This is a genomic window from Pseudoalteromonas sp. ATL1 (assembly GCF_058933015.1).
The window spans coordinates 346,029-403,699 of sequence record NZ_JBZYXL010000002.1 but is presented as its reverse complement, the minus strand read 5'-3'; the positions used below and the strand labels follow the sequence as shown (position 1 = coordinate 403,699).

Here is a 57,671-nt window from a genome sequence, read left to right as displayed (position 1 = left end):
GTAAATGGAGGATATTCACCAGTTGCAACTCGAATACTGGTAGGTGCTTGTGAAAAAGCGAAAGATGAGCACAAAATACATAACACAGTAAGAATTCTAATCATGCTTTTTTGATTGCAAGTGTGTACCAGAGTTTTAACTATAGTCCATTGTGAAATTCATCCCACACAGTGCTCATTTTGAGCGTAATTGTAGAGAGGATTTGAGCGTGAAAAAATGCAGTTTGTGTAGCATGAAATAAGTAAATTTCACTGGATCTTAATAATTTCTTTTTCTTGTAATACGCAAGCAACAATCAACACAAATTCGAAAGCGTGTGTCTATACTGAGTTTTAGTGCCTACAAATCGGAGCTAAATATGACCCGTTCCTTCCTTTGTGTTATAAGTTTGTTTTTCTCACTGTGTGTCGCTGCAAGTGAAATAAATGATTGGCAGTGGCATAAACTAACGGCAAAAAGCCAAGTTGGCTCTCATCAGATAAACGCGCAGCTGTATGCGCTTAACGCTGAGTTACTCGACAACAATCTTTACGATCTAGCTGATAGCTCAAACTCTATTCTGGTTCAGCTACCTGATGTTAAGGGCAATTTAGTTGAATATGTGCTTAGGCATGATTCAATCATGGCGCCCAGCCTTCAGCAAAAATATCCGATGATAAGAAGCTATTCTGGGTTTCAAAAGAATGCGCCCGAAAATACAGGGCGTTTTGATATTGGGCCTAATGGCTTTTTTGCTTTTTACAATGCGAATGGAGAAACACTTTATATCGACCCTAAGCAACAGGGATATCTATTGTATCAAAAAGGCAAGTCCGCTATGGAATGGCAAGATACTGTTGTGCATAGCCCCTCGGCGGATGTGTTAATGTCGCAGCACCAAGCGCGAGGGCCACTCATTGCAAATGGTGGTGCAGTTGAAATGGTCACTTATCGTTTGGCCGTCACAACCAGTGATGAGTACACCACGTTTTACGGTAGTAAAACACAGGCGCTCAATGGGATCGTAACCACCATTAACCGCGTCAATCAAATCTACCAAACCGATATCGCAGTCAAACTAGAATTGGTTGCAAATAACGACGTGCTTATTTTTACTGCCAATGATCCCTATGATAACGGTGAGTTAGACGACACGTTATCAGAAGTACAAAACCAAATTGACACACTGATTGGCGCAAGTAATTACGATGTAGGGCATCTCATGGCCACGTCAGGCGCGGGTTTGGCTGCGCTGGGCGTTATTTGTGCGGACGGCGCAAAAGCTCAGGGCATGACGGGAATTGGTACTCCGCAAGGAGACGCATTTGATGTTGATTACGTTGCACATGAATTAGGCCATCAGTTTGGCGCGAATCATACTTACAATGGCTCTGCGGGATCGTGTACCACGCGTGAAAGCGGCTCGGCTTATGAACCTGGCAGCGGTGTGACCATCATGGGCTATGCGGGTATTTGTAGTGATGAGGATTTAGCATCGAATTCGATTGCAATTTTTCACTCGCATAGTATTGATGAAATCAACACGCATCTAACGCAGGGCACAGGCTCAACTTGTGGTTCATTACAAGATAGTGGTAACAAAGCACCCATTGCCAATGCGGGTAGTGATTACACTGTACCCGCAAATACGCCCTTTCTGCTGACAGGTTCCGCAACTGATGCAAACACAAGCGATAATTTATCTTATGCATGGGAACAGTTGGACTTAGGGAGTGCCACCGCAAGTGCTGCTCAGCTCAAAGATAACGGTCAAGGCCCAATGTTTAGGCCTTATTTACCGAATTCGTCAGCAACGCGTTACTTTCCTCTGTTAGCTGATGTGATTTCAGGGCAAGTCACCAAGGGGGATGGTTACCCTACAACCGATAGAACAATGACATTTAGGTTTATTGTACGTGATGGTAATGGTGGGGTAAGTTTTGATACTGCCAACGTGACGAGCGTGTCTCAGGCGGGACCTTTTACCATAACATCACCGGATGATACCTCAAGTGCCGATAGTGATAATGTCATTACGGTTAATTGGAATGTTGCCAATACAAATATTACCCCCGTATCGTGTGCAAACGTGAGTATTATGCAAACCAATAGCGATGCGACTCAAATGCAAACGTTACTTGCTCAAACGCCTAATGACGGTACTCAACAAGTGACCTTGATGGGCAGTGAGAGTAACAAAGCCAGAGTAATGGTTAAGTGCGCGACAAGTACATTCTATGCGCTTTCAAAAGAATTCGAATTAGCTAAAACGCTGGCTGTTGTGTCTCAGCAAACGCTTAGTGTTGCAGAGGATTCGTCAATCACGTTGAGTGCTTCGCAATTTTCTGTGGTGAATCAGCAGGCGGGTTCCAACCTGACATTAACCATTCGCACAGGCACAAATTATACGTTCTCTGGTAGCACAGTAACACCGAGTGAAAACTACAATGGCACTTTGAGCGTTAATATCACTTTAAGCGATGGGAGCAGTTCGACCAATTATGTAGCTACCGTGCAAGTAACGCCTGTCAATGATGCGCCATCGGTTAGCGGCCAGCAAACACTTACTGTAAAAGAAGATGAATCAATTACATTGGGCGTGGCATTATTTGAAGTAGTTGATGTTGACAGCACCGCATTTACATTAACGCTGCAGGCAGGGGATAACTACAGTACAGATGCAAATGTGGTATTTCCTGATGAAAACTTTAATGGCCTGTTAGAAGTTAAAGTAGTCGTGAAAGATCAGGCAGGTGCTTCCACAAACTTTGCTGCTCAAATCACGGTGGCACCTGTCAATGATGCGCCTCAGGCAGTGAACGATTCTGCCACAGCGGTCCAAGGGCAATCGACGACCATCAATGTTATTGCGAACGATACAGATATAGACGCTGATGTATTAACTCTGACCGACGTTATGTACGATGGTACTGGCACCGCGGTTATTTCTGGCAACTCAATCAAATATCAATCGGCAACAAGTTTTACTGGCCAAGAGCAATTGGTGTATAGCATATCTGACGGCAATGGCGGTACAGCTCAGGGCACATTGACGATTCAAGTACAAGCCGAGCCCATTGCACCGCCTACAAATTTAGATGGTGGCTCGTCAGGCGGTGGTAGTATGGGGTCATTCATATATATGCTATGTTTGTTGGCAATCGGTTGTGTAATGAGAAATTTAAGAAGGAGTTATGTACATGCGTGAGCTAGTTTTTGCGCTGTGTTCACTCACAATGTTAGGTTGCCAAATGACAGGCTCGGAAGACGTAAAAACAGAACCTGAGCTTGTCATGGAAGAGCGACCTATGGCGTGGTTTTTGGAAAACCCAGTAGAACGGGTGATTGAAGTACATAATGCAGAGCAAGTATTTGGTTTGATTGCGCTCAATCGCAGGGGCTATTTCTATCCCAAAGTGGGAATGGCAAGAGCCCCATTAAATATGAATGAAGGTTGTAAAACGTGGTTACTCAAGGCTTCTAGTGACGTTGTCAGCAGCGAGCAAGAGAAAGAAAACATGTCAAAGCTGCAAGCGTTTGCAACCAAGTTTAATATGGCCATGGAAAACAAGTGTTTGCCGTAAAGAAGGCGGGAAGTTAGCACTAAAAAGGGCGCAAATAGCGCCTTTTTTAGATTTATTACAATGCTTTTTTGGGTGGTAAGGCCACGTTTGCGAAGATCAAACCTGCGACCAATGACATAAATATAAGAAACGTTTGCTGGCCAATATGATCAGCATGAATAATGCTTTGTCCTTCAATGAGTGAGTTAAGGCCAATATAGGTTTTGGAACCAGGTACCAATACGATTAACCCTTGCATTGCCACAATTGAAGCGGGTGCATTGACTATTCTGTTGAATAAGTTACTGAATACACCAACTGCAAACGCACCTAAAAACGCACCAATGGAATAGTCAAAATAAACTGCGGCGCTGATACTGACTGCATAGGCAATAAAGCCAGATGCAATTGACCAACTTGCATGTTTTAACTTAGTTCTAAATATAATTATCAAGCTTGAACAAAGTAGTAAAATAGCAAGCCATGCCGTCCACTTAGGCAATGGATCTGGTTGTACAAAATCGTGAATACCAAAAGAGTAAAAGCCAAGGCTAATGCCCAAAAATGCGCCAAAGTATAGCTTAAACAGCAGCATCAGAGAGTCCATCACCCTCGCCGTACCAGACACCAGGTGTCGAGACGATAACTCGGCAAATGCAAGCGCGAGCGCTAAACCGGGTATAAACACGATGATGGATGATAAAATAACGAGCCTGATATTAATACTTGGATCAACGTAACTGCTGACAGCACATGCGCTAAGCGCTGCGACGATCGCAACCAACGGCTCAAGCATATGCGTGACCCGCTTTGAACGCATTGACCAAAGCACAAACATATACACTAAAATGGAAAACACGCCAGACCATAGCACGTCGTTCCAACTGGTACCCATTAACATTGCAAATGCAGCGCCTGAGATTGAAAAAGCAAAACCAGTCATGAGTTTGTTGTAAGGCGCTTTTTGAGTACTGATCTTGTCCAAACAGGCGTCAGCTTCTTCTATGCGCAGTTCGCCTTTAAGTACCTTGTTAACAACATCATCGGTATCGGCGAGAGAACCTAAATCATGGTCGCCAGGATCAACACGCGCTACATGGGTATATTCTTCTTCATGGCCTTCAGTCCAAATAACAAAAGTCACAGAGGTAGGTGACATGACAAACGAAGACTTTAAGCCTAGGTGAGTTGCCACTTCCATCAAATGCGCTTCTAAGCGATAAGCGGGTGTACCATATTTGTGCAACATTTTACCAAGTTTAACAATAAACTTGCGCTTTTGGGTAAAGGTAGCTGTGTTCAACGGCTCGAGACCTAAAGTTAAGAAAAACCATGCACATAAATGCTAAAAACTGAGCATTTTTAATTTTGTGCAGCGATGGGAATTGCTGCGCATTCTAATCGCTTTCATTGCAAAGTCTAGGCTATTTAAAGATTTTTATTGACATTTTTTGCCTCAATCCATTGCGCCATGTATTGCGTGCTCTTCATGGTGTGATGTTTCAGCATTTGACCCGTAAAATTCATTTGGCGATGCGAGTCTAGGTTGTCTTTTATACTGTTGATTTTTAGCAATAAGCTCGCTTCTAATTTGCGCTTATCGTAAATATTGTGGAGCAAATTGAGGCCTGCTTGTTGCGACTCTTTGTATAAATCAGTGTTGGTATATAGCTCAACAGCGGCATCAGCAAAGCTTTGTGGATCGTTGGCGATAATGCCATGCCAAGGCAAATCTTGGTGCATGCCCTCTGAGCCAATGTCAGTGGTAACACACGGAGTTTGGGTGATCATGGCTTCCAGCAGTTTTCCCTTTATACCCGCACCAAATCGCAGTGGCGCAAGGCACACTCGGCACTGTTGCATGGTCTGTAATGCATCTTTGGCCCAGCCTTTGATTAAAAATCCGGTTTTAGGGTTATGCAGCGCAGTGGCTTTTGGTGGTGGGTAGGAACCATAAATATGCAGCTCGGCGTTGGGTAAACGTTTACGAATGAGTGGCCATATTTCTTGTAAGTAAAGAACGGCATCCCAGTTTGGCGCATGACGGAAGTTGCCAATGGTCATAAAGTGCTGTCGTTGTTCATGAGTTGGTGTTTGCGTTGGTGTGCGGTTTAAATCAACCATAAAAGGTAAATGGTGCAACAGCGCCTTATCGACCTTATAAACGTCATTGAGTAGTGACATTTCATAGTCAGAAATAATAAGACTCAGATCGCAACGTAAAATAGCCGCAATTTCGCGTTTTGCTAAGTCGCTGTGTAAATCGCTAAGTTCCAGTTTACGTTTCGCTTTATGCGCTTCATGACGGGCGTTTCTCAAGCATTGTAAATCTTCGGTATCTAAGATCTTAAATGCATTGGGTGCAAATTTGTCGACCCGCCAGCCAAACTGTTCTTCCATCATAAAGCGGTCAAACATAACGATATCGGGTTGTAGCGTTTGAATATACTCATCAAAGCTACTGCAATTAAGCGTGATCACTTTAGTGCTGATCCCATCTTGTGAAAGATCTACCATATGCTCCGTTTGCTGAGCAGGACTTGCAAACTCTACCAACCATTGCTGATCTCTAAAAAAGCGTAACAAAGACATCATGTGGCTGCCTGCTGCAGACGAGTTGGGTTCAGGCCAAACATAGCCAATGACTAATACTTTTTTACTCATAAGGGACTCTAAAACAGTGATCGATATCTTGCGTTAGCAAGTCGTTTGGGGCGGCTTGCAAGCATTCAAAGCGGGCTATTTTACTCTTTTTGATTGCACTCCACCACTGCGAACACTCGTATTCATATGGTTCAGTGGATAAATGATGGCTAGCTTATGTGACTGACGATATTCGCGTAAAGATGTTGAAAATTACTGCATGTGCTGAATTTATTTATTTTTAAGTATATTATTGGCCGTTAAGTGAATTTATCAGGACGAATAAATAATGATGAAAATCATATTTTTGGTAATAGCTTTAAGCTTGTCGATAGGACATGTTGCTCAAGCTAATCCCAATGCGGGATACCAAATGCCTTCTCCAGAATTAGCTGAGCTTGTAGATGCTAAGCTCATTCCAACTAGCCTTTTGAGTAATAATGGCAAGTGGTTGGCGTTATTAGATAGAAAACGCATCATCTCCCTTGAGGAGTTAAATCAGCAAGAAAAAGCGCTGGCTGGGATCAAGTTTAATCCTAAAACTTTCATGCGCATTTCTCGTCGGGTGTACTTATCACTTGAATTTAAACATGTTGATACAGGTTCCGTGATCCGCCCACAGGGGATACCGAGTGATGGGGTTTTTCGTTCAGTACAATGGTCAGCCAACAGTCGCTACTTAAGTTTTATCTTAGAGCAGCAAGATAAGGCAACTTTATGGGTATACGACGTAAAAGAGCGCAAAGCGAAGCAGCTTACTGAATCAACACTCAATGGAGTAGTCACTGACACCCCTTATCACTGGTTGCCTGATAGCAGCGCTTTGGTTGTTAACTTTGCGGTGAATCATGGCCAGTCAACGTTACAGCAAAAAGCGCAACCGTTAACCCCAATTATTCAACAAAGTACGGGGCAGAAGGCGCCAGCTAGAACCTATCAAAACCTGCTTAAATCGCCGTTTGACGAGGCAGAATTTAAGTTTTATGGACAAGGTCAATTAGCGAAAGTTCCACTTAACTCGCCTATAAACGCGATAGGCAAACCGCTGTTGGTGAAATCCTTCAGTGTGTCACCGGATTCGACCAGCTTAATCATTGGCATGATCGATGAGCCGTTTTCGTATCAAGTACCGTATGAGCGTTTCGCCACGGTATGGCAGGTTTGGGGTATGACGGGTTATCCGTTGTATGAACTTGCGAAACAGCCTCTTGCCGACAATATTCCGCAAGGTTTTGATAGTGTTCGCACAGGCCCGCGAGATTTTCAATGGCGTGCCGATAGAGGTGCGACCGTTGTTTGGGCAGATGCACAAGATGAAGGTGATATGAAAAAGGATGTGCCATATCACGACCATTTGTATTCAATTAGCGCACCTTTTAAACGTGAACCAGAGCTTTTTGCCAAAGTGGAGCGTCGTTTCGCAAGTATTGATTGGGCTGATGACGAAGTGGCAATGTTAACCGAATGGCGTTTTAGTGATAGAAGCGTGCGCACTTCGGTGATTGTGCCTCGTGACCCAGAAGCAAAACGTTTAGTGTTTTCAGAGCGTAGTTACAATGATGCCTATAAAAATCCGGGCCGTTTTATCTACACACGCAGTGATCTTGGCTCAAGAATTTTAAAACTGGTTGGTGGTCGTTATCTGTTTTTAACGGGTGAGGGCGCATCAGAGCAAGGTAATCAGCCATTTTTAGACCGCTATGATGTTAAAACCAATAGCACTGCGCGTATATGGCAGTCGCAAGCGCCTTATTATGAACGTGTTAAAGAAGTGCTCGATGATGAGGGCATGCGGTTTATAACCTTAAGAGAATCTACGAGTGAGCAACCAAACTATTTTATTCGCGATCTAAACTTCGATACGTTAACGCAACTGACACGTTTTGCCCATCCATATCCGCAATTCAATGGCGTGAAGAAAGAACAATTGAAGTACACTCGTGATGATGGGGTAGAGCTGACCGGTAACCTGTATTTGCCTGCCGGATATGATCCAACTCAAGGGCCTATTCCAGTCTTGATGTGGGCTTACCCATTGGAATATAAAGATAAAAGTGTTGCGTCTCAAGTGCGAGAATCACCGTATGAGTTTCCGTATTATGGCTATTGGGGCCCTATGCCATACCTTGCAAAAGGTATCGCGATTTTCGATGACCCTAAAATGCCAATCGTCGGCGAAGGTAATAAGTTACCGAACGACAGTTTTAGAAAACAGCTGGTGGCAAGTGCCAAAGCTGCTGTGGATACCTTATTGGCTAAGGGCGTTGCTGATCCAAACAAAATCGCCATCGCCGGCCACTCATATGGTGCATTTATGGTGGCGAATTTGCTTGCGCATTCAGATCTATTTGTTACAGGCATTGCGCGAAGCGGTGCCTACAATCGCAGTTTAACGCCTTTTGGTTTTCAGGGTGAAGAGCGAGATTTTTGGGAAGCACAAAGTGTTTATGCCAATATGTCGCCGTTCTTCCACGCAGACAAAATCAACGAGCCTATGCTGATGATCCATGGTCAAAAAGATCCAAACTCTGGTACTTTTCCTATGCAATCAGAGCGAATGTATGCTGCACTTAAAGGTCTTGGTAAACAAGCTCGTCTCGTGATGTTGCCTAATGAAGGACATGGTTACAGAGCAAGAGAAAGTATTTTGCACGTTTTGTGGGAGCAAGAGCAATGGTTAGACACTTACCTGTTCCCAGAAAAACAGCAAGTAGAACCAAGCGAAGCACCTCTCATAAATGATGTGGATGCGCTGATAAAGCAAGATCAAACGGTTACTGAAGGTGAACAAGTTAACTAATCAGCTAGGGCGTGTTGATCTTTGAGGTATGATTTTTGTTCAAATCAAAGGCTTTCAATACCAGAAATGCGCTATGACGCATAGCGATCTATGCGAGCAGCGCATGACGCCGTAGTGGAAGCCTTTGGTTGAACCCTATGGGCAGCGCCATTCGGCCATTTTTTCAACGTTATCGCCAGACTTACATAGAATAACTATGCGACGCAGGCTCTGCCTTGCCAAAATGACCGAATGACTGCTGCAAAAACACACAACAAAGTTCAACACGCCCTAGTACCCGTGTAACATAAAAAGCTGCATAGCGCGTGTTGTGCAGCTTTTAATGGAGACATTGATGGAACAGATCTACAGTAATACGTTTTCTTTTGAGCTGGTAGAACAAGCTTTATATGTCACTGATAATCGCAACAAATACACTTACTCACCCGTTCATTTGCCGTATCGCTTAGATTGCGCATGTGTGCATCCAAACATGCCACTGCTTTTTACTATCTCTCAGAGCCAGTTTGACATAGGCATTTGGGATTTAGTCAGCTCGCAGCGCACGGGCGCAATATCAATGCGCGCAAAACCTTCACAATTTTTGATGAGCCATAGCGGGCGGTTTGCGGTGGTGTTAGCATCTTCTGACAGTGAAGATGCTATAGTCAGCTTAATTAACTTCGAAAGTTTAGTATCGTTAGATGCACAACAAAACGTGATTGAAGTGCCGTTTGATTTTGAGGAGCCAGCTTACCCCAAAGTGTACTTTTCCAATGATGAGCAGCATTTGTATTTAATTTGGGATGATACGATGGACGAAGAGGTTGTCAGCGCTAAATATCAGATTTCGGCCTTGAGTGAGCTGAGCGTGAGTAAGCCGGAAATCGGCGCTTTACAGCTGCCCGATTGCGACTACCACCCACACTATTATCCAGAACATCAAGAGAGCTTTTTAGATAGACTGGCCATACTAAAGTACGGCCAGTATTTTGAATAAAAAGTGACTTATTCGCGACTAGCTAGCGAGCTGCCGACAGAAGCGACGATAACCATAAGAATAGCGAGCCATTGCCAAATGCTCAGTAATTCACCAAGAATGAGCAAACCTGCCAACGCTGCAATCGCAGGCTCAAGACTCATCATGATACTAAAGCCTTGAGCGGGCATGTTGCGTAAAGCGACCATCTCTAAGCTATAGGGGAGCGCACTCGATAGCACACCAATCATGATGCCCAGTGGAATAAGCTCCCAGCTCAGTAGCGCGGCGCCTTGTGATACCACACCGATTGGCACAACGGCGATTGCTGCAATGCTCATACCCAGTGCGACGGTTGTGCCCCCCGAGCCTTGTGACCCCGTTTTTTTACCAAATAAAATGTAGCCCGCCCAACACGCGCCAGCCACTAACGCCAAAACGACGCCGATAGGGTCAAGTCCATCCGTGCTGCTCATGTCTGGTAGTAATAGGATGATGCCAAGTAGCGCAAACAGCACCCAAAGGTAATCTCGCTTTCGCTTTGATGAGAACAAAGCAACGGCGAGTGGACCTGTAAATTCAAGGGCAACGCCTACCCCTAAAGGGATCCGTTCAATCGCATAATAAAACGTAATATTCATGCAGCCAAGGCAAAGACCGTAGATCAAGATTGGCTTTTTATTCGCAGGAATATGCTTCCATGGCTGGAAAACGAGGCACAGGATCAGCGCTGAAAAACCTAATCGATAAGTAGTTGTACCTTCAGGTCCGACATGAGGGAAGAGCTGCTTGGCGATCGAGGCGCCAGACTGAATTGTGACCATCGCAATTAATAAACACACTACAGCGAGTAAAAACTCTCTATTAGCTAACTTCATTTATGCCTATTCTTTATCACAGCTATCGTACAAAAGGCCGCCAGTCTAAAGGGCTGGGTAAGAATACTCAAGTTGTTTGTATACAATATTCGTTGATTTTACCAATCGATCTCGCATTGCTTACAACTGATCACTTTAATGCATCTTTTCTATTACGCTTGTGGTTAATTTAGAGATATGCTCTCACCTCGATTATGGCTTGTGTTGTTCACAAGACGACAAATAGCTAAGCCATGCTTGTTGATGTTTTAGCATAGCACGGTGCTTTTTTGAGTTAACATGCGATTGGTGATCTAGCTCACTATGAAATGGCCCCGCGCGGCAGAAACTGCAGTGATCATCGTTAAGGTATTTGGGCATATATAACTTGTTTGCTAATTCTGATTGATGCTTAGCGCCAAACACAAAGGTGGTACCACTGGTATCCTTAACGTGCTTGTCTCTATCAACATTTCTGATCTGATAACCCGGAAATTGTGCAATGTTAAAGTCGTGCAACCCTAAAAATTGCATATTTGAACCCATACACAGCGAACTTTCTAAATCCCATTCACAATACGGTTTAACGTCCTTAGAGGTGATGTAACACAGCATCGGTCCATTTGGGTCAAGCGCATAGCGATAGGCATTATCAAGAAATAAACGCAGCAGTCGACGATTAAGGGTATTAACCGACCAAGCAGACTGCACAAACTTTGAATGATTAGCAAATGCAGGGATCAGCGGAAATTGAAAAATAGCCAGATCATACTGTTGCCCGCCCAAGCGTTGCCAACTATTTTGCTCAGTGACATCGAATGCGGGTAAGTATTCGGTGCCGCTATTCTTAATAAGATCTAGCGCGTGATGTTGGTATTTGTCACGAATGGTTTGCTCGTCATCATAGGTGCTTGCAGTTAACTCACTGATTTGATCAGATGTTTGCAACGCATGTGAAAAACTGAGGTCGCCATCACCAACGGTTAATACTCGCCATGTTTTTTCGAAAATCATACAGGACTACTGAAGTTAAAACAGCGGCGAGCTTAGCATTTTTATTGTGAAAAAGCTGCTAGCGGCCTTTAAGGGCTAGTTCATCAAGCAGGTGCATAACTCGTTCGCTGGCTTGCTCCATCTTGCCTAGCTGCACAATGGCTGCCTTTTTGTCTCCTTGCGCGTTGAGTTTCATCGCTTGTACGCCTGCGGTATGAACTTCTTTATGTGGTGCATCAATAGATTTGTAAGCACTTAAATCGCCATACTTCTTAGCACCTTCACCACCAAGCCACTGACCTAGCCGACAACTGGTGTGATCTGAAAAACTATCAATAGATTGACGGTCAACGCCAATTAAATGGTTATAAACCGCGCCTTTCCATACAACATGGTCCAACTTAACGGTTTGTATGAAAGTTTGTGTAGTCGCGCCCAAAATGGTCTGTTTCATAGAACCACAATTGCGCACAATATCTTTATATTCACCATTGAGGTCACCAATACTTTGCGATAACTGCTCGTTTGAGTGTTGGATCACTTCCACGGCATTTACGGTGAGTTGGGTGGTATCTATGATTTTTTTAACTAAGTCAGAGACCTCATTGGCAGATTCGTTGGTGTTGTTGGCTAAGGCACGTACCTCATCGGCTACAACACTAAATCCACGTCCGGCTTCTCCGGCCCTAGCAGCTTCAATTGCGGCATTTAAAGCAAGTAAGTTAGTTTGATCTGAGATTTTTGAAATGGTGGTAACAAAGGTGTTTATGTTATCTGCCATTTGTGAAAGCCCCGAAATATTGGTCGTCATGCTACCCATATTTTCAGATAAGCTTACCATGCCTTTAAGAATATCCTTGAGTGAGTTTTCAGATATTTCAAAAGACTTGTTGACCTGCGAAATAGACTGACTTTGGTGTTCAATTTCCGTAAAGCTGTTAGCAACGCTCTCACGAATACCGTAGATTTGAGCTAAACCGCTTAACGCACATTGGAGTAGCTGGTTATCGGTATTGTCGTTGAGTTGTTTTTGATACTGGCTTAGCTCATCTCTTAACTCGTCATTTTGAGTCTGTAGAGCCTGATTGTTCGCTTGGCTTTTTGCTAATGCTTGTTGCAAGCTAGCGAGTTCCTGCTCCATTTGTTTGTTTTTAAATAATTGGCTAAACACGGTCTTTCCTTCGTAACAATTTATTAAAGAATAACAACGAAATGCGTTGCTTGCTAGGTACGTTCGAGTAAGTCTTTGTTATTTATCACGACGAGACTTATCTCGGTACATCTTAGCGTCTGCTTGTTGTAAGATTTTGTCAGGCTCAAGATGTTTATTGGTTTTTGCAGCGCCGATGCTGACGCCTACTTGGTATTGTTGTAATTGGGAAGATAAATTGGCTCGCAGAGCTTCTCTATCGTCAAATGCTAAGTTTGTAAAAGCGACAAACTCATCACCTCCAATGCGAAATACGGCTTCGCTATCCAACTCACTCATGAGCTTTTTGGCAAAACTACTGAGGATCTCATCGCCAATATGATGGCCAAATTCATCGTTAGCATGTTTAAAATTATCTAAATCGAAATAGTATAGCCACGCGTATTGGTCACAGTGTGTATCAAATTCATTGAAACAGGCTTTTCGATTACCAATGCCCGTCAAAGCGTCGTGAAAGGCTTCGTAACGTAAACGCTGTTCTAACTGTTTGCGGCTGGCAATTTCTAAATTCAATCGCATGATGGTGTCTTTTTTTGATGCCAGCATGACGAGCATGCCATAGCACACCAAGATAAAACCAATGCTTTTAAACGATGTATCAAGGATCAAAACGGGAATGAGGTCATAACCGATATAGTCATCTATCGCGTCGAGCATCAGCCCTGTACAATAAAAAAACCAGCCGTAAATAAGCAATCTGCTATTTAACTGAGGCGCAGCAAGCACCACAACGGTGGTTGATAAACAAAACCACACGACTTCTTCAATCGCATCCAAGAGCACTTTGTCTTGTGAGAAAGTCCAAAATAAAAATGACAGGCCTAGAGACCAAATTAAAGCAATGGCTATTTTCTGTTTCATGTCCGTGCCAGTGAGCAACAAAGCTAATTACTTATTTAGGTATAGCAGTTTAAACACGACTCAGTTCAATGCTTTGGGCAATCATAAATAGATGACAAACAAACACCATAGACGTGAGAATGTAACGCATCTTGTGGTAGTCCTTATGGTGATCCTGCCAAGGTGCCATACCTCGCTCAAATGCCAGCACCAAGATAAAACCAATCGATAAGTAGATTAGCATGCTAGTCGATGAAACAAATGTTAAAAGTGGGTAGGGGATCACAACCAGTACCGCCATGATTGCATGCGTGTATGATTGCTCTCCTGCTCGCCAAAGGGAGCCTGCCATAAAACCCAAAATGCCCATGCTGTAAAATGTAAATGCATCAACAGCTGCTTGTGATGAGCCGAGTAATAACGAAAAGAACACACAGGCTAAAAAGGGTAAAACACCATAATAGCCAAGCTGTATGTGATTAAAATGTGGATGCATGTTGTCCTCTGAATAGGCGATTTATAGGTCGTTACTTGCGAGTATAACGCAGCACGCGTGTTACTTATAATTTCTATGTAATTCAACGCTGAATTGATCACTCTCAGGGCTAAAAAAGTTTCCAATCGCAAAAATGGATTAAAACAATCTAAACGATCAATTTTATTTGTTTTTCATTTCACCCTATCTTAGTAACCAAGCAAAGCGAACAAGCAAACAAAGTTCGCAACCGATATAACGTTAACTAAGAGAGAAAAATATGACTACTTCATTGATCAACACAAAAATTCAACCATTCAATGCAACGGCTTACCACAATGGCGACTTCGTACAAGTGAGTGAGCAAGACTTACTCGGCAAATGGTCAATTGTGTTCTTCTATCCAGCTGACTTTACCTTTGTATGTCCAACGGAGCTTGGTGATTTGGCTGACTACTATGCACAGCTACAAGACATGGGTGTAGAAGTGTATTCGGTATCAACAGATACGCACTTTACGCACAAGGCTTGGCACGATGCATCTGACACAATCAAGAAAATTCAATTCCCAATGATTGGTGACCCAACAGGGAAAATCACACGTAACTTTGGTGTGATGATTGAAGAAGAAGGCTTGGCACTACGCGGTACGTTTGTGATTAACCCTGAGGGTGAAATCAAAGTGGTTGAAACCCACGACCTAGGTATTGGCCGCAGTGCAAAAGAGCTTCTTCGTAAGGTTCAAGCAGCACAGTACATTGCAAACCACGATGGTGAAGTTTGCCCTGCATCTTGGCAGCCAGGTGAAGAAACGTTAGCGCCTTCACTAGACCTAGTAGGCAAAATCTAATTCTGTCGGGGTGGCCTGCCACCCCAGCCATTTATTGCTGTGAGGATGACCAAATTATGTTAGACCAAAATATTAAAAACCAATTAAAAAGCCATTTTAGCGCCCTAAAAGAGCCTGTAGAGCTGGTCATTGCACTGGATGACAGCAATAAGGCGAGAGAATTAGAATCGCTCAGCGCGGAGCTTGCGTCTTTGAGTGATATGATTTCAGTATCAAATAATCCAGAGACTCAGGTTCGTAAACCGAGTATGTCAGTGCGCTCTAAACAGCGTTTGACGGAAATCACTTTTGCAGGTGTGCCAATGGGCCACGAGTTTACCTCTTTAATTTTGGCGATTTTGCAGTCTGGTGGTCACCCACCCAAAGCCAATGAAGATGAGATTGAACAGATACAGTCATTAAACGAGCCGCTTAATTTTGAAATGTATATTTCATTGAGCTGTCAGACGTGTCCACAAGTCGTACAGGCGCTTAATTTAATGGCGGGGCTTAATCCACTGATAAAAACCACCATGATTGATGGCGCACTGTTTCAAGATGAAGTAAACGAGCGCAATGTATTAGCGGTACCGACCGTATTCTTAAATGGTGAGTTGTTTTCACAAGGTGCTGTATCACTCTCTGATATTTTGAACAAAGTGGATAGCAATGCTGGGCAAAAACAGGCTCAGAAGCTAAACGATAAAGACGTGTTCGATGTGCTTGTTGTTGGTGGTGGTCCTGCTGGTAGTGCAGCGGCTATCTATGCCGCACGTAAGGGCCTAAACACGGGGGTTGTCGCTGATAGATTTGGTGGCCAAGTCGCAGATACCATGAGTATTGAAAACTTTATTTCGGTTAAAGAAACTGAAGGCCCTAAACTTGTCGCTCAATTAGAAGAGCACGTAAAACAGTACGATGTAGATGTCATGGCGGGTCAACGTGCAGTCAAAGTTAGCCGTGATGAAGACTTAAACATTACGCTAGAAAACGGCGCTGTGCTTAGAGCAAAATCAATTGTACTCGCAACCGGTGCTCGCTGGAGAAACATGAATGTACCAGGAGAAGCAGAATACAAAGGAAGAGGTGTTGCGTATTGCCCACACTGTGACGGCCCGTTATTCAAAGGCAAGCCAGTGGCAGTCATTGGTGGCGGTAACTCGGGTATTGAGGCAGCCATTGATCTCGCTAACATTGTTGAGCAGGTGACGGTTTTAGAATTCGCAGACACATTACGTGCCGATGATGTTTTGATCAAAAAAGCACACAGCTTGCCTAATGTGACTATCATCAAGAATGCGCAAACCACTCAAGTGTTGGGAGATGGTAAGAGAGTAACTGGACTGACTTACACTGATAGAGTTTCGGGTGAGCAGCATGAACTGAGCCTCGCTGGGATATTTGTACAAATTGGTTTAGTGCCCAACACGGAGTTCTTGAAAGAGTCGGAGGTTTCACTCACACAATTTGGTGAAATAAACATTGATGCCAAAGGGGCAACCTCTATGGCCGGTGTGTATGCCGCAGGTGATGCGACAACAACGCCATTTAAACAAATTATTATCGCCATGGGTTCAGGTGCAACCGCAAGTTTAGGGGCGTTTGATTACCTTATTCGCCATAGCGAACGCAGTGAAGATGAAAAAGCTGCATAAAAGTTCATTGCATGCCAGTTTGTTAGGTTACTGGCATACGCGCAATGTTAAGCCGTTTTAGACTATCTAAAACGGCTTTTTTGTTTAATTAATGTATCACTTGCTTTAGCGTATCTCTCACCGTTGGCAGTAAACGTCGACTGACAGGCACCGTTTGTTGATTATTTAACTGCAAGACATGTGCGGTGCTGTCCGAGCGATTTGAATTTGAAGAGAGCGTGTCGACCATACTCAAGTTGACAATGTAGGAGCGGTGAACTCGCAAAAAAGTGGCAGGCAAAAAAGACTCTAGTTGTTTCAAAGTACCCGAATAGAGCGTGTCCGTTTTATCTAGCATATGTATTTCAACGTAATCTCCAGCAGCTTTGCAAAAAGCGATGTCGGTTGAGTTAACATATTGCACCTTACCAGCGCTGCTTATTTCTAGTTTACTCGGGGCTTTAGTTTGCGCTGTTTGCGCCAGTTGATATTCTAATTTTGCCAGTTTTGATTGTTCTTGCTGTAGCTGCTCATTTTGAAGCCTTAATTCATAGGCTTGTTGAACAAATAAATAACAAAGGAACAAGCCAATAACAACAAAGTAGATTATTTCATGAAAGCTTGTAGCGCTGATAAAAATGAGCGCAACGAGTAATAGCTTAACAATGAGCCAAGTCAGAATATGTTTGTCTTTTGTTTTTAGCCACGAAGTGGTGAGCAAGGCAATACCCACGAGCAACGGCGTAAAAATACCAGCCGTTGTTTTGGTATCGAATCCGGGCACGACAATAACCAGAACAAGGGTGAGCAAAAGGCCGCCGTATATCCAATGAATCGCTTTGCCCGGTTTAACTTTACTTGCAACATAGATAAGTACCAGTAGGCCAAATAGACAGGCTAGCAGCGTGATGGTAACGAGCCGAACATCGTGCCAAGGGTAGGTGTAATCAATAAATCGTCGAGAAACTTCAGCGCCCAGTTGGCAACTTGCGACAAAACACAAGGTTGAAAACAGCCGGTATGTACGTATCTTATTGTTTCCAAAGCTAAGAATGAGAAAATATAAGGCGCCAACCATGAATGCGCCAATCAGTATCAAGGCCACGTAATTATAATATTGAATGAAACGCTTCGGGTCTCCAAATTGTGCGAATGCAATAAGATGAACAGGCGTGCCTAAATGAATAAGACTATGATAACCCGAAAAGTTAAAAATAAGTTCATTATTCAATGGTTTGATTGCACTTTGAGGAAGGTGAAAAACACTATCCATTAGGCCAGGCTGTTCATTTTTGTTGGTTGAGGGCGTGCCATTGTGACCGAGCAACTCGCCGTTGACATACACAGTGCTTGCGGCCTTTGCAGATAGATATAGACCGTAAGGTGGCTTGATATCATGCCAAAAGGCTGTGTCTTCAAAGTTGATTTTCACCCAGATATCGGTGTTTTGGGGATCTATATCTATTAATTTGGCTTCATGGCAGTTGATGTTATTTAATGGGGTGTTGAGTAAGGGATTGGCATCGCAAATCGTCACCGGATGATGATACGGAATTGACCGTAGTGTGTCCGCTGCCGTGCTCATATTATGAAAGAGCACCATAAAAACAAAGAACACTAATTTACTTGCAAATGCTTTGTGCATAATTTAAACGTTTCCTCGTTGCCGTTTGCCGATAAATCACTACCGTTTAACGCCGTCACCTAAAAGCCGCTACCTTTTAAAGAAGACTTCTTATTGTTTAGCAATCACTTAGCGCTTAATAGTGGCTAAACATAACAGGAGTCATCTTATGCTAATAAAAAGCGCAATTCTAGCAACGCTATTCAGCTTGCTGACAATGCACGGTTTGGTATTTGCCAAATCAGATCTATTTGAAAACGAGGCGTGGACAAAATTTAAGCCAAATGAAGGTGAGCGTATTGATGCGATTGAAGGGCACTTTTTTGTACCAGAGAATCGGAATAGCGCAACCAGTCGCAAGATCAGAGTCAATTACGTACGTTTTCCTGGTACAGGCAAGTCTAAAGGTGCGCCGATTATCTATTTGGCTGGTGGCCCCGGTGGTTCTGGAATTGGTACTGCGAAGTGGCGTCGCTTTCCTTTATTTATGGCGCTACGGGAATACTCAGATGTGATTGCGCTAGATCAACGAGGAACAGGGCAATCTGAACAAGCGCCTAGATGCGTTTCAGATGAAAAGTTGCCGCTAACCGAAAAGCTTGCACCGTCGCAAGTGAAGCTTGCCTATGTCAAAGCAGCTAAACAATGTTTTGAATTTTGGCAACAAAAAGGATTTGATGTGTATGGCTATACAACGGTGCAAAATGCGCTAGATATTGAAAGTTTGCGAAAACACTTACACGCCGACAAAGTCACTTTATGGGGGATCTCATATGGTAGTCACCTTGCATTTGCTGCAATGAAGCTGTTCCCTGAGCGTATTGAAAAAGTGATTATTGCCAGTGCCGAAGGTCTTAATCAAACCGTAAAACTACCCGCAATGACCGATGATTACTTCAAGCGAGTGCAGCAAATCATCGATCAACAACCTTTGAAAAAGTCAGTGCCTGATTTAACAGAATTGATGAAGCGCGTTCATACAAAATTAGACAAAACGCCTATACCTCTGAAAATTAAGAGCAAAGAAGGCGCTAAAACCGAGCTATTGTTTCAAACGGGTCACTTACGGATGCTTGCGAGCATGATGATTGCCGACCCTAACCAGTATTTGGCTATGCTGATCCACATCTATTTAGGGCTAGATAATGATTCGACAGAGTTACTAGAAAGCGTATTACAGCGAGGTGTTTTTAACGAAGAGATAATTAGCTTTAGCCTAATGCCACTGGCAATGGATGTGGCATCAGGTATTACGCCAAAAAGACTCGCTTTGGTCAGTGAACAGGCAAAATCGGCTTTGCTGTCTGATGTATTGAACTTCCCGATGCCCATGTTAAATATGTTTGATACAAATTTGGATCTTGGCGAGCAGTTTAGAGTTGAGCCAAAAAATGACATACCCACCTTATTGTTTTCTGGCACGCTTGATGGGCGAACCTATCTCAGTGAACAAACTGAAGCGGCAAGTGGGCTTACCAATTTGTCGCACGTGACGGTAAAACACGCTGGGCATAACTTATATATGTCGTCGCCTGAAATTTTAGAAATAATGAAAACATTTTTATCAGATAAGGTGTTAACAAAAAGTAGCATTGCGCTCGAGATTCCGAACCTGTCACTTCAGCGCTAAATTGAAAAGGAATTAAATATGCCGAAATAAAAGAGCAGTTATAAACTGCTCTTTCTTTTTATTTATAAAATAAAATCTTTTATAACAGTGTGTTAGTTTTTAACTGGGGCGTTAATCGGTCGTTGCGCAGCAAGTAAATGCGACAGGTATGATAGCGTGATCCAGCATTATGAATAAATCTCGATTGCTCAACTTTTAGGTTAATACTATGTTGTATTTTTCACTAAAAGGAACAGCAACATGAATAAGGTTAATTTAATTTCTATGTTGATTTGCGCTAGTGCGCTTATCGCAAACGACGTCTACGCACGCTCAGTGCCAGCCACAAACCACGCTATCGTTTACGAGGGTCGAATTGCCAAAGACTACAGCACAGGTGCTGTTAATTTTAATTGGCCCGGCAGTCATTTTAAAACTCAGCTGAAAGGCACGCGCTTGGACGCAACGCTTATTGGTTGGGGCAATCAGTTTGACGTGTTGGTTGACGGTAAACTGCACAAAAAGATTATGACGGATTACAGTGGTCAGCCCAAAACTTACGAGCTGTTCAGCCAAGAAAATGCAGAGCCTGTAGCGATAGAAGTGGTAAAACGCACAGAAGATCCTGCTAACTTTAGCCAGTTACTCAGTTTTGAGGTAGACGGCCAGCTAGATGGTGTATGGGAAAGTCAAAAACATGTTTTGTTTATTGGCGACTCAATCAGTGCGGGCTTTGGTAGCGAGTCTTCTAAACGTGAATGTACATGGCCGGAAGTGGTGGAAACAAGCAATGCACGCCTTGCATTTCCCTATGTGAGCGCGCAACAACTTGACGCGAGCTTTACGCAACTTTCTTTTTCAGGCCTTGGATTGATACGCAATTGGAACGGTAATCAAACACATCACGACCTAACTTATTATTATGACAAAGCCGGTGCGGTTCATGGTGACACTCGAGAATTCGAGGACAAGTTCCCAAGCTTGTTAGTTATAGAAGTGGGTACGAATGATTTTAGTACCGATCCACAAGCTCATGAACCATGGAAAGATATTCAACAAGTCAAAGAAGCTTGGGTAAAAAGGATGGTTGAGTTTGTGCAAACGTTGCGCGCTCGTTATCCAGAGCAGCCCATTGTATTTATGCCAAGGCCTGCTTACCCATATGATTTCATCATTCCTGCGACGAATGAAGCCATCGAGCTACTTAATAAGCAGGGTCAAAGTGACTTGTACGCCCACACATTCTACTCACAGCTTAGTGGTTGCATATGGCATCCCACCAAGCAAGAGCATGAGCAAATAGCAGAGCAATTAGTCAGTTTTATTCGTGCGAAAAAGCTACTTTAACAGTGGGAGTGAAAAGGAAGTGTCAGGTAGTCCTTCCCTTAAGTTATTTGATGGTTGCAAGTACTAACTTTTACTTTCTTCAACCCACATTACTCCAACCTCTTTTTTGACCACTTGCACTTTAGTGCCTTTTGCGAGAGGTTGTTGGCTTTTTAGCTGCCAGTTAATGCCAGAGTAGGTATGAAAAAGCTGAGATTGCGCATTTAAGTCGTCTTCAAGCGTTAGTTCAATATCGGCAAAGTCTGTATGTATGGTATCTTGTTGTGCCGATTTTTGTAGTCGAACCAGTGGTTTCCACAACACTAGCGCAAAAACAAAGGTAAGAAGGCCATTTACCCACAATGCGGTTAGCCAATCTTGTGGTATCAAATTGGCATACATCATGGCACCCGAAAAGATAAACGACAGACCCAAAAACAGCAGCACAAAGGTGGAAAAACCAAGTACTAAGATCTCAATGATCAGCGCAAGAATGCCAATCACTATCAAAGATTGAGGCAAGTTATCTAATATAAACGCCATAGAATTTACCCTTGTTGTTTATTAATTGCGTTGATAATAGACATGCTTTGAGCAACAAGCGCACTGGCATCAGTGCCATTATCAGGCAAAATAACCACAGAGGATTCTTTGGCAATGGCTTGTTTAGCGGCAATAGCTTTTGTTGCCAAATCGAGCTGAATGGCTTTTTGACCTTCCTGTGTATCTGCGGCTTCCCCGACCTTTCTGAGCGCTTCGGCCTGTGCTTCAGCGACTGCCAATATGGCTTTTGCTTCACCTTCTGCTCTGAGAATTTGCTCTGCTTTTTCAGCTTCTGCTGCCAGTACTTGCGCTTGCTTTTTACCCTCAGCCACATTAATAGCTGCTTGTCTATCACCCTCAGATTCAAGAATTTGCGCACGCTTTACGCGTTCTGCCTTCATTTGTGCTTCCATTGCTTCCATCACTGAATTGGGTGGCACAATGTCTTTAATTTCATAGCGAAGTACTTGAATTCCCCAAGGCTCTGAGGCTGAGTTAATCGCCGTGACAATATTGGTATTGAGTAAGTCTCTTTCTTCAAACGTTTTATCTAACTCCATTTTGCCAAGCTCACTACGCATCGTGGTTTGAGCAAGCTGCGTAACTGCAAAAATGTAGTCATCCACGCCATAAGTCGCTTTATAGGGGTCGAGCACTCGAAAGTACAACACGCCATCAACAATCAAAGAAATATTGTCTTTAGTAATCGCCGACTGGGATGGCACATCGACCGCTTGCTCTTTTAAGCTTCTATCAGCCGCTACTCTATCAATAAAAGGTACGATAAAGTTAAGGCCAGCCTCTTTAGTTGATTGGTATTTGCCAAATCGCTCTACCATCCATGCGCGGTTTTGCGGCACAAATTTGATACTGCTTTTGAGTACAACAATAACCAAAATGAAGATAACAACTTCAATGTTAAAAAGTAGTTCGAGTATTTGTGTAACGGGGTCCATAGTGTTCCTTAGCAGATAAGTTGGTCCTGTTTTGAGCGTAGCACTAAGGGAACAAATAGACTAGAGGCGGGAGGATACTTTGTTAACAAGGTGCGCCTAAGCGCACCTGTTAATTTAAAGTTGTACCCTGATGCAAATTAAAGCGCGGTACAGCGAGTAGGCCCAGAGTGTGTGTCGCCTTCAGCAAAGTACTGAGTGCAAAGAGATGGGCCTGTTAACTCTTTACCGCCAGCAATATTAGGGGTTTGATTTAACTGTATTGCTTTGTTTGACCCGAGTGTTTTCAGTTTTTTGGTTTTTAAAGTGAGTTTCATAGCACTCTCCTTTTTGTGATTGTTTGAGTTTATTAATGTTTGTGTTCTTCACACAGTTGAACAAATACCATTGAAAAAGCTGTATTGATACTGGCAGGTTTGCTAGGAAAGCGCTGTGAAAATGTAACTGAATATGTCATTATCGCAGTTAACCTTTTGTTTATTAACTATTTTTAAAGTCTGCTTTGATGGTTGTTTACATACGTTCATATTTGTACCTTGTATGTGCACGTCGCTTGGCGATAATGACAATCACATTTCTAATAAGCGACATATTTGAGAAAAATAATGAAAAAGACAACTCTCGTATTGGCCGTATCCGCGGCATTGGCAGTACTGGGCGGCTGTTCTCAACAAGCGGCTAAAGTGGATCAAACAACAGCGGTTGTGGAGCAAAATCTACATTCAGGGATTGATAAAGCAAACTTTGATTTGAGCGTTAGACCGCAAGACGATTTTTTCCGTCACGTTAATGGCACTTGGTTAAAAAATACTGAAATTCCAAGCGACAAAACATTTTGGGGTGGCTTCTTTAAGTTAAGAGAAGAGTCAGATGTTGCTGTTAAAGAAATTATTCAGCAAACACAAAAACAGACGCAAACTGCACAAGCTGGGTCAAGTGAGCAAAAAGTAGGTGACTTATACACCAGCTTTATGAATGAAGAGCGATTAAACACGCTTGGTTTTGAACCAATTAAGCCGTTACTTGAGAAAATTTCTGCTGCAAAAAGCTATGATCAACTTAGTGCGGTGATTGGTATGTTATCTGTGTATGATGTGACCTTACCGTTAGGGTTTGCGGTTGAGGCAGACGCTAAAAACGCAACACACAATACGATTTATTTAGGCCAAAGTGGTATTGGCTTACCTGATAGAGATTACTACCTCAAGGATGATGAAAAGTCTAAAGCACTGCGCGACGCTTATGTAAATATGATCGCGGCTGAGCTGAAGCTGATCGGTGAAAAGTCACCTGAGAAAGCAGCGCAAACCATTTTGGATATAGAAACCAAGTTAGCAGAAGTGATGTGGACTCGCACTAAGTCACGCGAGACAAGCTTAACCTACAACCCACATACACCTGATGAGTTAGCGGGTAAACTAGGCAAGTTTAGCTGGGACAAAATGGCGCAGGCAGTGGGTCTACCTAAAACAGATAAAATTGTTGTTGGTGAAACGAGCTACGTTGAAGACTTTGGTAAATTGTTTGCCACCATTTCTGTTGAGCAGTGGCAGGCATACCTTAAGTTCCATACAGTTAACCAATTTGCTGAGTACTTGAGCGATGACTTTGCGCAAGCTAACTTTGAATTTTACGGTAAAGCGCTAAGTGGTGTGGCAGAGCAAAAGCCAAGATGGCAGCGTGGTGTGTCACTCACTAATGCCATGCTAGGTGAAGAAATTGGCAAGTTATATGTTGCAAAGCATTTCTCACCACGTGCAAAAGAGCGCATGGAGCAGCTAGTTCAAAACTTGATCAAAGCATACAGCATCAGCATTGATGAGCTTGAGTGGATGTCGGACGAAACCAAGCAAGCCGCACAAGAAAAGCTTGCTAAGTTCCGTTACAAAATAGGTTACCCGAACGAGTGGCGCAGTTACGACTTTGAGATCAATGCGGATGACTTAGTGGGCAACATTATGCGCTCTGACGAGTTTGAAACGAAACGTGAGCTTGCAAAAATCGGCCAACTGGTTGACAAAGAAGAGTGGGGCATGACACCACAAATGGTGAACGCTTATTATCACCCACTTAGAAACGAAATTGTATTTCCAGCGGCTATCTTACAACCGCCATTTTTTGATATGAATGCCGATGATGCGGTGAACTATGGTGGTATTGGTGCCGTAATTGGTCACGAAATTGGTCATGGTTTTGATGACCAAGGTGCACAGTTTGACGGTGAAGGTAATATCCATAACTGGTGGCATGAAAAGGACTTGGACCAATTTAAAACACGTGGTGACAGCCTAGTCGCGCAATTTGACGGTTACAAGCTGTTTGATGATGCAAGCGTCAATGGTCGCCTAACACTGGGTGAAAACATCGGTGATTTGGGTGGCTTAACCGTTGCTTACAAGGCATATCAGTTGTCACTAGAAGACAAGCCTCGTCAAAACCTAGATGGCTACACACCAGAACAGCGTTTCTTTATTGGTTTTACGCAAATTTGGCGCGCGAAGATCCGCGAACAAATGCAACGTCAGTTGCTTGTGGTTGATAGTCACTCACCGGGTGAGTTTAGAGCAAATGGTTCACTAACGAACTTTACGCCATTCTATGAAGCGTTTGCGCTAAAAGAAGGTGACAAGCTGTTTAAGCCAGAAGAGAAGCGCGTAAAAATTTGGTAATGAGCGACTGTCTGAACTAATTATAATGTAATGTTTACTAAGGCCTTTATCACATGATAAAGGCCTTTTTATTTGCTATTGCTCACTGTGGCTAAAATTGCACGCTGGCAATTTCTTTTTGATTGCTAGGTGACCATGCTTTTTGTAAAGCCGTTTCTCTATCTAGCCAAAGAAACTCGGTGTGCTCTTTTGGGTCTAGCTGAACAACGATATTGTTTGGTACGCAAATACTGAATACATGCTCAGTATTAATAAGAGAGCCGGGTTCATAACGATGGCGCCAACCTGGCCTTATTTCGTAATGATTGGTCGTTTGATGGTCGTGTATTTCAATTCCCAGCGCTTTGGCGTCTATTCCCGTTTCTTCTTTTAACTCACGGTAAGCGGTTTCTAAAGGAAGCTCACCTTGCTCTACGCCTCCGGTTACCGATTGCCAAAAGTCGGGATCGTCAGCGCGGCGGATCAACAAAAACTCATGATTATGATTATAAATCACCACTAAAACGGAAAAAGGCTTTCTTAAGTGCACGTGAACGAGTCTCCTTACAAAAAACAGCGTTATGTTAGCACTGCTTATACGTGAGTAAAGTGAATTTAGGGGCAAAAAAAAGCAGGCCCACATAAAGTGGGCCTGCTGAATAACAACACCTAAACAGTGTGCTTTAAGGAAGATAAAACACCGCCAACCTCCCTGTTGGCAACAGCGATAATCAACTTTTTAAGGAGATTAAGCTTTTAATGCGAAACAAAAGATACCTTAATGTTTACCGTGTGTAAACATTTAATTTAACATTTATTTAAACTTGTGAGTGAAATTGGAAACGAAAGTAAATTTTAAAATCCATAATTTCTCCACATTTGCCACTAACAATGAAATCTGCAATCACGGTTATGTGCATAACTGTTGCAAATCCAGTTGCTCATGGACGAGCTTTACCTCACTTCATCGCATACGTCTGTATGATATATAAACAGCTTCGTTTCAACGTATTAGACACTTCTCAACCGATTATTCCCTTGACAGTGCGCTGCTATCTTTAAGCTGTAATTCACTGTAATCGTGCTTGTAAAAATTAAATGATACGTTTGACGGTTTTTTATCTGACTTCTACCTACTTGTCGCCCTCAAACTTCCCTTTAATGTAAACATATGGTGAACGTTTTTTGCGTTTTTTGACTCAGATCACTATTAAATACGCGAAACTTCATGGTAACTTAGAGCTGTTGTAACCCGCCTGTATAGTCACTTCGTCTTCACAGCAGTTGCAGTATTCAAATAAATACGGTTAAGGAAGTAACAAGCCAAATGAAAGGAAGTTTATGCGTTTAAAAGAAGCTTTTGGTGTTTCAATAAAGTTACCATGTGATATGAATATATTTATGGTTTCATTAAACTCTGATGGTCAATTTATTTGCTGACGGAAAAACATCTCAGTCTTTTCATTTACTGTATTTTACGTTTTGAAACCCATACATTTTTAGGTAATTGATGTCCAACATTACACTCGAATATTACGCTGAGCATGCCCAAGAGTTTGCAAGCTCTACTTTAAACGTTGATATGCAGCCACTTTATAGTGAGTTTTTACCAGCGTTAGTCCAATTAAGTGATAAAAAGCACATTCATATCTTCGATGCTGGCTGTGGTAGCGGCCGTGACGCTTTGGCATTCAAAAAGCTTGGATATACCGTAAGTGCAATGGATGCGTGTAAGCAATTGGTTGAAATTGCGTCTAAAAATTTAGACCAAGCCGTGCAGCATGCACATTTCGAAGACATCAATGCAATTGCACAATTTGATGGTATTTGGGCATGCGCAAGCTTATTACACGTGGCTAAAAATGACTTAGTTGATAGCTTTGAAAGGTTGGAAAAAGCTTTAAAACCACACGGAGTGATGTATGTGTCATTTAAATATGGTGTCGAAGAGCGAGAACATAATGGCCGACGGTTTACCGACTTAAATGAAAAAGGTCTTGCGTCGATAGTTGAAAGCTTGCCTCATCTAAGTGTATTGAAAACATGGGTCACTGAAGATCAACGACCTAATCGAGAAAACGAGCTTTGGCTAAACGCATTACTTAGGAAGGACTAGTTTTGTGAGCCGTATAGATCAAGGAAGCGCTTTGCAGCTTAGCAATCAACAACAGCTTTATCGAGGTGGTGCCGACCCGCTGTTACCAGCGCTACTGCATGCGATTAATCATGCGGATACAATTAATATCACAGTGTCGTTTATTCAACGCTCAGGACTCAATCTGCTGAAAAGTGCACTTAATGAAGCGCTTGAAGCAAATAACCAAGTCAGAATACTTACTTCAGATTACTTACACATTACTTGCCCAAATGCCCTCAGGGATTTAATGCTGTTAAAAGAAGAAGGCGCAGATGTGCGCATTTTTGAAACTCAGGGCACAGACAGTTTCCATATGAAGTCTTACATCTTTATCAAAGGTGCTATGGATAACGGCAGACCATTTGAGGGGAGTGCATTTGTAGGCTCAAACAACATGAGTAAGTCTGCTTTAACAACAGGCTTAGAGTGGTGTTTTCGACATGATTTTTATGGTTCCAAGTCAGACACTGATGCGTTTCATCAATTTGATCAGGCTTTTTCAACGCTTTTTGAGCATCCGCAAGTTAATGAATTAAGCCACTGCTGGATTGACCAATATATAAAGCGTCGTAAAAAACCAACGTTTGTTGCGGTCGGGAGTGGATTTGTAGATGAGCAAGTTGAGCAACCAAAGCCTCGCGAGGACCAAGCTATAGCACTCAAAAAGCTAAATGAAACTAGACAACAAGGGTATCAACGTGGCCTTGTTGTGCTCGCCACCGGTATGGGTAAAACTTGGCTAGCAGCGTTTGACGTGCAGCAGTTTGCCGCAAAGCGAGTTCTGTTTGTAGCACATAGAGAAGAAATTTTACAACAAGCCTTAAATACGTTTACGACCTTATTAGATGGCAAAGTCGGGTACTATAAGGGTGATAAAAAAGAAGTAGAGGCAGACTTCTTATTCGCTTCAATTCAAACAATAGGCAAATTAACTCACTTACAACGATTTTGCGCAACTCACTTCGACTACATAGTCGTTGATGAGTTTCATCATGCCTGCAGTGGTATATATCAAAATTTACTCAACTACTTTAACCCCAAATTCTTATTAGGGTTAACAGCAACGCCAGAACGGACTGATCAAGCCGACATATTGAGCTTATGTGATAACAATTTGGTTTATGAGCGTAATTTAGTCCACGGCATTGATTCGAAAACATTGGTGCCTTTTAACTACTTTGGCATTTGGGATGAAGAAGTTGACTACAAAGCAATCCCTTGGCGCAATGGCAAGTTTGACGAAACCAAGCTTGAAAATAAATTAGTGACTATGCGCAGAGCAAAGCATGCATACGAGCAGTGGCAACAACATGCTCAAACTCGAACACTTGCGTTTTGCATGTCGATTAAGCACGCTGAATTTATGGCGCAATATTTTAATGAAAAAGGCGTTGTGTCTCTCGCTGTTTATGGTGGCTCTAAGGTACGTCGCAATGATGCATTAACACAATTGCAGCAAGGACAGGTGAAGGTTTTATTTTGCGTTGACTTGTTTAATGAGGGTACCGATTTACCCTGTATAGATACGGTTATGATGCTCAGGCCTAGCCAATCTAAAATACTCTTTTTGCAGCAACTTGGACGTGGACTCAGAGTCCACGCAGGTAAGGCGCATTTAGTTGTATTGGACTTTATTGGTAATCATCATAGCTTCTTAAACAAGCCGATGGCCTTGCTGGGAGTGAATAGCGCAAAAGACGTGATGCGTAAGCTTAAGGCGCCCGTTCTCCCACTGGGGTGTAATGTCACCTACGATCTGCAAAGCGCACAATTTTGGAATGAACTGGCTAAGAAATTAAGAACAAGCGCTTTAGAAGACTATGAAGCACTCGCTAAATTAATGGGGCACGGCCCCACAGCGTGCGAGTTCTATCACCACTACGGTAGTTTAGATAAACCAAAGCAGCAACACGGTAGTTGGTTTGAGATGATAGCTGAGCTACAAAATCGCAACAGCCCTAGCTTAGATAAACATCATCGCTCTATAAATTCAACTTGGCTTTCTTCATATAAAGATTTTTTGCTTGAAGCGGTTGAATTAACACGCATGGATAAGTGTTTTAAGATGATTTTACTCAAGGCTTTTATTGAGTTGGATGGCTTAAATAAATCGCTTACCTGCGGCCAGTTAGCAAAAGCGTCATACACTTTACTCCAGCGCAATCCCAAACTTTGGCAAAGTGATATAGATCCTAAACGACAGTTTCAATCGGGCAATGATACCAAGTGGTTTAGGTTTTGGCTTGATAACCCACTTGGTGCATACCTTCACCTAAAAAGAAAAGGGCAAAAGACTAAGCCTTGGTTTAAGTCCTCTTCAGGACATGGCACGCCATTTACAAATTCTCTATTTGAAGCAAACTTCTCAGTCAAAAAACAGGATATTGAGTTACTAAAAAGCTGTATACAAGAGCTCGTGGATTATCGTTTGGCTAAATATAAGCCTAAATCTGTGCAAGCTAAAACGGACAAATCCAATCAGCCTTTGGCTTCTGCTTCTCAATCGAATATCGCGTTATTTGGCCAAACTTCACACGCCCCTAACAGTGAAAGCAATACTGAAAATAATCACAACGATGTCGATGTGACTATGCTGCCGTATTTTCCAAATCTAAAAATAGCCTGTGGGCACTTTAAGAATGCGGACATAAGTGAGCTAGAGTACCGAGCAGCGCCAGAAGGAAGTGGCAAAGTAGACCCCACTAAACACTTTTTGGCTCATGCCAGCGGCAATTCAATGAATGGTGGTAAGCACCCAATTCTAGACGGTGATCTGCTGCTTCTAGAGCGTATTACTTCAGATAATGCAGGCTCGATCACGAATACAACGATTGCTATAGAACGGTTTGACGAAACAGGCGATGAGCAATTTTTATTACGTGATGTAAAAAAACAGGTTAATGCACAAGGTGAAGCAAGCTATTTGTTGGTACCAAGAAACCCAGAGTACGCAGTAATGGAAGCCAGAGATGAGTTTGTAACATTTGCGCGGTTGAAAGTGAACTACAACTAACAAAGGAAATGAAATACCTCTTATTTGCGGATGAGAGTGGTACTTCTTCGGTAGATAAGTGCTTTACTATTGGATGTCTGCTTGTCCCTAAGGATTATGTGAAAGAATTCGAAGTGCAAGTTAATCACCTAATTGATAAGCATAATTTGCCTCGTGATAGAGAGTTAAAATGGCAGCGTGTCAAAAAAAGTTATGGAATGATTAACTTTTTAATAGACTTAACATTGTTGATTAATAAGTCACCAGTTAGTTTCATATGCAAAGTAACTTGGAAGCAATATTATAAAAATTGGCACAAGAATGAAGAGTTAGCATTTTATAAAAGTTACACAATGCTGATGACTTTTTGCGCTCGGATATTAAACTCGACAATAGAAGCTAAGATCGATGATAAATCTGATTCCTATGGTAAGCACCCAGAAGTAGTTGAAAGGATCGCCAATCATAATCTTAAACATAAGTTAGGGAATGTTACAGGTGTTAGGAAGTGCGATTCTAAAAGTGAATTATTAATACAGATAGCTGACCTATTTACTGGTGCGATCAATTCATCCCACAATCACTACGTAAACCCTTCATTAGAAATTCATTCTGGAAAACTATTAGCTATTAGAAAGATGGCAGAATGTTTGGGGTGGGATCATCTTTTTTATGACACTTATCCTAATTCGTCCATAAATATATGGCACTTCCCTGAAAGAGAATATCGAGCGTACCCAGCAACAAGGATGGTTAATGTGAACAATAATGTGCCATATGTCACAAAAGAAAGCTTATTTATATAACGCTAGTGATTGTCCGTAGCTTTTGCAATTCCTCAAACAATTTTAGCTTTATCCATATCAATCCACCACCATCAACGCTCTATATGTATCATACGCAAATTGATCGGTCATGCCGCTGACGAAGTCTTGCAGTAGTCGGCAGCGGTAATAAAACTCAAAAATGGGGTTTTGCGTTTGTTCGTGAGTGAGTTTTTCAATAGCTTGCTGATATACGGCAATAAATTGGCCTGAAACACGGTTAAGTAGGCGTACTTCAACGGGGTATTTATTGCTCTTATCTATGACGCTGGCGAACTGTTCGGCGCTTAAATCAAGTAGGCGTTGGTATTCGCTTAAAATCCCTGAGGTGATTTTGTAGCCTTGTAGTTCTAGTTGCTCCACTTCTTTGTGATTAAATACGTACTTGAATGCCACATTTTTAAGGGCTTGGGTAATGGCGAATTGGTAGCTTTTATCTTCAAGCAAAGCGTGGTTAAAGCTGCCTTCGTAAATGGCTTCTAGATTGTTTACAAATCTTTGTGTGGCGTGCTCTACCAAAGGGTGAACTAAGCTTACTCTAAGCCAAATAAAAAACTCATTATTAAAGTTGGCGAGGTTCTTTTTGGCTTGTTTCTTGGCGTCAACGCATTTTTGCCCTACAAAGTCTTGATAGGCTTGCTCGCTATCTGGCAGCTTGGTTAGCTCTGCTTGATATTCGTGGTCAAATACTTCAATGATTTTATCGACACTGATAAAACCCTTTTCTACCGCGTCTTCAATATCGGCTAAGCAGTAGGATATATCATCAGCGGCTTCCATAATGTAAGAAACAGGATGTCGATTGCCTAACTCGATTTGTAACTCATCACACATTTGTTGTACGAATGATTGCTCACTAAAGTAGTAACCTACTTTTTTCTGCAGGTAGCTTTTGGGGTCTCCGTCATGTGGGCGAGTATGAGTGCCACAACGGGTGTATTTTAAAATGCTGGCGGTTTGGCTGTAAGTCAGGTTTAAGCTAAGCAAGGTATGAACAATACGAATAGCTTGGGCGTTGCCTTCAAAGTGGCATAGGTCCCAAATAAGTTGGTGATCAAAGCTTGCATGCTGTTGCGCTAGTGCTTCAATTGCTTTTTCACCATAAGTACGGTGCTGTTTTAAGTAGCGGCTAAACCAGTCGTTAATTGCTGATTCGCCAAAGTGACCAAATGCTGGGTTGCCAATATCGTGCATCAAGCACGCCATTTCGACTAAGGTTTCAAGCTCCGATGCTAGGTCTTCACAAAGCGTTGGTGCTTTGTAGGCTTGTTTGAGTGTTTTAATGATCTTTTGGGCGATAAAGCGGCCATTTTGCTGCACTTCCAAAGAATGAGTGAGCCTTGAGCGAACAGCGGCATTTCTTTCCAGCGGAAACACTTGTGTTTTTTGTTGCAGCCTTCGAAGGGCTGCACTGTTAATAATGCGGCCTCTATCACTTTCAAAGCTCATTTTTATATTTGCGTTAGGGCGTTGCCCGTAATGCCTTTTGCCGTTTATTTTAATTTTAAAATCCATTGGCTTGCTTATTTTATGGCCTTTGGGTCATTGTATGGGCAAACTATGCACTTGTAAATTTTATGTGATGTTTTGAGTGTTTTTTAGCTGTGTAAGGCACTGTAATTTACCTATCGCAAACAAACACTCTATATTTTGATGGTGAGTATACGTTACAAAGGAAATAATCATGTTACCGTCATCATTAAACGCTAAGCCACTTGTTGGTTTATGTGTTTTATCTATCGCAGCATTGTCGTTTACATCTGTGGCTAATGCTTATAGCAACGAAAAATGTAATGCTGAACCAAGCTGGTTTGCGTCTCCAGTGCCTAACCCAAAAGAAGGGCCAGATAGTCCATTTGCTTTTAAAAATGGTAAAGACACCTCAAGCAATTGTGATTTTCATCAATGGTCGTGGAATAAGTTTTTATACTTAACCCAAACGGATAAAAAAGCGCCGGGTAACATGTTTATGTTCGGGCCTGGTTTTTGGCAAGTCGACAACGCATTAAAGCCTTACTTTGAGCCGTGGAACGACCTACTAAATCCAACCGGATTAAAGCCAACACAGACTTTGATTTTAGAAGATTTTAACCAAGCGGGCTTTGGCGACCCCATCATTTACAGCAAGTATGGTGGTTTACCTGTACATTTCTCAATTCACGTGAATGACACGTTTATGAAATCTGCAATTGAACACCCCGTTGCTTCAAAAAGTGCTGAGTTTGCGGTGGGTTCGGTTGAAATGAAGGTTGCTTGGATTGATGTTAAAGAGTTACAAGAGGTGTACAAAGGCGTTGACCTATCAACACAATTTTACATTCGAGACGCAATCTACAAAACCGACAACAAATATAGCGAGCCGAGCCAAGTTGCTATGATAGGCATGCACGTCGTTGGTGTGGTTGAGAATCACCCTGAGTTTGTTTGGGCGACTTTTGAACATAAACTCACTGCGCCAGATTATTATCAATCAGGAGATGAATTTGTAAAAAGCACGGCTTATTTAGAGCAAGATAAAGTGGTAAGTAACAGTCATCAATATTTGCTTTATCGCGGCGGTACTGAAGTTCAAGATGCACATTTAAGTTACCCTGCAGATGAAAAAGTCACTAATTCGTTCCGTTTGTATCAGTATGGTGTACCAAACGGCTATCCGTATACAAATAGTCAAGACCCTTCTTTAGGTGCTCCAGTTAAGCAACAGGAACGCGATGTGACTAACTTTAACAACATTGCACGATTAAACGGTGAGGTAAATGCGAAGCTAGAAAAGTCAAACCCTGTATGGAGCAACTACTATTATGCAGGTTCTGTTTGGCTGAGTACGCAAGGTTACAATTTTGGTAACGGTATTAGCGGAAATATTGTCGGTAAGAATGCCAATGACTCGCTTCGCGGTTCACTGGCCGTTGCTAACATGACAATGGAAACCTATACCCAAACGTTTAGTACTACTACGGGTACAAATCCACAAATTCAACCACAGAACTGTTTTGCGTGTCATGGTATTAGCGCTGGTGACTCTACAATGCAAGTCAGTCATATTTATAACAACTACTTGCAGTGGATTAAATCAAAGAAAAAGTAAGTTTTCTCCCTGTACTTTGGTGGCACTGATGTATGTCAGTGTCACTTTGTTTCCTCTTCCTTGATGGCCAACTCATCCCTTTTTGTTATTCAGTATATGACACTAATATGAAATGCTGATTTTTCATTTTATGTTAATAAAAGTTTAATTTTTTATCTATAGTGTATTTACTCCAAAAAATACAAAGGATTAAAAATGAAAACGTCGAGCTTAAAAAAATCCCTTGCTACTTTAGCAATACTCTCTACATTTGGCGCTTCTGCGTTACCTAAATGTGCTGATCCAACATGGATGGAAATCAACTATCCAAAACCTCAATTGCCTGACTCTGGGTATCGTAACGGGCTAAACCGTTTTATCACTTGGTTACCCAGTTTTCATATGATCCATGATGTTGTGGTTGCGACAGGGCAAACGGCAAGGCTCACCGCTAAATTTGATTATGGGGCGGTGGCACATAAAGATTTAGAGCACGAAACGGTGCGTTTTTATATTCGCGGTGAGCAGGATACTCAGTGGCAATTTTTATCACAGCAAGTCACCAACAGCGATGGAAAAGCGTTTGTGACAATTCCGGAGTTACCTGCAGGACAGTACCGAGTATATGCAGGCGTACCTGCGGATGGCTCAGGCACAGAAGGATTTGTCACTGTCGTGGACCCGAATACACCAGCAGTTTTGTTTGATATTGATGGCACGCTGACGGTATCGGATGCTGAGGTTATTGGGGATTATACGGGGATTGATCGTGCCGATGCGCGTGATGGTGCATATAGCTTGGTTCGTCGTTATATGGATTTGGGCTATCAGCCAATATATTTAACCGCACGAGTTTACTGGTATGCAAAAGGCACACGTAGCTGGTTGGACTGGATGGGACTACCAGAAGGCGTTTTGAGAACCTCGTTAAGTAATGAAACCAGCATGTACAGAACGGCTGAATACAAAATTGAGGAAATAAATAGATTTAAAGCACAAGGCCTCAATATTGTAAGGGCTTATGGTAATGCTAAAACTGATGCTGAAGCATTTATTAAAGCAGGGCTAGGTGCACAGAACAGCTTCACCATTGGTAGTGATGCAGGACATTATGGCACCACCGCTATTTTAAGTGATGGCTATTTTGATCATATTGCACAATACGTTGATAATTTTGATTCGGCCCAATGTGAGTAACCCGGTTATTGGCAGATATTAAGTCAGCCCAAAAGGGCTGACTTGAATACGCTAAGCGAGGTTTACTTCGCGCTCATTTGTTGGCTCTGGTTTATGTTTTATCGCCTTGCTATAAATTCGCTGTTTGAGTGTCATATGGAGTAACCCAAGTACAACGATGCATTGAAAGAACGAAGAAGCAACGGAGATGCTCCACATGGTTGTAACGGTCAATGTTTGCTGACTCATAAAAAAGGCTAACAGCACCCAAAAACTGCCAACCCTTAAAAATGTGCCGAGCAATGCGGGCCAAGTATTGCCAAATGCTTGAAACATCGCGGCGGCTGAAAAAATAACACCCGCAGGTACAAAGTTAAAACCAATGTAACTTAAAAATGTCGTGGCGGCGTTCAGTACATCTGCGTCATTGGTAAACGCTATAAAGAATAATTCTGGCAATAAAATACAAGGGAGCGAAATCAAAAACATCAGTGTGACAGTCATGTACATGGTGATCTTATAAGTTTGATGTACGCGCTTTATTTTACCGGCTGCGTAATTTTGCCCGGCAATTGCTGGGGCCGCGAACGCGATGGCCATAACAGGTAAAAAGGCGGCTTGCATAATTCGACTACCTAACCCAAATCCAGCTTGTTCGGCAGAACCAAATTGGCTTAAGGCCCAGAAAATCACCGCCATGTATAAAAAGGTCAACATAAACTCGCTCCCTGCTGGGACGCCAATTTTTAGGATTTGTTTTAAAACATGCCAGTTCCCTTTGAAATGTGGTGTGACTATTTGCAATGTATGCAATGATTTGCGCAGATAGTTGAGTGTTAAGAGTAATGCAAATACTGCTGAGATTGAGCTTGCCAATGCGGCACCACCCACACCCATTTGCGGCAGTACACTCACTCCCGTGATCAATAATGGTGATAGTAAGGTGTTAAGCAAAATGGCGACAACCTGAATAATCATAAATGGTTTTACAAGCCCTGCACCGCGCATAGATGCGGCTATTGTGGTGAGCACAAACTGCAACGCCAGTGAGGGTAAAAACCAGTAAAAATAATCAATACTAGCCTGATAAGTTGCGTCATTAGCCGCGATAGCATCAAAGTAATGATGGCCAAATAGGTAGCCAAATATAAAGCAGGCTATGGTGGCAATTAAACCGTAATACACGGAGTGCGTGTAAATATTGTTGGCTTCTTGAGTTTGTTTTCGGCCAATGGCATGAGAAACAAGTGTCGCGCAGCCAACATTAAATACTTGCGTTAAGGCCATAACAAAGAAAAATAAATTGCCAGCAGCGCTCACACCTGCCAGTGCTGTTTCACCCAAAGCACCAACAAAATATAAATCGACAAGAAAATAAAGCGTTTGTATCAACAGTCCTACGGCAATGGGTACTGCCATCGTAATAATTAACTTGTGAATAGGTCCTTTGGTGAGGTCTTGCATTTGATCCCTTAATTTGTTGTTTTGAGTTTGCAGTGTACCTTTTATCATGTGTTTGGACATGATTGATATTGCTACTTTTTTAAAAGTTTCACGGTATTAACCAGTAATTCGAGTTGCTTGACTATAGCGGCGGATGGGAGAAGGCCAATATTGAGACGGATACATGAGTGGTATAACGCTGTCGAGGAAAATTGTTCACCGCTAAGAACATGAACATCTTGTTTATCAAGTGATTGACATATTTGGTTGGTATTTGAAAGCGCTAAATCTATCCATAACACTAAACCACCTTGTGGTTGAAAAATAACACAGTCTTTTGGTAAATTCTCCTGTAGGTAACTGATATAAAAGCTTAAGTTGTCGCCCAACAATCGATTGGTTTTGCTGAGTTGTTGCTGGTAATAGCCGCGTTGAATATACAATGCGAGCGCCAATTGTATAGGTTGATTCACACCTAAGGTACGCACTTTACGCTGTTTTAGATACTTTTCGTAAAATCGACCCGGGGCGCACCAACCGAGTCGAAGGCCTGCTGCGAGAGTCTTAGAAACACTGGCACACCAGAGCACCCAGCCATCTTTATCGAAATGCTTAATGGGCAAAGGAATGGTCTTTTTATGGCTAAGTTCCCGAAAAACATCATCCTCGATAATCGGTGTTTGATATTGCTTTGCTAGTGCCGCAATCGTGCGCTTTTGCTCCAAACTTAGGCTGTGCCCAGTTGGGTTTTGATGGTTTGCAGTCAAAATACAAGCCGCTACCGGATGCGCCTTGAGTACATTTTCAAATTGCACGAGATCAAGCCCTGCTTGCGTGCTGGGAATTTCGATGATTTTACGATTAAGCGTGTGCAGCAAATCCAGAAGCCCCAAATAACAAGGTGAGCTGACTAAAATAATATCGCCGGGTTTACTCACCACTTCCAAAGCCAAACAAACCGCATCTAAACAACCATTGCTGATCACAAGCGCGTCTTCATTCAGTGCAAAGCCTTGTTTTAAAAAATGAGTGCAAAGCGCTGAGCGTAACCTTGGTTCACCCCTGATGTCGGCATAGCCAAAAACCAAACCGCTGTCTTTCACGGCTTGTTGCAAACACTTTTGAATTCGCGCTTGGTCAATGAGTTGGCTGTCTAGCTCTGCGGTTGCAAGAGATTGTCTCGGGATAAGAGTGTGATTTTTTGCGCCACTCAGTGTTGTGGGTTTGGCTTTAAAATGCGGAAAGGCTTGGGCCGGCACGATTTGATTTGGTTTTGTAACAAAGTACCCACGTTTAGGCTCTGCAACCGCATACCCTTGCTGTTCTAAGTATCGATAACAGTTTAATGCGGTGGTCATACTAATTTGTTGCAGCTGCATAAATGCTCTGAGAGACGGCAGCGGATCGCCAACTTGATAAAGCTCAGTATGAATTGACTCAATGACCCCGTTCGCAAGTTGTTGGTAGGTTGATAATTTACGCATCTGTTATCTAAATATATCTAAATTTTGTATCTGTTATCTATTTTGTTCAAGCATACACTAGTTGTAAGGTTTGTTGACGAAAACATTTAAGAGGACGTATGAAATTTGAGAACAACAATCACCATGAGTTTATTAAGCCGCTGAGTCAGTATGTTGAGAAGTTTAGAAACAAACTAAATGAACAACCTGTGATCTGCGCTACAGCTAAGTTACCAGATTTTACGCTACCAAACGCTGGGCAAGGGCTGGATGCGATTCATGCGTTGGTGGATACACATTTGCTACCGGGGATCTCGGCCAGTAATGGTCCAAGGTATTGGGGCTTTGTTACTGGTGGGGCTAATCCCATCGCGACTTACGCAGATTGGTTGGTGACCACATTTAACCAAAATGTCAGTAAAGGAGGAGATTCAATCGCATCGAACATAGAACGGCAGGCTGTTAAATGGCTCAACGAGCTTTTTTATTTGCCCGATCAGTTTAGCGGTTTGTTTACGACTGGCGCGACATCGGCGAATTTACTGGGGGCGCTGGTTGCAAGACAGTTTGCAGGCTTACAACAGGGGGTTGATATTGCAAAACAAGGGATGCAAGGACTAGACGTACAAGTATTTAGCGCGTGTCCTCATGCGAGTATGATCAAAAGTTTGGGGCTGGCAGGCATTGGTCAAAATAATTGGCAACAAATTGCGTGTATCGCACATAGTGAGGCGATGGATGTGGATGCCTTGGCAAGCGCATTGTCAGCAAGTCGTGCAAAAAGTAACATTGTGATTGCCAGTGCGGCGACGGTAACAGGGACTGATTATGATGATTTGATCGCGATTTCAGCGCTTTGCAAACAGCACCAAGCTTGGCTTCATGTGGATGCTGCATTTGGTATTTTTGAAAGACTGCTAAAAGGCAGTGAAGGAAAGACTAAAGGCTTGGAATATGCCGATAGTATTACACTAGATTGCCACAAGTGGCTCAATGTACCCTATGATTGCGGTGTGTTTTTGACGCGTCACCAGCCATTACTTAAGCAAACTTGCCATGTTGATGCGCCGTATTTAGAGCAAAGCGGCGAAGCTGATGACTTTATGTCATTGGGTATTGAAAACTCAAGGCGTTTTCGCGCACTCCCCGTGTGGTTTACGTTGATGTTTTATGGCAAAGAGGGAATTGCGCAAGCCATCGAAAGTAATATCGCTCATGCTCAGATGTTGGCTGCTTGGATTGATTCAAGCCCATTTTATGAGCTGGTGAAGCCTTGCGATCTCAATGTGGTGCTGTTTAAACCAAGTGACTCTCATCCTATTAGCAATACACGTGATTGTCGACATGCCATCAATCAAAGCTTACAAGTGTTTGTGACTCCAGGGTTTTGGCAGGGTGAAGAAATTATTCGCGCAGCCTTTAGCAATTGGTCAACGACCAGTACCGATGTGGAGCACGCGATAAGTGTTTTGGCACAGCTTTGCCGCTAGAAGGACGATTACTCATCGCTTTGTGCCTATTTTGTGCTAATTTAATTTAACGGCTATCAAGGAATAGGTGAATGACTTGCCAAAGAGAAATGCACAGAAGTGGTTGGTTGCAATCCTACTGATTTTACTGCTTGTGATCAGTGGGCACTTGACAAACTATGCTCAGAACAATGGGTTTATTTTTGATCAGAAAGAAACTCAACATATTAAGCCTGTAGAACCTGTTGTTAGCCAAAAAACTGAATCTGATGATGTGCAACCGCAACCGCAACCGCAACCGCAACCGGAAACACTTGCCAATCAGTGTGATATAGATGCGTTTTTCAATGAACAGCAAGCGCTTGCTGAGCGAAGGTTAAACCGACTAAGGGGAGACTTTGTGCGCAGCGAGCGTGTGCTGAATGGTTGGCTTAATGTAAAAATGTATCATGTAGGAATTAGCGAAAATACCTTAAATCACTTTTTTGAACAGCTTCGCTCAGTCACTACTGCCTATTCGCAATTGATTGGACCGAATTCTATTAAGCAAACGTATTTTAATTTAGTGGTATTGCCAAACAGGGCATCATACGAAAACTATTCATCGCGATATGGATTTGACCCTCGAAATAGCAGAGGAGTGTATTTCCATGGCAGCAATTCGGCGTTTGTAGAACATCAAAATGATGAGCAGCTCGTGACGACTGCTGTGCATGAAGCGGTTCATGCCATGAATTTAAGGCTACTTGGCGTTACACCTCGGTGGTTAAACGAAGGTTTGGCGCAAGTACTGTCTCGAGCCAAGTATGCGAGTAATGAAGCGCCGCTAATTAAACTGGATAAAATGAAGCATGCAGCACAGGCCTATGATATTTATGCCTTACTCGACTCTGAGTCACAGTGGGGGAGTGTTGACACTGCAGACTTGTATTTTAGTGGTATGACATGGGTTCATTTTTTATTGAGCAATCGGCTAGGCACTGATGCTTTGCGTCAGGTATTAAAACACGAGCAGAGTGCGCCTTGTACGCTGCTCAGCAGCGACGAAGTATATGAAATAATGCAAAACGCGTACTCTGCATTTGAACAAGACTTTTATGACTGGTATTGAAAATACCATCTGGCATAAGAATTTCTTAATTAAAATTGGCCTGTGCAAATTCGATAATGCGCTGGCAAAGGCCAATTTACTGGGGATACATGCTAAAGTGTGGCGAGCAATCGTTTCGCGACTGAGCGAGTTAAACAGGCCGCCATTGGCTCTTTGTTAAATTTCTTGCTACTCACAAATTGGCGTTGTCCTTCGTGATTTTCACCATCTTTAGAGACGATGACTTGGCACTCTACGGAACGGCCATCGTCACTATACTTAAGTTCAACACGGTCAGCCTTTAAGATCACATGTTTATATGGGTAGCCTTCGGTGGTATTGATACGTTCCTCATTTAAAGATTTAGCGTAGACATTGATTGAAGTTGCGAGTAATAAAAGTACGGCAATTAGTGTTTTCATGGTGCTATCTCATTTGTCTGTTGGTGTGTAATGAGTATCGTCATTCGCATTGGTGCAGACAAACGATAAAAAGTTTTCTATAGTTAAGTTTTTCTTAATTGTTTGTTTGGGATGAATTTACCTTCACTAAAAAGCTTAATGTATTTTAGGTGTGCAGCTAACCTTGGTAGTTTTAAGCTCGCAGCTGAGCAGCTATTTGTAACACAAGCTGCAATAAGTCAGCAGATCCGAGCTTTGGAAGAACACTTAGAGTGCCAGTTATTTGCGCGACAAACTCGTCAGGTGACGTTAACGAGTCAAGGCGAGCAGTTGTTACCCTATTTAAATCAGGCATTTGCCAAGATTGAGGATGGCGTCCAAAAGCTGGCTAAAGACCCCTACCCAAATACCCTGAACTTGTCAGTGCTTCCCTCTTTTGCAGCCTGTTGGCTGTTGCCGAGGCTCAGTGAATTTCAAAAGGCACACCCTGAAATAAAGTTGCGTATCGACCCCAGTGATTCGCATGCAAATTTTGAGATAGGCGAAACTGATCTTGGGGTTCGGTTTGGCAAAGGGGAGTACGCTCAATTACACAGCGAGTTATTGGGTGATGACCAAATGCTATTGGTGTACAAAAGCGGGTTACTTGACCCCAAGCTGCCGCTCGGCCCACAATTGCTGACTAATAATTTGATTATGGACATCTGTCCTGATGCTGAGCGTGCATGGCAAGTTATACTTGAAAAACATCAGGTTAAGAATGAGCAGGTGCCTCATTTCTTGGAGATAGATAACGCTGCGTTGGTGGTGCAAGCTGTGTTAGCGGGTCAGGGAATTGGTATGGTGAGGCGGCGTTTGATTGAGCAACAACTGTCGTTAGCACAGTTACAGATATGGCCCGATTTCGAATTGCAATGCGACTATCAGTACTTTTTGGTTGGGCCTCAAAAGCATTTTTCTTGGCCAAAAGTGCGGGTATTTAAAAGTTGGTTAGAGCGTCAATTTGAGCAGCCATATCAATAATGCATTAATATGGCTGTTGTTAGTTTTTCTTATGAGCACGTTAGCGAGTGAAGCGTGTCAACTTTTTCCATTAGGGTTCTGTTGTCGAGTTGCGCTTGAACTGTGCCGAGTGTATGCCAACCAGCTTCGGTTTTGTATTCAAGCACGCCTTCTCCTTGCAGCCAATCAGGACCAAGTAGAATACGTAATTTAATGTTTTTGTATTCTTTTGATGCACCATTAAACAAGACATTTGATGCGCAATAGCCGTCTGCAACAATTAAAATTGAGCGTTTAGATTGTTGAGTTATAGGGTGCCAATCACCTTTAATTGATGAAGCAATACTTTGTTTAGGCCCATTGTCTACTTGGATTTGCCCGAGGCCTGTGAGTTCGTTGTTCTGTGTGTCTATAAATAGTTGTAAGGTTAAAGTAGCGTGTTTTTTGTTGGTTTCTTTTGACGCGATAATATATGTAACAGGAAATAGTCCAGCGTTTTCTTCAATGAGAGCAGTCATGGGGTGTTCCTTTGTTGTCGTTTTAGACCATACTTTTTACTAGACGAGTTCCAGTAAAAGTGGTGTGGTTAAAATTTATACAGGTTGGGTTTTGTTGTAAATTACACGTCATTACACCTTGCACAATTTACCTTTGGTTAATGATATTATGTGTGTAAATAAATTTGGCATTATGATTGCTGAACTAGCGTATGTGGTAGATGTGACTGTGCATAGTGAAGTCGCTGTGATGAAGTAAGTGGGGCGTAAAATGCGTAGGCTAGTAAGTTTTACATTATTGTTTTTATTGCTTTTGTCGGGATGTGTTCAAGACACCAAGTTGCCTAGTGAAGTGGTGCATCAGTTTGGAACTGAGCAACTCATTATTGGTCAAATTTCTGACGATGGTAGATTAGCCTTGACAGTGGATAGCTCAGAGCAGGTCACATTATGGCGAACGGCTTCTAAGCAGCTTGAGTACCGTATTCCAGAAAAAGAACTCATAAAACCAGTTCGTCATGCGCTGCTGTCAGACGATAATTCCCTTTTACTGGTGGCCAACTACGACACACTTGGCGTTTGGTCAGTTGCGGGCAAGGCATTTATTCATAAAGTGCAATTTGCGGGTGTTGATCCGATGGCGACAATCAGCAGAATCGCGATTTCAGCAAATAATGATCGTGCATTGATTGCTATGAATGACGGCTCGGTCAACATGGCTGACTTAAATACCCGCTTAAATAACCGTTTTAAGCCTCATTCAAGACCCATTGATTTTTTAGCCTTTGACAATCAGGGAGAGCTTTTTTTAACGGGTGCACAAGATGGTAAAGTTGCGCTATGGCGGTTTGGATCACCGAAGGCCGTGTTTGAGCAAGAATTTGCGCATCGTATAACGAGCCTAGCGACTGATCGTAGCTTTTCGCGTTTCTTTGTGTCTGATGGCCTTAATGCTCAGCACATTAAGGCACTTGTGGGTGGCACAGAGATTATCAAATTAAATTACGCTGCGAGATTTAAAGTGTTTAGGAAGTCTCTATTTGTGCCGACTCAGCCTTTGTTGGCAACGTCTTCGTCAAAATCACATTTATCACTGTGGCATACTGAAACCGGCGATGAAATAGGTACTTGGACAATTAGTACGGTGCGAGATGGCGCGACTATTCTAGCAATGCACGCAACAACGACAGGGACTTTATACACGCTCAGTAGTGATGGCATGCTGCAAAGTTGGGACTTAAACGCTCTTAAGGCTTTGTAAATGTTTGCTAAATTGAAGTTTTTGCTACTTTCTAGTGTTGTGAGCCTATTATTTGGTTGTAGCGAACCGAGTCAAGTGACGGCACATAGCTTACATCAATTTAGCGATTCTCTCGTACTAACGGGACAAATATCAGCAGATGCAAACTATGTGATGCTGCTGGTTGAAGGGCCAAACCTAGCGATTTGGCGCACCCAAGACAAGCAAGTAACATTCAGTTTGAGTGAGTCGCAGCTCCCCAAGAACATTCGCGCCGTAAAACTTGACGTGGAGCAAGAGCTCCTGCTCGTTGCGGGTGATAATGTATTGCAGTTTTGGCGACTCTCAGATGGCGTTTTGGTAGACACGATTAATGCTGATGGGGCCGATGCATTAGCACGCGTGTCATCTTTATCACTTGCAAAAAATGGACAGTTGGTAGGAATAGGATTTACCGATGGATCTATTTCTTTGTTTAATCGTACAACAGGAAAAATTAAACAATTTATGCCTCATACGAGTAACGTAATTGGGATTGAATTTTTAGCACACAATGAGCGTGTTATCAGTGCTTCTCATGATGGTTCGGTAAAAGGGTGGCATGCACAAACGGGGGATATGCACTTCGAAAAAGTGTATAGCTCGCGGATTAGTACGCTCGCAATTTCTGAAGCGCTCAATCAGGCTTTTGTGTCGGATGGTCTAAAAACCCAACAGATACTCGATGTGGATAGTGGAGATGTGGTAGCACAGTTGGACTATGTGGCACGTTTTAGATGGTTTCGAAGAGCGCTATTTGTGCCGTTGCAGCCCTTTATCGTGACCTCATCGTCCAAGTCGGAACTTAGCTTGTGGAACAGAATATCCGGAAAAGAGCAAAGAACTTGGCATATTGACACACATAGTCTTGGGACGACGTTGCTTGATATGGTGATTTTTGATGGACAACTCTATACGCTTAGCAGTGAAGGTATACTAGAAACTTGGCGTTTAGACTCAATACTTTCGAATATTTAGAACACATAATTCAAAAAATTAAAATACTTAGAATGACTTATAATTTGACGCTTTGCCAAAATCTAATGTGGTTAGAGAAATATCTACTCAGTGTGTTTTCGTTTACGTTGCTGCTCACTTCGCAAAACGCAATTGCGTTTGGCAGCATAAATGAAAAGCACTGTTCGAGATTTCATAATGAAGCCCAGGGAATCAAACGAAAACTCAATGGCAACACACGAGACGCAAGTGCATTGAACCGCTTGCAGCGCTTGGAAGAGCGCTTAAGAGTGTTTTGTAGTGACTATGGATATGATCAGCCACACATGCAAAATCCAGTAAAAGAAGTGGTAAACAAGCCAATTATGCAAGTTGCAGCGGCTGAACTTAAACCTGTTCAAGTCAGTTATCAAAATGATGCGAAGCAAAAAGCGTGGTTACACTTTTATCAACCATCAGCACGCTGCGCGAAAGCGCATAAAATTGTGCAGGATAGGGTGTTTTGTGATGAGGAACAATCAGAAAAGAAAGAGGCTTTTGAGCAGCAATGGGACTCGGAACAAGTTGCACAAATAGCTGTCGTGAAAAAGCAACCGGCGCAGCCAATCGTAGCTTCCGTTCCAGCTGAAAATAGCGTGATAAAAGCAAAGTTCGATGATACAACACTGAATCAACAACAGAGCGGCTTAGCGCCATTGTGGTTGTACATTGGTCACTATGTGTGGTTCATTTTGCTTGTTGGTGGCGTGATCATTGTGCTCATCACATTTTGGCCATTTATTTTGGTGGTATTTAAGCGGTTGTTTGGGTCGTTTTTTTTACACCGTTATCTGACTCAGACACTATCAAATAACCGATATTTTATTGTTGGAAAGATGCGTTTTGATACAACGCAAAGCCAACTGTCAGTAGATAACCTCATCATTTCAAAATATGGTGTGTTTGTTATACAGCGCCAAACGGAAACCGGTACTATCTGGGTTGATCAACATTCAGATACGTGGACGCATAGAGTGGATAACGAACGTTATTACTTCGACAACCCCATTGAAATGTTGCAGGCCAAAGTGGATCAAGTAAAAGAATTGCTGGATTTAAAAAGCCACGTTCATGGCTTGATTGTATTCCCCGAAGACTGCGTATTTAAAACGAATGTACCGTATGAAGTTTGTGAATATCACTTGCTGCCAAAAAGAATCATGAGAGAGGACTCGGTATGCTTTGATAATGTGCAGCTATCTGAGATCAAAAAGTTAGCCACGCAGTATCGAAGTGACATGTCATTTTGGCAAAAGTTTAATGTTAAGAACGCACTGCGTATCTAGCGGATCGAAAAGTATTAGTAATGCACAACTTTAGACTACCTATGCTGGTAATCTAAAGTTGTAACTAAGTATCATTATTCAACTAAAAATACTATTTAATCAAACAGTTAATTCTAGTTAATAACTCAGAAGGTGGCGTTTCTCGTACGTCATTTAAATATTCTTCAAAAGGTGGAAAGTCGGCAAGTTCCGCGTTGCTATTTGGTAACCACTGACCAAATAACCAATCATATGGTTTGTCTAACTCGGTGTAATCTCCTTTGAATAGCAAACTAAACATTTTACCCTTAGGTAAAGTAAGTCGTTGTAACTGAGGATCGGGCAGCTCGATATGGTTATTTGCAACACTCATGCAAGCCATTGCTCTTAGCTCTTCCGTTTTTACGGTTTTAGGATCGTCGTAATAAATACCAAAAGATCGAGTTTGCTCATTGATCAGTCCGGCACTACCAGCAAGCATGTATAGCTTTTCAAATGCCTGTCCAATTTGCATGTAGTCACCTTGGTGAGGGAGGGCTATTAGGGTTAATTCATCATTTTCAATTTGTTCAACGTTGTACATGTGAGTATATTCCTTTGACTTAGTAGGATAAAACACAGACTTCTCAAGCGTGATGGCGGTGCGTGTTTGGCGATACGTATTCGGTGTCTCGCCGTAATGCTTGGTAAAAGCGCGGTTAAATGCTTCAACGCTTGCATAGTTCACTTTTGCCGCAATTTCGGCTTGGCTCATTTGGCTGTGCAGTAGCAATGTCGCAGCTTTGAACAAACGCATTCTTCTAACGGTGACGTTGATTGTTTCGCTTGTAAACTCCCTATAAATACGATGAAAGTGATAGGCAGACATATGGGCAAGGTCAGCCAACGTGTTCACATCTAAATCCATGTCAATATTTTCATATACATAGTCGATCACACGCAGCAATCGTTGTTTGTAGTTGTGCTCAGTTTGGCTTTTATGTGCCATCGTGACTTCCTTATTTATTCGTCAGTATTTACTGTTTGGGTTAGGTTACATGCAAAGCAATGAAACGAGTAAGATTGTACGTTTATTTGCTGTGGCGACGAAATAAAGATTAACGCAACCTAAATTGATAATGTTTGCTAAGTTTGAATGAGTGCGATTGAGGCATACAGCACATGAGTACTTTATTGCTTATTTAAAATTCAACCTGTTTTTGTTCTTCAGTATTTGATTGATTTAAGAGTGACACGCTTTAAACACGCTTTTTACTTCGTTACTGAGCAGTTGGATACAGACTTTGCACTCAGCCTTATTCGACTTGAGAGCAAAGTGTTCAAGCTGCTGCAGGCAATGAGCACACCTGTCTGCACCGATTGCTTTAGCGGATGTTTTCAAAAAGTGCGCCTCATCTTTTAGCTCGGCAAAAGCATTGTGTTGATAGAACCGAGCAATTTTTTGCAAACAATCTTTGGCTTGCAGAAGAAACTGTTGACGAAAATGCGCGATATCGTCTTGGTCATCCCCCAATAGTTCAAAGATAGTTTGCTCGTTTAAAATGAGTAGCTGTTCGTAATCAGTCATGTTCATACCATTTCCCGATTGTATTTTTAAACTTCTCTAGCGTGACAGGCTTACTGATAAAGTCGCTCATACCGATAGACAAGCAATGCTCTTGGTCGCCTTTCATTGCTGCACCCGTGACGGCAATAATAGGAATTTGGGGCTTATTCTTCTTCGCCTCATCAGAGCGGATCTGTTTAGTGAGTTCAAAACCGTCCATACCTGGCATGTGGCAATCGGTCAGGACAAGGGCATAGTCGCCTTTTTGCCATTTTTTAAAACCTTCAAGGCCATCTGATGCTAAATCACATTGATACCCCAAACGAGATAACTGTTTTATCATCAGTTTTTGATTGAAAGGATTATCTTCTACAAGAAGTAGGGGGGCTTGTTCTTCTGACTTGCTAAAGTCGTCACGTAATGAACTGCAATTATCTAAATCGATTGAAAAGTCACTCTCTTGCAATGCAGGCTCTCGATGAAGAGGTTGCCGCTTTAATCTCGATAGAGATTTATGTAATGAATAGAAAGTGAGAGTGTCTATATCTAGCACGCAAGTTTCTGAAACTTGGTCTTTAAGTTCAAGCAGCACAGTCCCTTGAGAAAAGGTGAGTAGCCGTACAGTGTCATTGAGTTTATCTATTGCTAGAGATGGAATGTCTTGCTTTCGGGTAATGAGCGCAATATTGAGTTCGTTCGGATCACATTTTGATAAATTGGAGAGTGATTCTGTGTCAATTGTTTCAATGAAAAATGATAGCTTGTTGGTTAACCACTTGAGCTTATCTTGACTTTCGATATTGTAAAATAGCTTTGCTTTAGGAAAAACTGACTGCCTGTCCCTTGTTTTGAAGTTCCAAATTGGCACACTCACGACAAACTCGCTACCCACATCAGGCTCACTATTAACGACTATTTCTCCACCCATAAGCTCAACGAGCCTGCCGCATATTGCAAGCCCCAGTCCTGTCCCTCCAAAGCGTCTTGTTGTGCTTTTGTCGGCTTGTGTGAAAGGGGTAAACAACTTTTTGAGCGTCTCTTTATCAATACCTATACCGTTGTCGGAGACGGTCACGGTCAGCTTACTGACGAGGTTATTCACTTTTATACAATTGGCATTGATGGCTACATGACCAGTGATACTAGGATTATTACCACTAAATTTAATTGCATTACTCACCAAGTTGAAGATGATTTGCCTAATCCGGTTTTCATCGCCATTAACCTGCGAAGGTATATCACTGCTTTCCTTTAACTCCAACAATACGCTTTTTTGTTGCGCCACAGGGCCAAAAATAACGGCAATGTTATTGAGCATTTTTGATACGTCAAAATCAAAACAATCTAGTTCGAGCTTGCCTGCTTCAATTTTGTTGATATCTAGAATATCGTTAAGAATTGAAACGAGGTTGTTGGCTGCCACGGCAGCCGTATCGAGAAGTTCTTGTTCCTCTATGCTGTTGTCATCTTGGTGCGCGAGTAAATCAAGGGCACCGATTATGGCATTCATGGGTGTTCTTAGCTCATGGCTCATCATAGAGAGAAATTCAGACTTAGATTGACTGGCCATTTCAGCTTGTTTAACAGCTTGATCCAGCTCTTCAGTTCTGGACTTAACCTTGGCTTCTAGTAGTAAGTTTGATTCTTCTAATCTAGTGCGGGCTGCGTAAACTGAAGAGTGGTCAATAATTACACCATCCATGCGAATGGATTGGTTGTCATCGCCCTTACTAACGATGCCCTTGGCGTAGATATAAAGCAGGCTGTCATCTTGCATTTTGAAGCGAAATTCTTTTTCAAAACAGTCTCCGGTTGCAAGCGAGTGTTCAATGGCTGATTTAACTGTCTGGGCGTCAGCTTGATGAATATGGGCGATGAGGGTTTCCAAGTCTTGGGCATTATTCTCGATTGATAGCCCGAGTAACTTGCAGGTTAGCTCGTCCCATCTAAATTGCCACCGACCCGAAACAAGGTAAATACTCCATGTGCCTATCCTGCCACCTTCAAGTGCGCGTTTTCTGCTTTCATTGACTTCATAAATTTTACACGTCGCAATTGTATCGGACACATGTGGGTATAAGGTGCCCTTGAGCAGTCGCCCAGTATACTCTTTAGATACTTCGGTACACTTTAAAGTCAGGCAGGGTACAGCTTTATTGCTCATGCATCGAAGGTCTAAGTCATATGGAACGTGGTAATTACCGCTTTGACTAAGTGCAGCTATGAGCTTTGTTCGGTCATCTTTATGAAATAGCTGCACAAACATGTTGAGAGAGGCGTTGTCTTGGCTGTGTATATCAAGTAATTGTTGGCATGATTTTGATAAATGGAAGGTTTTGCTCTGTAGATCAAATGTCCATTCGCCTTCCAATTGTTTTTGCTTAGCATCGAGCCTAAGCTGACTGTGGGTGATCAAAAGCAAATGTCGTTTTTCGTTGTAAGGGAGCACTAGCGCTTTAAAGCAGAAATCCTCAGTCGTTAACTTAAGTGACTTATGTTCAAATGCGCATAACAAATTATGATCCAGCGGGTCAGGGTAGCTGATATAGTCTTCAAGTTTACACCGTTTCGTGTTTTCTTTGATGCACGGTAATAGCTTTTCTAGTGCTTTGTTATACGAAACTATTCTCATATCTTCACAGATGAGTAGGGCCGGTGTATTACATTGCGCTAGGTCCATAGTTATTCCTAGAAGTGTAACCTAAAAGCTATTTCTAGTGGGTGGAGTGACATTTTTCGACCGCCTTCAATATCGATTGCTTGGTTGACGGTTTTGCAATGTACGCTGCTAACCCCAAAGATGCCCACTTTCTTATCAAGTCTTTGTTTTTATTGCTAGTTAATGCAATGATTGGTATGGATTTACAGTTGGGTATATTACGAATGTTCTTGGTCGTGTTATAGCCATCCAAATCGGGCATAAACAAGTCCATAAAAATAAGGTCATATTTTTGCTTTCTAAGCATTTTTATGGCGGTTATGCCACTTCCTACACTTTCTACATGATGGCCTTCATCTCTGAGAATTTTACTGATCATCTCACGATAGATTTCATTATCTTCTACCACCATTATTTTAGAGTTTTGCAAACGTTTTTCTTGGTGATGTTCAAGGCTATCTGAGGGCAAATCAAGGTATTTGTCGTTGTCAGTTAAATGATTTCGTTTGCCTAGGTTATTGCCTTCTTTTAGCTGAGACGCTTTCTGACTCGTATCAGGCAAGGACTTTTCAGTTAACAGCGCTGACAACTGAGCGAGAGAGAGTTGTTTGTTCTTTAGGCGATTCGTAAGTTCTGTTACGCTATCAGCTAATTGTGTTTCAAGTTTATCTAGGAGAGGCGTAATATGTTGGCGTTTTAGTTCTTGGATAAGCGCTGTTTGAACCTCGTTAACACCTTGTGCTCTATCCAGATCATCTCTCGCATCTTTTAGTGTTTGCTCAGCTGAATCATGATATTGCGCTGCATCGTCAATGAGTTGTTTTAAGTTTTCGTCAATTCGACCAAAATGTTCTTCTCTGATATTTGTTATATCGTTTGCTTCTGTGCTCCTCATCAGCGCATTGTGCAGAATCATTCGCAAACGATAATTTTCATACATGGGTTTGTAGATAAAGTAATCTCTAAAAATGTTTTTCATGCAACATCTAAAACCAATCCCTGATTCTCGGTTTTCACAGAGCAAAATATTTTCATGTGGATAATCCAATACCCCCATTTTGGCGAGTTTACTGTATAACTCTACGCTTTTACTGACACTCGACATAGCAATGATGATGACTAACGGAGTCGCTTCAATCAACACTTCCTGCATAGTGTCAATATCTTGCAGCGTTCTAAACGCTGAGATTTGTGAAGAGATAACATCTGTTACGCCAACGAGTTCTTCAACATCATCACAAAGTAAAACGACTTTTGGATGTCTTTCTACGTGTTCTACTTCTTTACGAGTCATGTGTTACTTCCTAGTTTCATGAGGTGAGACAGGCAAACATCTCAATTTCTAAGGCCTGCTTTAACTCTAGTATAGTTGTGAATATGTAGATAATTTTTATTACTAAAAGTGGTTATTACTCGCTCTTTTTTTGTAATGCTTTTTTTCATCTAACACCTTAAGAAAGTTAATTTTCTCCAGTGGTAGTGCGAACAGGTAGCCTTGGCCGTAATCAATCGAGAATTGGTTAATCCAATTTAAATCTTGTTGCTCTTCTATTCCTTCGGCAACTATTTTTAAATTCAATTTGTGCGCAAGCGCAACCGTCGCTTCAATAATAGCCTGTTTGTCTTTGTCTAAAGCACAGCCATGAATAAAACATCTATCCAATTTTAATTCGCAAAACGGGATTTGATTTAACTGTTTAATTGAAGAATAACCAGTACCAAAGTCATCAATTGAGAGAGAAAACCCTTTGAGACGTAACCTTAACAACACATCTAGCGACGCAGCTAAGTTTTCAATAAGCAGACTTTCAGTGACTTCAAACGTGATCATTTTTGTGGGCACGTTATAGCTCGCCGCTAGGTCAGCTAGTCGCTCTGGTAGCTGCAAATCTTCCAAGTTCTTAACACTAAGGTTGATGTTAAATGTGAGCGTCTGCAGTGCATCAAAATGTGCCTCTATAAATGCGAAGGCTTCGTTGACAACAAGTATTGAAAAGTCATGGACTAAATCGTCATGCTCTACAAGGTCAATAAAGTAATAAGGTGATAAAACCCCATAATCAGGGTGATTCCACCGAACCAAAAACTCAGCCCCCACAATTTCTTCATCGGGTAAAGAGAGCTTTGGCTGCAAGTGCAGTACCATTTGCTTGCCTTTAACAGCAATAGTAAGTTCGTCGACGGTGAAGGTGCGCTCATTGGGTAATACTTTGCTTGTGTGTGTTCTTTGCAACAGAGATTGCATGAGTTGATTGATTTGTGACACGGTAATCGGTTTGTCGATCCCTGTTATTACATTGAGAGATCTCAATTGAGCGAGATTTTTTGCCATCTTTATGATGGTGTTGTCTTCACCACTTAACAGAACAATAGCTGCCGTGCTGTTTAGCTCAGCCAAATGCCTGAGTACTTCAATGCCATCCATTTCAGGCATGTTGAGATCAAGAAAAATGACATCTGTGTGCTGGCTTTTTATTTGTTGTAGCGCGTCGGGACCGTTAGTGAAACCAAAGAAATCCACTTTATATGATTGACCTAAAAGCAGCTTTAATTGAGTTAAAATTAAAGCATTGTCATCGATCGCTACAACTTTAAATGAGTTTTGCACATCCATTAGGTGACCTTATATCGCGTTGTTTGTCACTTCGTTTTGCACTAATGCAAGTCACGTTGTTTTAGTATAGAAGCTATTTGCAAGCATAGCTCATCAAATTGCGCATTGCAGGTTGTTATTAGCGAGTCAATTTTATCAAGGTCTTTTTCTTTGGCGGCTATTTCTAGCTCGTGGTATTGGTCTGAAAGCGTGACCGCGCCTATGGCTTTTGAGGACGACTTTAATTGGTGTGCAATGCTTTGTATTTGAGACACTTCTTTTTCCTGCTGTACTAAATTTTGAACTAACGGCGTTGAGTCTGAAACAAAACTATCTAAGAATATACTTTGAATTTGCTTATCATCGCCAACATATGAGGCCAGCAGAGCGATGTCTATTAAATTGTTCGAGAGCGTATTGTTGTTCATACTTGCCTCTTCTTTTTTTGAGTCGTTTAATGCGTTGTTGTTTGGTGCTAGCTGTTTAGCCTTGGAAGATTCAGCACTGGCGGGCATCCATTTGAGTATAATTTCTTTCAAGCGCACTAACTCGATTGGTTTGGCAATATAATCGTCCATGCCATGCTCTAAACACTTGCCACGCTCGCCGCTAAGCGCATTAGCTGTGGCGGCAATAATTGGCAGTCGTGGTGATATATTATTTTGAATTTCAATTTGTCTATATTGTTTGGTGAAGGTATATCCGTCCATGACGGGCATATGGCAGTCAGTAATGATCAATGCGAATTTGTGAGTGTCTAAAAACTCGAGCGCCATCTCACCATGTTCAGCTATCATGCATTGGTAGCCAAGTAGGCTAAGCTGTCGTCTGAACACTTCTTGGTTATACGCATTATCTTCAACAACCAAGATAAGTTGATTAGATTGCTGTGCTTGCTCAATACTTGGCAGTTCTAATTGTGTTGTATGTGAGATTTGCTCTAGCGTTAGATCCGGGCTTATTAAGTCCTCTCGAATGGCAATATGCTCGATAATTTTAAAGCTGTAGTATGGATTGTAATAAATGGGTTCGAAAAACTCTCCTGTTGGTAAAGGCGTATTAAAGTTGTCACTCACCAGTATGATATAAATTGTTTTGTTGTTCTCAGGCTTAAATTGATAGTCAGAAGTGACAATTTGTTGATAACGTTCTTGAGTTATCACTATATAGTCTGCATTGAGTGCGTTAATTTTGCTGTTGTTGATGTTCGCCCAATTAATTATTTCACAGTTTGCGCCGTGCGCATTCAAGTTATCCTTTAAATCATTTTCAAACAGATCGTCATCGCCAAATATGAACACAGAAATATCGTCAAAGTGAATTTCAATATCATCACTCACGATGGAAGGGTGTGATTGATAGGGCAAAGACACGGTGAATTGACTGCCTTCATTAATTCGGCTCGCACAGGTAATTGAACCATGCATTAAACTGGTGAGTTTCTGCGTAATCGATAGACCTAGACCCGTACCACCAAACTGCCTTTGAATGCTGCTATCGGCTTGGGTAAAAGGTTTAAATAGCGACTTTTGCTGTTCATCTGACATTCCCTTACCATTGTCTTTTACAGTGATCTCTAGTGTGCCAGGTTTTGAAGGGGATTCGAGTATTGAAATTTCAACGAGTCCAATTTTACTAGAGGTTGTTTTTGTGAATTTGATGGCGTTACCGATCAAATTTAGTAGAACTTGGCGAACCCTGATCGGGTCGCCTTCATTCCAATATCCAAGTTTGGGATCGAATAAAAAATACAGTTGTATTTTCTTGTCTTTGACTTGATGCGAGAGTAATTCGGCAATTTCCTTAACAACGTTTCGCCAATTAAACGGCACAAAATCTATTACCATCTTGCCAGCTTCGATTTTTGAGAAATCTAAAATATCGTTGATGATACGCAGTAACATAAGTGCTGAGTTTTTTGCGACTGACGTAAGGTGAGTTTGTTCCTGGTTTAGCGCGCTTTGGTGTAGGAGGTCAAGCATGCCTACCACACCATTCATCGGCGTTCTAATTTCATGGCTCATGGTAGCTAAAAACCTGGATTTAGCGTCATTGGCGAGTTCAGCTTTAGCTTTTGCCTGTTCCAAATTGAAAGCATCTTGTTTGCGCTGGGTAATATTATGCTGATACAGCATAATCGATTTACTGCCTTGAGTTTCTATTGTGGTTACGATTACCTCGTACCACAAAGTTTCACCATCAAGCGCATATTCACATTCTATTTCTTTTATAAAGTGATCTTGAAATTTAGCTTCATTCAACGCATCCAGAAGGGGGCGCTTTTTGGCAAGGGGAAGTGAATTAATCGCATCAACGCAGTCGTCGCCAACAGAAAAGAAGGTGTTTAAAAATAATCCCCCACTTCTTTGGTTTGTATGCTGAGTTTTAAACCAATACTGGTTAACCAACTTGATGGTCGCTCGCGCATCAAGCAATAAAATAAAAGCAGGGATGCTATCTAGCGTTTCTTGTAACAGACGTTCTGTTTCTTTATTTTCTTTAAGTGCGACTTCCAGCTTTTTGCGTTGTTGGTCCGCTTCTTCCATTTTTGCTAAAGCGGCTTCTCTCGCGGCGTTTAGCGCTGCTTGCTGTTTTTGTTGTTGCATTTGTTCACGCACGAGTATCGTCACGTTTTTAATGATACCGATGAGCACTTTGCGCTTTTCTTTAGCGTTGTCTGTGCCTGTAATTTGCCAATTCGCTGCGAATCCAATATGGGTTAAATTTTCAAGGCCTTGGGTCGATAGTTGAAGCGTAATGGAACTGAGTGTATGGTGCTTTTTAAGCTCTTTGAATAGCTTTTGACGACTAGAGTGGCTTAGGAGTTTAAGTAGATAGCGGTACGAATAACTGTTCGAATTGCCTTTTAGGTTCAGCATATCGACCAGTTCATTTGAGAGATTGACATATCGCGCGCCAAACTCCCATTCCCAAGAGCCCATATTGGCAATTTTTTGTGCATTGCTGAGCTGTATTTTATCCTTTTCCAGTTGCTCTTCCGACTTGAGTAGTTTGTCAATTGCGTTTGCTTGAATTCTGTGCGCAATGATCAACATGGCAGTGCATAGAAAGAGTAGTAAAACTAATTGCAACACAGCTTCTTTATTAATTTGTGCCACGGTTGATAATACGGTTTTCACTTCTTTTTCGGCAGCAATGCCCATTTGTAGCTCAGTATCCCAAGTGAGCGCACCTATGACCTGTTTGTTCATAAAGTTAGTATATTGCTGTGGTAATTCACTTAAAGTGACGAGCGGAAGAAGTTGAGGGATTTGCTGTGGTGTCCACCATGGTGTTGAGTGATTATTCAGTTTGGAAACAAGGTGCCGCTTATCAAAATATAAAATAGCTGAATCTGAAAATATAAAAGGCGTTCTCAGCACAGCTCTTAAACCGCTTAAATCTTCAATCGATGCCCACAGTATAAAAGGGAGCTGGCCACTTATATTACTTATTCTGATAGCGAAATAAGTGGCTAATTGTTGTTCATGGAGCACCGAAGTTGAAAGAATTTTACCTTTCAATAGAAAGTTAAAATCTTGCTCTAACTGTTGCTCAGCAAGTCTTAACTTCTTGTGGCTATTGAACACCCATTGCTCATTTTCAATATCATAGAGCGAAAAATTATTGCGGGAAAGATAGCTTTTCAGCTTGAGATCATTGCTGACCGTTGCTAAATCGAATTGAGCAAGTTCATCTTGAGCACTTAATAATTGGTTATAAATGGGTTGATACCATATTTTGTAAACACTTTTAAGCGAGTGCGCGGCTTTATTCTGAAGCTCATTAGCAGTTTGATTGTACAGTTGTCTTTCTAACTTTTGGTGACTAAATAAGCGGGCTTCTAGCATTATGTACGCAATGCATAATAGCAATAAGACCAATTGAGCGTAATTTATTACAACGCGAGAGGTGGCCTTATCTGGTCCCAAAAAACGCCAGCAAATCAACATTAGTATGCTGGCCAGCAATGTTATTGCAATTGCCAAGGCCAAAGACAATCTCGCTTTGTTGCCGTAAGAGTTTGCTTTATCTCTGGCTAAATCTGTATCTTGGGTGGTTATGTTTTGGGCAACATAAATTAGCCTATCAATGTATTGTGTGCTTTGCTGCCACCACTCGAGGACGTCTTGTGTCAATTTCCCTTCTTGGCCAATCGTATTTATCAAGTCTGAAATAGACTCGCGCTCTTGCGATGACTGCGCTTTTAGCAGCAATCGTTCAGTCTGCTCGCTAAAAGGTGTTTGGGTTAAGAAAAGTTCGAGTGTTGCGTGTAAATCTAAAATTT

Annotated in this window: 44 protein-coding genes (2 of these 44 cut by a window edge); 20 read left to right on the top strand and 24 right to left on the bottom strand. The window is 42.1% G+C overall.

Annotation, left to right across the window (positions count from 1 at the left end; all coding sequences use genetic code 11):
* Positions 1 to 104, bottom strand: partial view of a substrate-binding periplasmic protein gene (locus AC5FX4_RS19925; RefSeq protein ID WP_493608165.1) — the 5' portion only. The gene continues 679 nt to the left of window position 1, outside the view; only the first 104 of its 783 coding nucleotides appear in the window; its start codon is at positions 102 to 104; its stop codon lies beyond the left edge, outside the window.
* Between the two features lie 254 nt (positions 105 to 358).
* On the opposite strand from AC5FX4_RS19925, the gene AC5FX4_RS19920 reads away from it, so the two are divergent.
* Together AC5FX4_RS19920 and AC5FX4_RS19915 are read left to right on the top strand one after the other, a co-directional pair.
* Complete coding sequence (locus AC5FX4_RS19920; RefSeq protein WP_493608164.1) at positions 359 to 3,187, top strand: reprolysin-like metallopeptidase; 2,829 nt, start codon at positions 359 to 361, stop codon at positions 3,185 to 3,187.
* Complete coding sequence (locus AC5FX4_RS19915; RefSeq protein WP_493608163.1) at positions 3,180 to 3,563, top strand: hypothetical protein; 384 nt, start codon at positions 3,180 to 3,182, stop codon at positions 3,561 to 3,563. The genes AC5FX4_RS19920 and AC5FX4_RS19915 overlap by 8 nt, the downstream gene beginning before the upstream one ends.
* 55 nt (positions 3,564 to 3,618) lie before the next feature.
* On the opposite strand, the gene AC5FX4_RS19910 is transcribed toward AC5FX4_RS19915, so the two are convergent.
* Positions 3,619 to 4,845: a threonine/serine exporter family protein gene (locus AC5FX4_RS19910; protein ID WP_493608162.1), complete on the bottom strand. Its 1,227-nt coding sequence runs from the start codon at positions 4,843 to 4,845 to the stop codon at positions 3,619 to 3,621.
* Positions 4,846 to 4,970: 125 nt separating this feature from the next.
* Positions 4,971 to 6,206: a glycosyltransferase gene (locus AC5FX4_RS19905; protein ID WP_493608161.1), complete on the bottom strand. Its 1,236-nt coding sequence runs from the start codon at positions 6,204 to 6,206 to the stop codon at positions 4,971 to 4,973.
* 271 nt (positions 6,207 to 6,477) lie between these two features.
* Between AC5FX4_RS19905 and AC5FX4_RS19900 the strand changes: the two genes are divergently transcribed.
* Together AC5FX4_RS19900 and AC5FX4_RS19895 are read left to right on the top strand one after the other, a co-directional pair.
* Positions 6,478 to 8,985, top strand: a complete 2,508-nt coding sequence (locus AC5FX4_RS19900) for an alpha/beta hydrolase family protein (protein WP_493608764.1) — start codon at positions 6,478 to 6,480, stop codon at positions 8,983 to 8,985.
* A gap of 334 nt (positions 8,986 to 9,319) precedes the next feature.
* On the top strand, positions 9,320 to 9,964 hold the full coding sequence (locus AC5FX4_RS19895) for a hypothetical protein (protein ID WP_493608160.1): 645 nt from the start codon (positions 9,320 to 9,322) through the stop codon (positions 9,962 to 9,964).
* Positions 9,965 to 9,972: 8 nt separating this feature from the next.
* On the opposite strand, the gene AC5FX4_RS19890 is transcribed toward AC5FX4_RS19895, so the two are convergent.
* The 5 genes from AC5FX4_RS19890 to AC5FX4_RS19870 all read right to left on the bottom strand — a co-directional run bounded on the left by AC5FX4_RS19890 (position 9,973) and on the right by AC5FX4_RS19870 (position 14,339).
* Entirely contained in the window at positions 9,973 to 10,821 is an 849-nt protein-coding gene (locus tag AC5FX4_RS19890; protein ID WP_493608159.1) for an EamA family transporter, read from the bottom strand.
* Between the two features lie 192 nt (positions 10,822 to 11,013).
* The gene (locus tag AC5FX4_RS19885; RefSeq protein WP_493608158.1) at positions 11,014 to 11,814 is read right to left on the bottom strand and encodes a Rossmann-like fold-containing protein; all 801 of its coding nucleotides are present in this window, start codon (positions 11,812 to 11,814) and stop codon (positions 11,014 to 11,016) included.
* A gap of 58 nt (positions 11,815 to 11,872) precedes the next feature.
* On the bottom strand, positions 11,873 to 12,964 hold the full coding sequence (locus AC5FX4_RS19880; protein WP_493608157.1) for a methyl-accepting chemotaxis protein: 1,092 nt from the start codon (positions 12,962 to 12,964) through the stop codon (positions 11,873 to 11,875).
* A 78-nt stretch (positions 12,965 to 13,042) separates the two neighbouring features.
* Positions 13,043 to 13,864 (bottom strand): GGDEF domain-containing protein, encoded by an 822-nt coding sequence (locus AC5FX4_RS19875; protein ID WP_493608156.1) that lies wholly within the window; start codon positions 13,862 to 13,864, stop codon positions 13,043 to 13,045.
* 49 nt (positions 13,865 to 13,913) lie between these two features.
* On the bottom strand, positions 13,914 to 14,339 hold the full coding sequence (locus AC5FX4_RS19870) for a DUF3429 domain-containing protein (protein WP_493608155.1): 426 nt from the start codon (positions 14,337 to 14,339) through the stop codon (positions 13,914 to 13,916).
* A 259-nt stretch (positions 14,340 to 14,598) separates the two neighbouring features.
* Here AC5FX4_RS19870 and ahpC point away from each other — a divergent pair, with 259 nt between their 5' ends.
* Both ahpC and ahpF read left to right on the top strand, forming a co-directional pair.
* Positions 14,599 to 15,168, top strand: a complete 570-nt coding sequence (gene ahpC, locus AC5FX4_RS19865) for an alkyl hydroperoxide reductase subunit C (RefSeq protein ID WP_493608154.1) — start codon at positions 14,599 to 14,601, stop codon at positions 15,166 to 15,168.
* Between the two features lie 56 nt (positions 15,169 to 15,224).
* Positions 15,225 to 16,802: an alkyl hydroperoxide reductase subunit F gene (gene ahpF / locus AC5FX4_RS19860; RefSeq protein ID WP_493608153.1), complete on the top strand. Its 1,578-nt coding sequence runs from the start codon at positions 15,225 to 15,227 to the stop codon at positions 16,800 to 16,802.
* 88 nt (positions 16,803 to 16,890) lie between these two features.
* On the opposite strand, the gene AC5FX4_RS19855 is transcribed toward ahpF, so the two are convergent.
* Positions 16,891 to 18,426 (bottom strand): LytR/AlgR family response regulator transcription factor, encoded by a 1,536-nt coding sequence (locus tag AC5FX4_RS19855; RefSeq protein ID WP_493608152.1) that lies wholly within the window; start codon positions 18,424 to 18,426, stop codon positions 16,891 to 16,893.
* A 148-nt stretch (positions 18,427 to 18,574) separates the two neighbouring features.
* On the opposite strand from AC5FX4_RS19855, the gene AC5FX4_RS19850 reads away from it, so the two are divergent.
* Both AC5FX4_RS19850 and AC5FX4_RS19845 read left to right on the top strand, forming a co-directional pair.
* Positions 18,575 to 20,035: an alpha/beta fold hydrolase gene (locus AC5FX4_RS19850; RefSeq protein ID WP_493608151.1), complete on the top strand. Its 1,461-nt coding sequence runs from the start codon at positions 18,575 to 18,577 to the stop codon at positions 20,033 to 20,035.
* A 240-nt stretch (positions 20,036 to 20,275) separates the two neighbouring features.
* The gene (locus tag AC5FX4_RS19845) at positions 20,276 to 21,361 is read left to right on the top strand and encodes an SGNH/GDSL hydrolase family protein (protein WP_493608150.1); all 1,086 of its coding nucleotides are present in this window, start codon (positions 20,276 to 20,278) and stop codon (positions 21,359 to 21,361) included.
* A 63-nt stretch (positions 21,362 to 21,424) separates the two neighbouring features.
* Here AC5FX4_RS19845 and AC5FX4_RS19840 read toward each other — a convergent pair whose 3' ends face one another.
* From AC5FX4_RS19840 to AC5FX4_RS19830, 3 genes are all read right to left on the bottom strand, one after another.
* Positions 21,425 to 21,883, bottom strand: coding sequence for an NfeD family protein (locus AC5FX4_RS19840; RefSeq protein ID WP_493608149.1), 459 nt, complete (start codon positions 21,881 to 21,883; stop codon positions 21,425 to 21,427).
* A 5-nt stretch (positions 21,884 to 21,888) separates the two neighbouring features.
* The gene (locus tag AC5FX4_RS19835) at positions 21,889 to 22,839 is read right to left on the bottom strand and encodes an SPFH domain-containing protein (RefSeq protein ID WP_493608148.1); all 951 of its coding nucleotides are present in this window, start codon (positions 22,837 to 22,839) and stop codon (positions 21,889 to 21,891) included.
* A gap of 137 nt (positions 22,840 to 22,976) precedes the next feature.
* Complete coding sequence (locus AC5FX4_RS19830; protein ID WP_493608147.1) at positions 22,977 to 23,153, bottom strand: hypothetical protein; 177 nt, start codon at positions 23,151 to 23,153, stop codon at positions 22,977 to 22,979.
* Between the two features lie 288 nt (positions 23,154 to 23,441).
* On the opposite strand from AC5FX4_RS19830, the gene AC5FX4_RS19825 reads away from it, so the two are divergent.
* Positions 23,442 to 25,505, top strand: coding sequence for a M13 family metallopeptidase (locus AC5FX4_RS19825; protein ID WP_493608146.1), 2,064 nt, complete (start codon positions 23,442 to 23,444; stop codon positions 25,503 to 25,505).
* 91 nt (positions 25,506 to 25,596) lie between these two features.
* On the opposite strand, the gene nudB is transcribed toward AC5FX4_RS19825, so the two are convergent.
* On the bottom strand, positions 25,597 to 26,034 hold the full coding sequence (nudB, locus tag AC5FX4_RS19820; protein ID WP_493608145.1) for a dihydroneopterin triphosphate diphosphatase: 438 nt from the start codon (positions 26,032 to 26,034) through the stop codon (positions 25,597 to 25,599).
* Positions 26,035 to 26,994: 960 nt separating this feature from the next.
* Here nudB and AC5FX4_RS19815 point away from each other — a divergent pair.
* From AC5FX4_RS19815 to AC5FX4_RS19805, 3 genes are read left to right on the top strand one after another with little or no spacing between them, the layout of a single operon-like run.
* A complete protein-coding gene (locus AC5FX4_RS19815) occupies positions 26,995 to 27,600 on the top strand; it encodes a class I SAM-dependent methyltransferase (RefSeq protein WP_493608144.1) in 606 nt (201 codons plus the stop codon).
* A 4-nt stretch (positions 27,601 to 27,604) separates the two neighbouring features.
* A complete protein-coding gene (locus AC5FX4_RS19810; protein ID WP_493608143.1) occupies positions 27,605 to 30,634 on the top strand; it encodes a DEAD/DEAH box helicase family protein in 3,030 nt (1,009 codons plus the stop codon).
* Positions 30,635 to 30,642: 8 nt separating this feature from the next.
* On the top strand, positions 30,643 to 31,419 hold the full coding sequence (locus tag AC5FX4_RS19805; RefSeq protein ID WP_493608142.1) for a DUF3800 domain-containing protein: 777 nt from the start codon (positions 30,643 to 30,645) through the stop codon (positions 31,417 to 31,419).
* Between the two features lie 57 nt (positions 31,420 to 31,476).
* On the opposite strand, the gene dgt is transcribed toward AC5FX4_RS19805, so the two are convergent.
* Positions 31,477 to 32,952: a dGTPase gene (dgt, locus tag AC5FX4_RS19800; RefSeq protein ID WP_493608141.1), complete on the bottom strand. Its 1,476-nt coding sequence runs from the start codon at positions 32,950 to 32,952 to the stop codon at positions 31,477 to 31,479.
* A gap of 169 nt (positions 32,953 to 33,121) precedes the next feature.
* Here dgt and AC5FX4_RS19795 point away from each other — a divergent pair, with 169 nt between their 5' ends.
* Positions 33,122 to 34,525, top strand: coding sequence for a hypothetical protein (locus tag AC5FX4_RS19795; RefSeq protein ID WP_493608140.1), 1,404 nt, complete (start codon positions 33,122 to 33,124; stop codon positions 34,523 to 34,525).
* A 195-nt stretch (positions 34,526 to 34,720) separates the two neighbouring features.
* Positions 34,721 to 35,701 (top strand): LNS2 domain-containing protein, encoded by a 981-nt coding sequence (locus tag AC5FX4_RS19790; RefSeq protein ID WP_493608139.1) that lies wholly within the window; start codon positions 34,721 to 34,723, stop codon positions 35,699 to 35,701.
* Between the two features lie 51 nt (positions 35,702 to 35,752).
* On the opposite strand, the gene AC5FX4_RS19785 is transcribed toward AC5FX4_RS19790, so the two are convergent.
* Together AC5FX4_RS19785 and AC5FX4_RS19780 are read right to left on the bottom strand one after the other, a co-directional pair.
* Entirely contained in the window at positions 35,753 to 37,204 is a 1,452-nt protein-coding gene (locus AC5FX4_RS19785; protein WP_493608138.1) for an MATE family efflux transporter, read from the bottom strand.
* A gap of 11 nt (positions 37,205 to 37,215) precedes the next feature.
* The gene (locus AC5FX4_RS19780) at positions 37,216 to 38,607 is read right to left on the bottom strand and encodes an aminotransferase-like domain-containing protein (RefSeq protein WP_493608137.1); all 1,392 of its coding nucleotides are present in this window, start codon (positions 38,605 to 38,607) and stop codon (positions 37,216 to 37,218) included.
* A gap of 98 nt (positions 38,608 to 38,705) precedes the next feature.
* On the opposite strand from AC5FX4_RS19780, the gene AC5FX4_RS19775 reads away from it, so the two are divergent.
* Both AC5FX4_RS19775 and AC5FX4_RS19770 read left to right on the top strand, forming a co-directional pair.
* Positions 38,706 to 40,076: a pyridoxal phosphate-dependent decarboxylase family protein gene (locus AC5FX4_RS19775; RefSeq protein ID WP_493608136.1), complete on the top strand. Its 1,371-nt coding sequence runs from the start codon at positions 38,706 to 38,708 to the stop codon at positions 40,074 to 40,076.
* A 76-nt stretch (positions 40,077 to 40,152) separates the two neighbouring features.
* Complete coding sequence (locus tag AC5FX4_RS19770; protein ID WP_493608135.1) at positions 40,153 to 41,166, top strand: hypothetical protein; 1,014 nt, start codon at positions 40,153 to 40,155, stop codon at positions 41,164 to 41,166.
* Positions 41,167 to 41,258: 92 nt separating this feature from the next.
* Here AC5FX4_RS19770 and AC5FX4_RS19765 read toward each other — a convergent pair whose 3' ends face one another.
* Positions 41,259 to 41,567: a hypothetical protein gene (locus tag AC5FX4_RS19765; RefSeq protein WP_493608134.1), complete on the bottom strand. Its 309-nt coding sequence runs from the start codon at positions 41,565 to 41,567 to the stop codon at positions 41,259 to 41,261.
* A 138-nt stretch (positions 41,568 to 41,705) separates the two neighbouring features.
* Between AC5FX4_RS19765 and AC5FX4_RS19760 the strand changes: the two genes are divergently transcribed.
* Positions 41,706 to 42,569, top strand: a complete 864-nt coding sequence (locus AC5FX4_RS19760) for a LysR substrate-binding domain-containing protein (protein ID WP_493608133.1) — start codon at positions 41,706 to 41,708, stop codon at positions 42,567 to 42,569.
* A gap of 29 nt (positions 42,570 to 42,598) precedes the next feature.
* Here the strand turns inward: AC5FX4_RS19760 and AC5FX4_RS19755 are convergent, their stop codons facing one another.
* Complete coding sequence (locus AC5FX4_RS19755; RefSeq protein WP_493608132.1) at positions 42,599 to 43,066, bottom strand: DUF1842 domain-containing protein; 468 nt, start codon at positions 43,064 to 43,066, stop codon at positions 42,599 to 42,601.
* Positions 43,067 to 43,316: 250 nt separating this feature from the next.
* Between AC5FX4_RS19755 and AC5FX4_RS19750 the strand changes: the two genes are divergently transcribed.
* The 3 genes from AC5FX4_RS19750 to AC5FX4_RS19740 are packed head-to-tail and all read left to right on the top strand — an operon-like array spanning position 43,317 to position 46,606.
* Positions 43,317 to 44,306 (top strand): WD40 repeat domain-containing protein, encoded by a 990-nt coding sequence (locus tag AC5FX4_RS19750; protein WP_493608131.1) that lies wholly within the window; start codon positions 43,317 to 43,319, stop codon positions 44,304 to 44,306.
* Positions 44,307 to 45,302: a WD40 repeat domain-containing protein gene (locus AC5FX4_RS19745; RefSeq protein ID WP_493608130.1), complete on the top strand. Its 996-nt coding sequence runs from the start codon at positions 44,307 to 44,309 to the stop codon at positions 45,300 to 45,302. It abuts the gene before it with no gap.
* A gap of 32 nt (positions 45,303 to 45,334) precedes the next feature.
* Positions 45,335 to 46,606 (top strand): nuclease-related domain-containing protein, encoded by a 1,272-nt coding sequence (locus AC5FX4_RS19740; RefSeq protein WP_493608129.1) that lies wholly within the window; start codon positions 45,335 to 45,337, stop codon positions 46,604 to 46,606.
* A gap of 91 nt (positions 46,607 to 46,697) precedes the next feature.
* Here the strand turns inward: AC5FX4_RS19740 and AC5FX4_RS19735 are convergent, their stop codons facing one another.
* From AC5FX4_RS19735 to AC5FX4_RS19710, 6 genes are all read right to left on the bottom strand, one after another.
* Positions 46,698 to 47,573, bottom strand: coding sequence for an AraC family transcriptional regulator (locus AC5FX4_RS19735; RefSeq protein WP_493608128.1), 876 nt, complete (start codon positions 47,571 to 47,573; stop codon positions 46,698 to 46,700).
* 234 nt (positions 47,574 to 47,807) lie between these two features.
* Positions 47,808 to 48,152 (bottom strand): Hpt domain-containing protein, encoded by a 345-nt coding sequence (locus AC5FX4_RS19730; protein ID WP_493608127.1) that lies wholly within the window; start codon positions 48,150 to 48,152, stop codon positions 47,808 to 47,810.
* The gene (locus AC5FX4_RS19725) at positions 48,145 to 50,811 is read right to left on the bottom strand and encodes an ATP-binding protein (RefSeq protein ID WP_493608126.1); all 2,667 of its coding nucleotides are present in this window, start codon (positions 50,809 to 50,811) and stop codon (positions 48,145 to 48,147) included. Before AC5FX4_RS19725 ends, AC5FX4_RS19730 begins: the two co-directional genes overlap by 8 nt.
* A 34-nt stretch (positions 50,812 to 50,845) precedes the next feature.
* On the bottom strand, positions 50,846 to 52,084 hold the full coding sequence (locus AC5FX4_RS19720; RefSeq protein WP_493608125.1) for a response regulator: 1,239 nt from the start codon (positions 52,082 to 52,084) through the stop codon (positions 50,846 to 50,848).
* 102 nt (positions 52,085 to 52,186) lie between these two features.
* Positions 52,187 to 53,404, bottom strand: a complete 1,218-nt coding sequence (locus tag AC5FX4_RS19715; protein WP_493608124.1) for an EAL domain-containing protein — start codon at positions 53,402 to 53,404, stop codon at positions 52,187 to 52,189.
* Positions 53,405 to 53,445: 41 nt separating this feature from the next.
* A protein-coding gene (locus tag AC5FX4_RS19710) for an ATP-binding protein (protein ID WP_493608123.1) crosses the window boundary here: on the bottom strand, positions 53,446 to 57,671 show its 3' portion. The gene runs 622 nt beyond the window's last position; only the last 4,226 of its 4,848 coding nucleotides appear in the window; its start codon lies beyond the right edge, outside the window; it ends in the stop codon at positions 53,446 to 53,448.

Bases quoted from the DNA above. Each gene is read 5' to 3' on its own strand.
- AC5FX4_RS19920 (WP_493608164.1), top strand. From the start codon at position 359: ATGACCCGTTCCTTCCTTTGTGTTATAAGTTTGTTTTTCTCACTGTGT.
- AC5FX4_RS19915 (WP_493608163.1), top strand. From the start codon at position 3,180: ATGCGTGAGCTAGTTTTTGCGCTGTGTTCACTCACAATGTTAGGTTGC.
- AC5FX4_RS19905 (WP_493608161.1), bottom strand. From the start codon at position 6,206: ATGAGTAAAAAAGTATTAGTCATTGGCTATGTTTGGCCTGAACCCAAC.
- AC5FX4_RS19900 (WP_493608764.1), top strand. From the start codon at position 6,478: ATGAAAATCATATTTTTGGTAATAGCTTTAAGCTTGTCGATAGGACAT.
- AC5FX4_RS19895 (WP_493608160.1), top strand. From the start codon at position 9,320: ATGGAACAGATCTACAGTAATACGTTTTCTTTTGAGCTGGTAGAACAA.
- AC5FX4_RS19890 (WP_493608159.1), bottom strand. From the start codon at position 10,821: ATGAAGTTAGCTAATAGAGAGTTTTTACTCGCTGTAGTGTGTTTATTA.
- AC5FX4_RS19885 (WP_493608158.1), bottom strand. From the start codon at position 11,814: ATGATTTTCGAAAAAACATGGCGAGTATTAACCGTTGGTGATGGCGAC.
- AC5FX4_RS19875 (WP_493608156.1), bottom strand. From the start codon at position 13,864: ATGAAACAGAAAATAGCCATTGCTTTAATTTGGTCTCTAGGCCTGTCA.
- AC5FX4_RS19870 (WP_493608155.1), bottom strand. From the start codon at position 14,339: ATGCATCCACATTTTAATCACATACAGCTTGGCTATTATGGTGTTTTA.
- ahpC (WP_493608154.1), top strand. From the start codon at position 14,599: ATGACTACTTCATTGATCAACACAAAAATTCAACCATTCAATGCAACG.
- ahpF (WP_493608153.1), top strand. From the start codon at position 15,225: ATGTTAGACCAAAATATTAAAAACCAATTAAAAAGCCATTTTAGCGCC.
- AC5FX4_RS19855 (WP_493608152.1), bottom strand. From the start codon at position 18,426: ATGCACAAAGCATTTGCAAGTAAATTAGTGTTCTTTGTTTTTATGGTG.
- AC5FX4_RS19850 (WP_493608151.1), top strand. From the start codon at position 18,575: ATGCTAATAAAAAGCGCAATTCTAGCAACGCTATTCAGCTTGCTGACA.
- AC5FX4_RS19845 (WP_493608150.1), top strand. From the start codon at position 20,276: ATGAATAAGGTTAATTTAATTTCTATGTTGATTTGCGCTAGTGCGCTT.
- AC5FX4_RS19840 (WP_493608149.1), bottom strand. From the start codon at position 21,883: ATGGCGTTTATATTAGATAACTTGCCTCAATCTTTGATAGTGATTGGC.
- AC5FX4_RS19835 (WP_493608148.1), bottom strand. From the start codon at position 22,839: ATGGACCCCGTTACACAAATACTCGAACTACTTTTTAACATTGAAGTT.
- AC5FX4_RS19830 (WP_493608147.1), bottom strand. From the start codon at position 23,153: ATGAAACTCACTTTAAAAACCAAAAAACTGAAAACACTCGGGTCAAAC.
- AC5FX4_RS19825 (WP_493608146.1), top strand. From the start codon at position 23,442: ATGAAAAAGACAACTCTCGTATTGGCCGTATCCGCGGCATTGGCAGTA.
- AC5FX4_RS19815 (WP_493608144.1), top strand. From the start codon at position 26,995: ATGTCCAACATTACACTCGAATATTACGCTGAGCATGCCCAAGAGTTT.
- AC5FX4_RS19805 (WP_493608142.1), top strand. From the start codon at position 30,643: ATGAAATACCTCTTATTTGCGGATGAGAGTGGTACTTCTTCGGTAGAT.
- dgt (WP_493608141.1), bottom strand. From the start codon at position 32,952: ATGGATTTTAAAATTAAAATAAACGGCAAAAGGCATTACGGGCAACGC.
- AC5FX4_RS19795 (WP_493608140.1), top strand. From the start codon at position 33,122: ATGTTACCGTCATCATTAAACGCTAAGCCACTTGTTGGTTTATGTGTT.
- AC5FX4_RS19790 (WP_493608139.1), top strand. From the start codon at position 34,721: ATGAAAACGTCGAGCTTAAAAAAATCCCTTGCTACTTTAGCAATACTC.
- AC5FX4_RS19785 (WP_493608138.1), bottom strand. From the start codon at position 37,204: ATGTCCAAACACATGATAAAAGGTACACTGCAAACTCAAAACAACAAA.
- AC5FX4_RS19780 (WP_493608137.1), bottom strand. From the start codon at position 38,607: ATGCGTAAATTATCAACCTACCAACAACTTGCGAACGGGGTCATTGAG.
- AC5FX4_RS19775 (WP_493608136.1), top strand. From the start codon at position 38,706: ATGAAATTTGAGAACAACAATCACCATGAGTTTATTAAGCCGCTGAGT.
- AC5FX4_RS19765 (WP_493608134.1), bottom strand. From the start codon at position 41,567: ATGAAAACACTAATTGCCGTACTTTTATTACTCGCAACTTCAATCAAT.
- AC5FX4_RS19760 (WP_493608133.1), top strand. From the start codon at position 41,706: ATGTATTTTAGGTGTGCAGCTAACCTTGGTAGTTTTAAGCTCGCAGCT.
- AC5FX4_RS19755 (WP_493608132.1), bottom strand. From the start codon at position 43,066: ATGACTGCTCTCATTGAAGAAAACGCTGGACTATTTCCTGTTACATAT.
- AC5FX4_RS19750 (WP_493608131.1), top strand. From the start codon at position 43,317: ATGCGTAGGCTAGTAAGTTTTACATTATTGTTTTTATTGCTTTTGTCG.
- AC5FX4_RS19745 (WP_493608130.1), top strand. From the start codon at position 44,307: ATGTTTGCTAAATTGAAGTTTTTGCTACTTTCTAGTGTTGTGAGCCTA.
- AC5FX4_RS19740 (WP_493608129.1), top strand. From the start codon at position 45,335: ATGACTTATAATTTGACGCTTTGCCAAAATCTAATGTGGTTAGAGAAA.
- AC5FX4_RS19735 (WP_493608128.1), bottom strand. From the start codon at position 47,573: ATGGCACATAAAAGCCAAACTGAGCACAACTACAAACAACGATTGCTG.
- AC5FX4_RS19730 (WP_493608127.1), bottom strand. From the start codon at position 48,152: ATGACTGATTACGAACAGCTACTCATTTTAAACGAGCAAACTATCTTT.
- AC5FX4_RS19725 (WP_493608126.1), bottom strand. From the start codon at position 50,811: ATGGACCTAGCGCAATGTAATACACCGGCCCTACTCATCTGTGAAGAT.
- AC5FX4_RS19720 (WP_493608125.1), bottom strand. From the start codon at position 52,084: ATGACTCGTAAAGAAGTAGAACACGTAGAAAGACATCCAAAAGTCGTT.
- AC5FX4_RS19715 (WP_493608124.1), bottom strand. From the start codon at position 53,404: ATGGATGTGCAAAACTCATTTAAAGTTGTAGCGATCGATGACAATGCT.